Annotated in this window: 43 protein-coding genes and 2 pseudogenes (1 of these 45 cut by a window edge); 26 read left to right on the forward strand and 19 right to left on the reverse strand. The window is 64.7% G+C overall.

What is annotated here, in order from left to right; genetic code table 11:
• Positions 1-811 carry the 3' portion of a gamma-glutamyltransferase family protein gene (locus ACQY4Y_RS11385; protein ID WP_428490664.1) on the forward strand. 827 nt of this gene lie to the left of the window's left edge, so only the last 811 of its 1,638 coding nucleotides appear in the window; its start codon lies beyond the left edge, outside the window; it ends in the stop codon at positions 809-811.
• Between the two features lie 37 nt (positions 812-848).
• On the opposite strand, the gene ACQY4Y_RS11390 is transcribed toward ACQY4Y_RS11385, so the two are convergent.
• From ACQY4Y_RS11390 to ACQY4Y_RS11400, 3 genes are read right to left on the reverse strand one after another with little or no spacing between them, the layout of a single operon-like run.
• Entirely contained in the window at positions 849-2,069 is a 1,221-nt protein-coding gene (locus ACQY4Y_RS11390) for a class I SAM-dependent methyltransferase (protein ID WP_428490665.1), read from the reverse strand.
• Positions 2,069-2,866 carry a DUF1365 domain-containing protein gene (locus ACQY4Y_RS11395; RefSeq protein WP_428490666.1) on the reverse strand — a complete coding sequence of 266 codons (798 nt, stop codon included), beginning with the start codon at positions 2,864-2,866 and terminating at the stop codon, positions 2,069-2,071. Before ACQY4Y_RS11395 ends, ACQY4Y_RS11390 begins: the two co-directional genes overlap by 1 nt.
• A complete protein-coding gene (locus ACQY4Y_RS11400) occupies positions 2,863-4,155 on the reverse strand; it encodes an NAD(P)/FAD-dependent oxidoreductase (RefSeq protein ID WP_428490667.1) in 1,293 nt (430 codons plus the stop codon). The genes ACQY4Y_RS11395 and ACQY4Y_RS11400 overlap by 4 nt, the downstream gene beginning before the upstream one ends.
• On the opposite strand from ACQY4Y_RS11400, the gene ACQY4Y_RS11405 reads away from it, so the two are divergent.
• From ACQY4Y_RS11405 to ACQY4Y_RS11430, 6 genes are read left to right on the forward strand one after another with little or no spacing between them, the layout of a single operon-like run.
• Positions 4,154-4,957 carry a sigma-70 family RNA polymerase sigma factor gene (locus tag ACQY4Y_RS11405; protein WP_428490668.1) on the forward strand — a complete coding sequence of 268 codons (804 nt, stop codon included), beginning with the start codon at positions 4,154-4,156 and terminating at the stop codon, positions 4,955-4,957. The genes ACQY4Y_RS11400 and ACQY4Y_RS11405 overlap by 2 nt on opposite strands.
• Positions 4,954-5,568 (forward strand): ChrR family anti-sigma-E factor, encoded by a 615-nt coding sequence (locus ACQY4Y_RS11410; RefSeq protein ID WP_428490669.1) that lies wholly within the window; start codon positions 4,954-4,956, stop codon positions 5,566-5,568. The genes ACQY4Y_RS11405 and ACQY4Y_RS11410 overlap by 4 nt, the downstream gene beginning before the upstream one ends.
• A 4-nt stretch (positions 5,569-5,572) precedes the next feature.
• On the forward strand, positions 5,573-6,451 hold the full coding sequence (locus tag ACQY4Y_RS11415) for an alpha/beta hydrolase (RefSeq protein ID WP_428490670.1): 879 nt from the start codon (positions 5,573-5,575) through the stop codon (positions 6,449-6,451).
• The gene (locus ACQY4Y_RS11420; protein ID WP_428490671.1) at positions 6,448-7,245 is read left to right on the forward strand and encodes a DUF1295 domain-containing protein; all 798 of its coding nucleotides are present in this window, start codon (positions 6,448-6,450) and stop codon (positions 7,243-7,245) included. Before ACQY4Y_RS11415 ends, ACQY4Y_RS11420 begins: the two co-directional genes overlap by 4 nt.
• Positions 7,242-8,315, forward strand: coding sequence for an SAM-dependent methyltransferase (locus ACQY4Y_RS11425; RefSeq protein WP_428490672.1), 1,074 nt, complete (start codon positions 7,242-7,244; stop codon positions 8,313-8,315). The genes ACQY4Y_RS11420 and ACQY4Y_RS11425 overlap by 4 nt, the downstream gene beginning before the upstream one ends.
• Positions 8,312-8,869 (forward strand): hypothetical protein, encoded by a 558-nt coding sequence (locus ACQY4Y_RS11430; RefSeq protein ID WP_428490673.1) that lies wholly within the window; start codon positions 8,312-8,314, stop codon positions 8,867-8,869. Before ACQY4Y_RS11425 ends, ACQY4Y_RS11430 begins: the two co-directional genes overlap by 4 nt.
• A 3-nt stretch (positions 8,870-8,872) precedes the next feature.
• Here the strand turns inward: ACQY4Y_RS11430 and ACQY4Y_RS11435 are convergent, their stop codons facing one another.
• Entirely contained in the window at positions 8,873-9,199 is a 327-nt protein-coding gene (locus ACQY4Y_RS11435; RefSeq protein ID WP_428490674.1) for a hypothetical protein, read from the reverse strand.
• A 184-nt stretch (positions 9,200-9,383) separates the two neighbouring features.
• On the opposite strand from ACQY4Y_RS11435, the gene ACQY4Y_RS11440 reads away from it, so the two are divergent.
• Entirely contained in the window at positions 9,384-10,739 is a 1,356-nt protein-coding gene (locus ACQY4Y_RS11440; RefSeq protein WP_428490675.1) for an aminotransferase, read from the forward strand.
• Positions 10,740-10,752: 13 nt separating this feature from the next.
• Here the strand turns inward: ACQY4Y_RS11440 and ACQY4Y_RS11445 are convergent, their stop codons facing one another.
• From ACQY4Y_RS11445 to ACQY4Y_RS11455, 3 genes are read right to left on the reverse strand one after another with little or no spacing between them, the layout of a single operon-like run.
• Positions 10,753-10,971 carry a hypothetical protein gene (locus tag ACQY4Y_RS11445; RefSeq protein WP_428490676.1) on the reverse strand — a complete coding sequence of 73 codons (219 nt, stop codon included), beginning with the start codon at positions 10,969-10,971 and terminating at the stop codon, positions 10,753-10,755.
• Positions 10,972-11,011: 40 nt separating this feature from the next.
• Positions 11,012-11,902: a Ku protein gene (locus ACQY4Y_RS11450; RefSeq protein WP_428490677.1), complete on the reverse strand. Its 891-nt coding sequence runs from the start codon at positions 11,900-11,902 to the stop codon at positions 11,012-11,014.
• Complete coding sequence (locus tag ACQY4Y_RS11455) at positions 11,902-12,192, reverse strand: hypothetical protein (protein ID WP_428490678.1); 291 nt, start codon at positions 12,190-12,192, stop codon at positions 11,902-11,904. Before ACQY4Y_RS11455 ends, ACQY4Y_RS11450 begins: the two co-directional genes overlap by 1 nt.
• Positions 12,193-12,938: 746 nt before the next feature.
• Here ACQY4Y_RS11455 and ACQY4Y_RS11460 point away from each other — a divergent pair.
• Entirely contained in the window at positions 12,939-13,991 is a 1,053-nt protein-coding gene (locus ACQY4Y_RS11460; RefSeq protein WP_428490679.1) for a Rieske 2Fe-2S domain-containing protein, read from the forward strand.
• A 74-nt stretch (positions 13,992-14,065) separates the two neighbouring features.
• Entirely contained in the window at positions 14,066-15,145 is a 1,080-nt protein-coding gene (locus ACQY4Y_RS11465) for an SDR family oxidoreductase (RefSeq protein WP_428490680.1), read from the forward strand.
• Here ACQY4Y_RS11465 and ACQY4Y_RS11470 read toward each other — a convergent pair.
• Positions 15,120-15,983, reverse strand: coding sequence for an SDR family NAD(P)-dependent oxidoreductase (locus ACQY4Y_RS11470; RefSeq protein WP_428490681.1), 864 nt, complete (start codon positions 15,981-15,983; stop codon positions 15,120-15,122). The genes ACQY4Y_RS11465 and ACQY4Y_RS11470 overlap by 26 nt on opposite strands.
• A gap of 164 nt (positions 15,984-16,147) precedes the next feature.
• Complete coding sequence (locus ACQY4Y_RS11475; RefSeq protein WP_428490682.1) at positions 16,148-16,363, reverse strand: DUF2283 domain-containing protein; 216 nt, start codon at positions 16,361-16,363, stop codon at positions 16,148-16,150.
• Between the two features lie 412 nt (positions 16,364-16,775).
• Between ACQY4Y_RS11475 and ACQY4Y_RS11480 the strand changes: the two are divergent.
• The 4 genes and pseudogenes from ACQY4Y_RS11480 to ACQY4Y_RS11495 form a co-directional block, all read left to right on the forward strand.
• Positions 16,776-16,883, forward strand: a pseudogene (locus tag ACQY4Y_RS11480) (IS5/IS1182 family transposase); the annotation flags it as partial.
• 746 nt (positions 16,884-17,629) lie between these two features.
• A complete protein-coding gene (locus tag ACQY4Y_RS11485) occupies positions 17,630-18,388 on the forward strand; it encodes a dienelactone hydrolase family protein (RefSeq protein WP_428490683.1) in 759 nt (252 codons plus the stop codon).
• Positions 18,389-18,399: 11 nt separating this feature from the next.
• Positions 18,400-18,705 (forward strand): DUF6295 family protein, encoded by a 306-nt coding sequence (locus tag ACQY4Y_RS11490; RefSeq protein ID WP_428490684.1) that lies wholly within the window; start codon positions 18,400-18,402, stop codon positions 18,703-18,705.
• Between the two features lie 2,065 nt (positions 18,706-20,770).
• Entirely contained in the window at positions 20,771-21,529 is a 759-nt protein-coding gene (locus tag ACQY4Y_RS11495; protein ID WP_428490685.1) for an alpha/beta fold hydrolase, read from the forward strand.
• A 219-nt stretch (positions 21,530-21,748) separates the two neighbouring features.
• On the opposite strand, the gene ACQY4Y_RS11500 is transcribed toward ACQY4Y_RS11495, so the two are convergent.
• Together ACQY4Y_RS11500 and ACQY4Y_RS11505 are read right to left on the reverse strand one after the other, a co-directional pair.
• Positions 21,749-23,305, reverse strand: coding sequence for an ISL3 family transposase (locus ACQY4Y_RS11500; protein ID WP_428490686.1), 1,557 nt, complete (start codon positions 23,303-23,305; stop codon positions 21,749-21,751).
• 162 nt (positions 23,306-23,467) lie between these two features.
• Positions 23,468-24,580, reverse strand: coding sequence for an acyl-CoA dehydrogenase family protein (locus tag ACQY4Y_RS11505; RefSeq protein WP_428490687.1), 1,113 nt, complete (start codon positions 24,578-24,580; stop codon positions 23,468-23,470).
• Between the two features lie 576 nt (positions 24,581-25,156).
• Here ACQY4Y_RS11505 and ACQY4Y_RS11510 point away from each other — a divergent pair.
• The 6 genes from ACQY4Y_RS11510 (at position 25,157) to ACQY4Y_RS11535 (ending at position 30,772) form a co-directional block, all read left to right on the forward strand.
• The gene (locus ACQY4Y_RS11510; protein WP_428490688.1) at positions 25,157-25,960 is read left to right on the forward strand and encodes a response regulator; all 804 of its coding nucleotides are present in this window, start codon (positions 25,157-25,159) and stop codon (positions 25,958-25,960) included.
• A gap of 1,142 nt (positions 25,961-27,102) precedes the next feature.
• Positions 27,103-27,396 carry a cytochrome-c peroxidase gene (locus tag ACQY4Y_RS11515; protein WP_428490689.1) on the forward strand — a complete coding sequence of 98 codons (294 nt, stop codon included), beginning with the start codon at positions 27,103-27,105 and terminating at the stop codon, positions 27,394-27,396.
• A gap of 14 nt (positions 27,397-27,410) precedes the next feature.
• The gene (locus ACQY4Y_RS11520) at positions 27,411-27,899 is read left to right on the forward strand and encodes a cytochrome-c peroxidase (protein WP_428490690.1); all 489 of its coding nucleotides are present in this window, start codon (positions 27,411-27,413) and stop codon (positions 27,897-27,899) included.
• Positions 27,871-28,395: a DAHL domain-containing protein gene (locus tag ACQY4Y_RS11525; protein WP_428490691.1), complete on the forward strand. Its 525-nt coding sequence runs from the start codon at positions 27,871-27,873 to the stop codon at positions 28,393-28,395. The genes ACQY4Y_RS11520 and ACQY4Y_RS11525 overlap by 29 nt, the downstream gene beginning before the upstream one ends.
• Positions 28,301-28,654 (forward strand): DAHL domain-containing protein, encoded by a 354-nt coding sequence (locus ACQY4Y_RS11530; RefSeq protein WP_428490692.1) that lies wholly within the window; start codon positions 28,301-28,303, stop codon positions 28,652-28,654. Before ACQY4Y_RS11525 ends, ACQY4Y_RS11530 begins: the two co-directional genes overlap by 95 nt.
• 768 nt (positions 28,655-29,422) lie before the next feature.
• Positions 29,423-30,772, forward strand: coding sequence for an FAD-dependent oxidoreductase (locus ACQY4Y_RS11535; RefSeq protein WP_428490693.1), 1,350 nt, complete (start codon positions 29,423-29,425; stop codon positions 30,770-30,772).
• Positions 30,773-30,929: 157 nt separating this feature from the next.
• On the opposite strand, the gene ACQY4Y_RS11540 is transcribed toward ACQY4Y_RS11535, so the two are convergent.
• From ACQY4Y_RS11540 to ACQY4Y_RS11550, 3 genes are read right to left on the reverse strand one after another with little or no spacing between them, the layout of a single operon-like run.
• Positions 30,930-31,088 (reverse strand): IS3 family transposase, encoded by a 159-nt coding sequence (locus ACQY4Y_RS11540; RefSeq protein ID WP_428490694.1) that lies wholly within the window; start codon positions 31,086-31,088, stop codon positions 30,930-30,932.
• The gene (locus tag ACQY4Y_RS11545) at positions 31,075-31,749 is read right to left on the reverse strand and encodes an IS3 family transposase (RefSeq protein ID WP_428490775.1); all 675 of its coding nucleotides are present in this window, start codon (positions 31,747-31,749) and stop codon (positions 31,075-31,077) included. Before ACQY4Y_RS11545 ends, ACQY4Y_RS11540 begins: the two co-directional genes overlap by 14 nt.
• Positions 31,722-32,072, reverse strand: coding sequence for a transposase (locus tag ACQY4Y_RS11550; protein ID WP_428489847.1), 351 nt, complete (start codon positions 32,070-32,072; stop codon positions 31,722-31,724). Before ACQY4Y_RS11550 ends, ACQY4Y_RS11545 begins: the two co-directional genes overlap by 28 nt.
• Before the next feature lie 84 nt (positions 32,073-32,156).
• On the opposite strand from ACQY4Y_RS11550, the gene ACQY4Y_RS11555 reads away from it, so the two are divergent.
• The 4 genes from ACQY4Y_RS11555 to ACQY4Y_RS11570 all read left to right on the forward strand — a co-directional run bounded on the left by ACQY4Y_RS11555 (position 32,157) and on the right by ACQY4Y_RS11570 (position 37,085).
• Positions 32,157-33,275: an MFS transporter gene (locus ACQY4Y_RS11555; RefSeq protein ID WP_428490695.1), complete on the forward strand. Its 1,119-nt coding sequence runs from the start codon at positions 32,157-32,159 to the stop codon at positions 33,273-33,275.
• A 143-nt stretch (positions 33,276-33,418) separates the two neighbouring features.
• On the forward strand, positions 33,419-34,378 hold the full coding sequence (locus tag ACQY4Y_RS11560; RefSeq protein WP_428490696.1) for a glycosyltransferase family 2 protein: 960 nt from the start codon (positions 33,419-33,421) through the stop codon (positions 34,376-34,378).
• Positions 34,375-35,337 carry a polysaccharide pyruvyl transferase family protein gene (locus tag ACQY4Y_RS11565; protein WP_428490697.1) on the forward strand — a complete coding sequence of 321 codons (963 nt, stop codon included), beginning with the start codon at positions 34,375-34,377 and terminating at the stop codon, positions 35,335-35,337. Before ACQY4Y_RS11560 ends, ACQY4Y_RS11565 begins: the two co-directional genes overlap by 4 nt.
• Positions 35,338-35,414: 77 nt before the next feature.
• Complete coding sequence (locus ACQY4Y_RS11570; RefSeq protein WP_428490698.1) at positions 35,415-37,085, forward strand: methyltransferase; 1,671 nt, start codon at positions 35,415-35,417, stop codon at positions 37,083-37,085.
• Between the two features lie 6 nt (positions 37,086-37,091).
• Here the strand turns inward: ACQY4Y_RS11570 and uraD are convergent, their stop codons facing one another.
• The 5 genes and pseudogenes from uraD to infB all read right to left on the reverse strand — a co-directional run.
• Positions 37,092-38,027, reverse strand: coding sequence for a 2-oxo-4-hydroxy-4-carboxy-5-ureidoimidazoline decarboxylase (uraD, locus tag ACQY4Y_RS11575; protein WP_428490699.1), 936 nt, complete (start codon positions 38,025-38,027; stop codon positions 37,092-37,094).
• Positions 38,028-38,251: 224 nt separating this feature from the next.
• Positions 38,252-38,668, reverse strand: a complete 417-nt coding sequence (locus ACQY4Y_RS11580) for a type II toxin-antitoxin system VapC family toxin (RefSeq protein WP_428490700.1) — start codon at positions 38,666-38,668, stop codon at positions 38,252-38,254.
• Positions 38,668-38,937, reverse strand: a complete 270-nt coding sequence (locus tag ACQY4Y_RS11585) for a type II toxin-antitoxin system Phd/YefM family antitoxin (protein WP_428490701.1) — start codon at positions 38,935-38,937, stop codon at positions 38,668-38,670. Before ACQY4Y_RS11585 ends, ACQY4Y_RS11580 begins: the two co-directional genes overlap by 1 nt.
• 53 nt (positions 38,938-38,990) lie before the next feature.
• On the reverse strand, positions 38,991-39,443 hold the full coding sequence (gene rbfA, locus ACQY4Y_RS11590) for a 30S ribosome-binding factor RbfA (protein ID WP_428490702.1): 453 nt from the start codon (positions 39,441-39,443) through the stop codon (positions 38,991-38,993).
• Positions 39,440-41,758 (reverse strand): annotated as a pseudogene (gene infB / locus ACQY4Y_RS11595) (translation initiation factor IF-2); the annotation flags it as partial. The pseudogene infB and the gene rbfA, both read right to left, overlap by 4 nt.
• Before the next feature lie 35 nt (positions 41,759-41,793).
• Here infB and ACQY4Y_RS11600 point away from each other — a divergent pair.
• Both ACQY4Y_RS11600 and ACQY4Y_RS11605 read left to right on the forward strand, forming a co-directional pair.
• The gene (locus ACQY4Y_RS11600) at positions 41,794-41,991 is read left to right on the forward strand and encodes a hypothetical protein (protein ID WP_428490776.1); all 198 of its coding nucleotides are present in this window, start codon (positions 41,794-41,796) and stop codon (positions 41,989-41,991) included.
• A 12-nt stretch (positions 41,992-42,003) separates the two neighbouring features.
• Positions 42,004-42,344 (forward strand): hypothetical protein (locus ACQY4Y_RS11605; protein ID WP_428490703.1); only part of this gene is annotated, 341 nt, incomplete at its 3' end.

Here is a 42,344-nt window from a genome sequence, read left to right on the forward strand (position 1 = left end):
GGCCGGTGGTATCGTGGTGGCCGAGATGCTGCGCATCCTGGAACGCTTCGACCTGACGGCGCTGGGCCACAACACCGCCGATTATATTCGCGTCGTCGCCGAGGCGATGAAGATTGCCGGCGGCGACAAGGAAACCCATATCGGCGACCCCGATTTCGTGGCTCCGCCGCTGGCGATGCTGTTGTCCGACGATTATGCCGAGGCGTGCGCGGCGCGGATCCGGAGCGGGCGGAAAACCGCGCTGTCGCGGGTTGGCGGCGATGGGCGCCATACCACCACGGTGTCGTGCGTCGATGCCTCGGGCATGGTGGTTTCGCTGACCCATACGCTGGGCGTGCCGTCCGGGGTGATCCCGCCCGGCACCGGGTTCATGCTGAACGGGGCGATGAACTGGTACGATCCGCGGCCTGGGCGCGCGGGGTCGATCGCGGCCGGCAAGCGCCGGTTTTCCTCGATGTCCCCGACGCTGGTTTTCGAGGGCGGTACGCCGGTGATGACCCTGGGCGCGCCGGGCGGGGCCTGGATCGGGGTGGCGATCCTGCAGGCGCTGTTGAATGTGCTGGATTGGGGGATGACGATGCAGGAGGCGGTCTCGGCGCCTCGGTTCTCGGCGACCACCGATGTCATAGACATATCCAACCGGATTCCGCGCCGGGTGCAGCGCGGGCTGGAGGGGCTGGGCTACGAAGTGCGGCGATCGCCGCTGTCCTATCCGTTTGCCGCGCCGCACGGGATCACGCTGTGGGATCGGCGGCTGGAGGGTGGGGCGGATCCGCAGCGCGACGGCTACGCGGCCGGCGTCGGCGGCTGATCAGGATGGTGCGTGATCCGATCGGGTCGGCGCCCGGTCAGGACGGGTGGCCGAGGCGCCAGAGGCCGACATCGATCGCGCCGGCACGGAATCCCGCCTCGCAGTAGCTGAGGTAGTATTCCCACATCAGCTTGAAGCGGGCGGAAAACCCGGTCGCGGCGATGTCCGGCCAGGCGGCCTGAAACCGGTCCTGCCAGAGTTTCAGGGTCTGCGCGTAGCTTGCGCCGAACATTTCCACGCTGTGCACGGCGAGGCCGGCGCGGGCGATCTGCGCGCGCAACGCAGATGACGACGGCAGCATGCCTCCGGGGAAGATATAGCGCTGAATGAAATCGCTACTTCGCCGATATGAGGCAAACCGTTCGTCTGCGATGGTGATGGTCTGCAGCACGATCACGCCGCCGCTGCGCAGGCGGTCGCGCAGCATGGCGAAGAAGACCGGCCACCAGGTTTCGCCAACCGCCTCGAGCATTTCGATTGAAACGATACGATCGAACCGGCCTTCGACCTGGCGGTAGTCCTGTATCCGCAGATCGACCCGATTGGCCAGTCCGGCAGCGCTCAGGCGGGCCTGAGCGTAAGCGTGCTGGGCCGGGGAAAGCGTCAGCCCGGTGACCGCGGCACCACTGGAGGCCAGGCGTTCGGCAAGGCCGCCCCAGCCGAAGCCGACCTCCAGGATGTCTTGGCCGGGACGCGGATCGAGCAGCGATACGACGCGATCCTGCTTGGTGGTCTGCGCCGCTTCCAGCGTTGCGTCGGCATCGGTGAACAGCGCCGAGGAGTAGGTCATGCCGAAATCGAACCAACTGGCGTAGAAGTCGTTGCCGAGGTCGTAGTGCTGCACGATGTTGCGCCGGCTGCCCGACAGGGTATTGGACCGCGCCAGATGGCGCAGCCGCTGGATCAGCCGTGCGAGTGGTGCTCCGCCGTTGGCGCCGGGGATCGAGGCCTGATGGCGGGCCGCCAGTTCGATCAGCGCCGCGAGATCGGGGCTGGACCAGTCGCGATCCATGTAGGCCTCGGCGAAACCGATGTCGCCGGCCAGCAACAGCCTGCGCAGCACGCGCCAGCGATGCACCAGCAGCACCGCCTCGGGGCCGGCTGCGCGGGTATCGTGGGCAAAGCGCCGCCCGTCGGGCAGGATCACGGTCAGCGAACCGCAATGCAGGCGGCTGAACAATCGGTGCAGCAGGCTGGCTGCGAGGCCACGACGCGGCGGGAGGGTCACCTCGACCGCCGGGTTTACCGTGGTGCCCATCACGCCTGCCTTATCGCCATAACGACACTGACCGGGTCGGTCGGGGGCGCCGGGCGCGGGCGAAGCCGCATGCCCTTGCGCCAGAGCTTCAACGCCTCCCAGTGGATTCCGCCGAGTACATGGGCGGCGAGCAGCGGATGGCGCAGCAGGGCGCGCATCAGGTTGGCGTCGGTCAGTTCGCGGCGTTGGCCGGCGAAGCAGGCGGACAGCATCGGGCCGGCGTCGTCGTGCGCCTCGATCGCGATCGCCACCCGGTTGCGCGGCGGGCTGAGCCGGAAATGATAGTTCAGTGCCATTTCCATGAATGGTGACACATAGAATTGCTTGGCGCAGCTTTGGCGATGGATCGCGGCATGCGGGTCGGCCACCGGGATGAGATAGCCGTGGCGCTGGCCGAAGGTGTTGTTGACCTCATACAGAACGGCACGCAGCGCGCCATCGACGGCGTGGCAGAAGAACACGCTGAGCGGATTGAACACGCTGCCGAGCACCCGCGGCATGCACAGCAGCCGGATCGGGCCGCCGTCAGGGGCAAGCCCGGCGCGTTCGAGTTGCTGCTCGACCTGCACGCGCAGCGGGGTGGTGGTTGCCGCCAGATGATCGCGGGAACGGAAGCCGAACAGGTTGAACCGTTCGGCCGAAAACACCGACAACGCGCGCGACAGGCGGGGCAGTTCGTCGAGATCGAGCAGCAGCATCGGCATACGGTAGCGCAGCCGATGGCGCACCGGGCGCAGTCGAGTATGGACGACGCTGCCAAGGTAGATCGCCGAATTGAACGGGGCGGGCGTGGTCACAGCGCCATGGTCCTGATCTGACGGACGGGCGCCGGCAGGTAGATGCGGTCGGATTGATCGGGCAGATCCCAGGGCCGGCGGACGCCGCCGAGTGCCTCGGCGACGGCCAGGCCGGCTTGCAGGCCATCTTCATGGAAGCCGGCACCGAAATAGGCGCCGCAGTACCAGGTGCGCCGCTGGCCCTGCAGCGACCAGAGGTTGCGTTGCGCCTTCAGCGCGGCGGCGTCGAACTGCGGATGGTCGAAGGTTTCCTGGTGGATCACCGACCGCGGATCGGGGGCGCGATGCGGGTTCAAGGTCACGAAAATCGGGTCGATAGTGTGGAGCGACTGCAACTGATTCATCCAATAGGACGCGCACATCGCGTCCTGTCCCTGAGCATTTACCCCGATATAGTTCCAACTGCACCAGGCGCGGCGTCGGCGCGGCATCAGCATGGCATCGCGATGCATCACCGCATCGTTCGGGCGATAGTTGATGGCGCCGAGCAGATCGGTTTCCGCCTCCGAGGGGTCACCCAGCATGTGCAGGGCCTGATCGGCATGGGTGGCGACGACGACATGGTCGTACCAACCCTCCAGCCCCTTGGTATCGATCAGCCGGACCCGGTTTGGCTGGCGCCAGATCTGGCGGACGCCGCAGCCAAGGCGGATGCGGGCGGCGAACGGCGCGGTCAGGCGCTGCACGTAGGCTCGGCTGCCCCCGGTGACGGTGCGCCATTGCGGCCGGCGGCGGATGCGCAGCAGGCCATGGTTGTCGCAGAACTGCAGGAACGCCGACGCCGGATAGTCGGCCATGCGGTCCGATGGCGTGGACCAGATGGCGGCCGCCATCGGCAGCAGGTGATCGCGAATGAAAGCATCATTGTAGCCATGGACCGCGAGATATTCACCCAGCGATTGATGGTCGGCGGCGCACCGATGGACATCGCGCGGTGCCTGGCGATAGAACCGCAGCAGGTCGCGCAACATCGACCAGAAGCGCGGATTCAGCAGATTGTGCCGTTGCGCGAACAAGCCGTTGAGATCGGTTCCGGCGTATTCTAGGGCGCCTCCGCGCACCGACACCGCGAACGACATGTCGGAGGCGTGAGTCGGTACATCGAGATGGCGAAACAGGGCCACCAGATTTGGGTAGGTTGCCGGGTTGTAGACGATGAAGCCCATATCGACCGGCGTGGTGCCGTTTTCGTTTGCTACATCGATGGTATTGCTGTGGCCGCCCGGTCGCGAGGCTTGTTCGTACACGGTAACGTGGTGTGCCTGGTTCAACAGCCAGGCCGCTGACATGCCGGCGATTCCGGTTCCGATAACGGCGATGCTGAGTCGGTCATTTTGGCGGTGCATGATATCTGAGCTCTGCCGGTTCGGCTATTCAGCCATTTTTACGCACGAACCGCCGGTCTGGATCACGATCAAAAGTTGTGATCCGTTATCTAATGCGTTTCGTATTGGGGGTATGTATGTGTTGTATCAGGTGCAGCGAGCAGACGCCAAGACGGGTCTGCCGGCGTGGCTTTTTGTGCGTGGTGGGATGAGTCCTGACCCCGAAACCGACAGCCATGCCGCGCTGATAGTGGCGGTTGCCCGGTGCAAGGACGCTGGCGCGTTCGCCGGGTTGTTCGATTATTTCGCGCCTCGGGTCAAAGCCTACCTGCGTCGCCTCGGCGCGGATCCGGCGGTGGCCGAGGAAATGGCCCAGGATGTATTGCTGACGGTGTGGCGCAAGGCTGAGCTTTATGACCCTGAGCGGGCCTCGGCCGGGGCCTGGATCTTTGCCATTGCCCGCAACCTGCGAATTGACAGCCTGCGCCGTACCCGCCCGGTGGCGCAAGCACCGGATCCGTCGGATGAACCGGCGTCGGCCCCGCTGGCCGATGCGGTGATCGCGGCCGACGAACGGGCCACGCAGGTGCGCGCCGCGCTGGATGAGCTGCCGGCGGAACAGTTGACCATGCTGCAAATGGCGTTCTTCGAGGAACGCACGCACAGCCAGATCGAAGTTGAACTCGGCGTTCCGCTCGGTACGGTGAAATCACGGTTGCGGCTTGCCATGTCGAAGCTACGCGCCGCTCTGAAAGACGAAGAATGATCGGGCACCATCCCTCTGAGCTGACCCTGCTGGGCTATGCGGCGGGCACGCTGGCCGAGCCGCATCCGCGGGTGGTGGCGGTGCATGTGGCACGCTGCGCGGCGTGCCGGGCGGTGCTGCGCCGGGCCGAGGAGGCCGGCGGCGTGTTGCTCGACTCGCTTTCGCCGGCTTCACTGGCACCCGACGCGCTGGCGCGGACGCTGGCCCGGCTGAATACGCCGGCGCCGATCGACGAACCCGAACCCGTGGCGGTGACGCTGGATGGGCTAGCGAAGGGGCGCTGGCGCTGGCTGGGACCGAATATCGCAATGATGACGCTGGTTCCACGCGGGCCGAATGACAGCCGTCTGGACCTGATCCGGGCGGCGCCGGGCACCGGACTGCTGGAGCATAGCCATAGCGATTTCGAAACGACATGCGTGCTGCAAGGCGCTTTCGACGACGTAACGGGTAAGTATCATGTGGGTGACTTCGCCGAGGCCGACGGCGGTCTGGCGCACCGGCCGACGGCGCTGCCGGGGGAAGAATGCATCTGCCTGATCGCCACCGGCGGCCGGCTGCGCGCGCGCGGGCTGCTGGGTCGGTTGGTACGGCCGCTGATCGGTATGTGATCGGATGCGTCGCGTCGCGGTGCCGGTGGTCTTGCTGATGCTGCTTGCCGCCTGCTCGCCGGCCGCGCTGCTCAATCTGACGGCGCCGCGGGCCGGGGTGACCCGGTCGAGCGATATCGCTTACGCGCCCGGTCCCGATCACGCTCTGGACATCTATGCGCCATCACACCGATGCGCCGACGCACCGGTGGTGGTGTTCTTCTATGGTGGCGGCTGGGAGAGCGGCAGTCGCGGCGGTTACCGGTTCGTCGGCGCCAGCATGGCCGCGCGCGGGGTGGTCACGGTGATTCCGGACTACCGCCTGTATCCGACGGTGCGGTTTCCGGCGTTCATGCGGGATGCGGCCGAGGCGGTGGCGTGGACACGCGCCCATGTCGCTCAGTATGGCGGCGATCCGAACCGTCTGTTCCTGATGGGTCATTCCGCTGGCGGACAGATTGCCACGCTGCTGGCCCTGGATGGGACCTACCTGCGCGCCGACGGCGTCGATCCGCGCCAGATCAGGGGGGTGATCGGCCTTGCCGGGCCGTATGACTTCCTGCCGCTGCGCAGCCGAACGCTGAAGGCGATTTTTGGTCCGGAGACCGAGTGGCCGCGCTCACAACCGATCAATTATGTTACATCGGCGGCGCCGCCGATGATGCTGGCGGCGGGTACTGCCGACGATACCGTTGACCCCGGCAACACCACGCGGCTGGCGGCTCGGCTGCGGCAGGACGGGGTGGCGGTGGACGAGCATCTGTATCCTGGCCTGGGCCACAAGCTGCTGATCGGCGCGTTCGCTTCGGTGCTGACGTCGTTTGCCCCGGTGCGGCGCGACACGCTGCGGTTCATCGCCGCGCACAGCGGTGCCGGCGCCGGTTGCGTTGAAGCCGGGCGATGACGATCGTGCTGATCGTCGGCGTCAGCCTGCTGCTCTCGGCACTGATGATGCTGGCTTGGGCGGTGCAGCGCCGGTTCGGCAACGCCGGCTGGGTGGATGTGGTCTGGAGCTTTGCCCTCGGCCTGGCTGGGGTGATCTATGCGCTGGTGCCGGCGCCGGCCATCGCCTGGCCGGGACCGCGCCAGATCCTGGTCGCCGCACTGGTTGCCATCTGGTCGGCGCGGCTGGGTTTCCACCTGCTGCAGCGCACGCGCAACGGGCCGGAGGATGTGCGCTACGCCGCGTTCCGCCGACAATGGGGCGCGGGTTTCGAGCGCCGATTGTTCTGGTTCCTGCAGATCCAGGCGGCGGCGGCGGCGTTGCTGGCGATCTCGATGCTGCTGGCAGCGCGCAATCCGCGCCCGCTGGGGATGATGGACGCCGCCGCCCTGGCGGTGCTTGGCGCGGCGATTGCGGGCGAGGCGGTGGCCGATGCGCAGATGCGCCGGTTCCGCGCCGTACCGGCCAATCGTGGCAAGGTGTGCGACACGGGGCTGTGGCGCCTGTCGCGTCATCCGAACTATTTCTTCGAATGGCTGGGCTGGGTCGCCTATCCGCTGTTCGCGATCGGGTCCGGCAGCGCGGTCGCCTGGCTGGCGTTTTCCGGCCCGGCCTTCATGTATTGGCTGCTGGTCCATGTGTCCGGCATTCCGCCGCTGGAAGAGCGGATGCTGCACTCCCGCGGCGAAGCTTACCGCGCCTACCAGGCGCGCACGCGGGCGTTCCTGCCATTGCCTGTTTCGAGGAAAGCATGAACCTGGTTGCAGCCGCCGCCGGCGCGGTGGAACGCCTGCCGTTGCCAGACGCGGTGACGCGGGCCGGGATCGCCTTGCTGGTGGAGCGGACCGGTCGCCGGCTCGATCGGGCCGATCCGGACGCGGAACGCAGTTTCGCGGCGGCCATGGCCAGCTTCCCGATTGCGGAACGTCCGGACGCGGCCAACGCGCAGCATTATGAGCTGCCGCCGGAATTCTTCGCGCTGATCCTGGGGCCGCGGCGGAAATACTCGTGCTGTCTGTACGACGAGGCGGAAACGCTTGCCGACGCCGAGGAGCGCGCGCTGGCGGAAACCGCGGCGCATGCCGACCTGGCTGATGGCCAGCGGATCCTGGAGCTTGGCTGCGGCTGGGGGTCGTTGTCGCTGTGGATGGCAGAGCGTTATCCGGGTAGCGATATCGTTGTTATATCGAACTCAGGTCCGCAGCGCGGCTTCATTGAAACCGAGGCGGCGCGGCGCGGGCTGGCGCGTCTGCGGGTGGTTACGGCGGATATGAATGATTTCGACGCGGGCCAGCGGTTCGACCGGGTCGTTTCGGTTGAAATGTGGGAGCACATGTCGAACTGGCAAGCGCTGCTGCGGCGGGTGCGTGGTTGGGTGGAGCCCGATGGCCGCCTGTTCCTGCACGTCTTCAGCCATCGCAGCATGCCCTATCGTTTCGATCATGGCGATGCGTCGGACTGGATCGCGCAGCACTTCTTCACCGGCGGGATCATGCCGAGCCACGGGCTGATACGCCACCTGGACAGCGAATTCATGGTGGAAGCGGAATGGCGCTGGAGCGGGGTCCACTACCGCCGCACGGCCGAGGACTGGCTGGCTAATTACGATGCCAATGCGCCGGCGATCGAGCGTATCCTGCGCGAGGTCTATGGCCGTGACGCGATGCTGTGGAAGCGACGCTGGCGGTTGTTCTTCCTGGCGACGGCGGGGCTGTTCGGCGCAAGAAACGGTGCCGAGTGGGGCGTCAGCCATTATCGGTTGAGGCCCGATGGTCGGCGCGGGCCCCATGATCGGGGGCCCCATGATCAGCCAGGGCCGGAGTGAAATTCCTTGGATCGGTTCGGGCCTACTCGGCGCACGAGGATCCGGCGGCCGCGGCGTGCAATTTCATATCCCTGGTGATCGGCTGGAACGGTCCGTTCTATCCGGTGTATCTGATCGCGCTGGCCGGACGCTCGATCGGCGCGGCGGCGCTGCTGACGATGCTGGCCACGCCGTGCTTCCTGGCGATCCCCTGGCTGGCGCGGCGGTCCTCTTGCGCCGGGCGGCTGGGCTTGCCGCTGGTGGGGACATTGAACACGCTGTGGTGCACCAAGCTGCTGGGGTCGGCGACGGCGATGGGCCTGTTCCTGCTGCCGTGCATCGCGCTGGCCACGCTGCTGTTCCGACGGCGTGAGCGGGGCTGGCTGGTGCTGGCGGTGGCGGTTCCGCTCGCCGCGGGTCTGATCCCCGGGGCGATGTTCGATCCGCCGCTGATCGCGCTCTCCCCGACCGCGAGCGCGCGGGTGGCGTCGCTCAATATCGGCAGCGTGGCGACACTGACCGTGCTGCTGACGCTGCAATTCGCTGGTCTGCTGCGTCGGCTGGAGATCAGGTAGCGATCAGCGCTGAACGTGGTGATTTTGCAGCTGGGCCTGGGATTGCTGGTTCACCGGCAGGCTGTTCCAACTGACGATGGCCTTGATCCCGATGGCGACCAGCAATATCAGCGCTACCAGAGTCGCCTTGCTGTAACCGGACAGGTGCAGCATCCGGTTATCCTGTTCGGCGCACCAGCGTTGGCAAAATTCCCTGGTCGGGTACGGAGCCTCGTACACCACATCGAGGACTACGTCGTCCGGGGCGCCGGCCCGGGTGTTGAGTTCGGCCATGATGCGGTCGCGCCCCTTGGCCTGCAGGCCTTGTCGCCACGCTGTCTCTGGACCCATCGTCAGTTCCCGTGATCTGATCCGGGCGTGGTAGCGTTTGTTGCGCCGAGATTCCAGGATTCAATGCGGCATGGCGTTTCGACGCGGCCCGTGACGTGACGGCGCAAGCCTGTCAACCTGTCGATACCCACAAATCAACCCCCGCGAGGCAGTTATGTCGCTTAAGAATACACCTGATCCGGCCGTGCGCGAGGCCGTTGTCAAGCAAGACCTTGGCAACGTGCTGCATCCGATTGTTCAGCATAAGTTGCTGGAATCGAAGCAGATGGTAGTTACCGGGGGGCAGAACGCGACGGTATTCGACGCCGATGGCACGCCCTATCTGGACGCGATGGCGGGGCTTTGGTGCGTAAACATCGGCTATGGCCGCAGCGAACTCGCCGAGGTTGCGGCCGAGCAGATGCGGCAATTGTCATATTTTCCGCATACCGCGATGAACCTGCCGGCAGCAGCCCTGGCGGAGAAGATCAATGGGTTGGCGGGTGGCGGGTATCACACCTACTTCGTCAACTCAGGATCGGAGGCGAACGAAGCCGGCTTCAAGATCGCTCGGCAGTATATGAAGCACGAACATCCCGGGGAAAACCGGTTCAAGACGATCAGCCGATATTTCGCCTATCACGGCACCACGCTGGCCACCCTCGATGCCGGCGGGATGGGCGAGCGCAAAGCCAAGTTCGAGCCGTTTTCGGGCGATTTCGTGCATGTCGCGCAGCCATATTGCTACCGCTGTCCGTTCGGCCTGAGCTATCCAAGCTGCGGCTTGGCCTGCGTCAAGAACATGGAGAACACCATTCTTGGCGAAGGCCCGGAATCGGTGGCCGAGGTGATTGTGGAGCCGGTGATGAGCGGGGTCGGGGTCGCGGTGCCGCCGGACGAATATCTGCCGGAGGTGGAAAGCCTGTGTCGCAAATACGGTATCCTGCTGCACGTCGATGAGGTGATCAACGGCTTCGGCCGTACCGGAAAGATGTTCGGATTCCAGCATTACGGCGTGTCACCCGACATCGTCGCCATCGCCAAGGGCATATCGAGTGCGTATCTGCCGATCGCGGCGACGGTGGTGAGGAACAGCGTGTTCGACAGTTTCTATGGCGATGCGGCGGAGAACCGCCAGGTCGGGCAGGTCAACACCTATGGCGGCCATCCGGTGGCCGCGGCCGTCGCCCTGCGCAACATCGAAATCCTGCAGGAAGAGCAACTGGTGGATCGGTCGGCGGCGGTGGGGGCCTATCTGCTCGACGGGCTGCGCACGTTGACGCAGCATAAGTTCGTCGGTGATGTCCGCGGCAAGGGGCTGCTGCTGGGTTTGGAACTGGTGAAGGATCGCGCCACGAAGGAGCCGGTGGGTCCGGGGCAGATCGGCGCGATCGTCGATTTCTGCCGTGACGATGGGCTACTGGTCGGCCGCGGTGGCGGCGGGCGGCGCTATGGCAACACCATCACGCTGTCGCCTCCATTGGTGATCACCCGCGCTGAATGTGATCGCATCGTCGATGCGCTGGACCGGGCGCTGGGGACGCTTGATCTCGGTGGGTAGCCGGGGGGTCAGCCTATAGCTTATCGCCAAGCTTGGGTTGGGCCGGCTTTTTCGAGCGGGAGCGTGCCGGCTTTGCCCCGGGTTCGGCGAGGCGCCGCGCCTCCCCGATCAGCGGGATTTTCAGTTGGGGGTCGGGCGGCGCGGCGGCGGTGTTGCCCCGAGCTTCCGCCTGTTGCTGATGTTCGAGGATCCGGCGGCGGTGATCCCGCGCCGCTTCCGAGATTGCGGCCATTTCGACCTCCTGGCGCATTGCTCTACCGGGAGACGATAACCTAGGAAGCGCGTTTGCGCGAAGGCCTATGCGGCGTGGCGGCGGGCTTTTCAGGCTTGGCCTTGGCGGTGGCTTTCGCCGCCGGCTTGGCGTCGGCCTTGGTCGCGGCGGCATCGTCGCCCAGGCTGCGCTTCAGCGCCGCCATCAGGTCGATGACGTTGGTCTGGGCCGGTTCGGGGGTTGCCTCTTCCTCGATCCCTTCGCCCTTCAACTTGGCGTCGATCATCTCACGCAGCCGGGTTTCGTAGCGGTCCTCGAGATCGGACGGGTCGTAGCGGCCGGTCTGACGGTCGATCAGTTGGGTCGCCAGCTTCACCATCTCGGGGTCGGTCTTGATCGCCGCGGCGTCGTCGAACATGGTTTTCGCATCGTTGATGTCGCGTTGCTCGAACAACGTCTGGGCGACCAGGCCGCCCTGCATCGGGCGCAGCGCGATGGTGCGCTCGCGCTGGCCGATGACCACCCGAGACAGTGCGGTGCGGCCGGTTTTCTCGATCGCCTCGAGCAGGACGGCGTAAACGTCGCGGCCGGTCTGGCCGTCCGGGACCACATAGTAGCTGGCGTCGTAGTAGATCGCGTCGATCGAGTCGGCTTCGACGAATTTCTCGACCGTCATGGTCTCGGAACTGTCGACCTTGACGCTGTCGAAATCCTCGTCGGTCATCAGCAGGTAGGTGTTCTTCTTGAACTCGTAGCCCTTGACCAGATCGCGGCGTGACAACGGTTTCTCGGTTTCGGAGTCCTGGGTGACCATCTGGATGCGGTTACCGGTCTCGGGGTTGATCAGATGAAACCGGATCGCGGCGCGGTCGTGCTTGGCGTTGTAAAGGGCGACCGGGCAGGAAACCAGGGCGAGGCGGAGATGGCCGCGCCAGATCGGACGCTGTGCCATCAGACCAGCCCCCGAGGCGGTAGCCAGGCTTGCCGCCGGACCTGGGCTTCGCCGCTGAACTCGGCGTCGGCGGCATTGTCGTGCACCGCATCCTGGATTCGGGTGAGATCGACGCCGAGGTCGTCCTCGATGTCCGCGAGCGCGCCTTCCAGGCGCCAGTTGTTGGTGGCGCGCTGGGCGAGCCGCACCTGACGCCTGGCAAGCTTCAAGGCGTCGACTGCCCGTGCGACAGGATCCCGATCGACCGGATCACGTGCAACCGGGTCGTTGGCGAGGCTGGATAACTCCATGACAAAATATTTCATGCGAAGCGCGGGTGGAGGCAAGGCGGCGTTGGAGCCGGATCAGCGATTCCGGTTGGACGATTGACCCGGCAATCAAGATGTGGATTTAACTTCAGCGGACAAGTAACTCGGCGCATGTGCAATTTCGGGAGACAGGCCGCGTTTCAGCGACATACACAAGTTGGCGAGCCCAGAGGCTGAGGCGGGCTCGGACACGTCTTGTTCCCGTGGGTGGTGCCGCTGATGGGGAGCGGGTGTCATTGATGGGGTCCTGGGACGGGTCCTGGGGCGGGTCCTGGGGCGGGTCCTGGGGCGCGGCGGCAGTTCGCGGTGGTCGGGCCAGCAAGATGTTCCAATCGGTTGTCGTTTCGATGATTTCCTCGGAAATGTCGGAACCGTAGGTCAGGCCGCCGCGCAGGGTGTGTCGGCGTCAAAGATGAGGGGGCGGCGGTTCAGGCGCGTCGGCACTGGCTGGAGCGGCGTCGATTGGTTTCAAGTGCGGTTGGCGCCGATCGGTTCAGGGCCGATTTCGCGCCGGGCGGAAGATCGCCGCGCGAACAGTGGACCATGTTTCCGGCGCAATCAGCTGCTACGGGAAGAATTGAGCCGGTCTGATCACGCCCGGGGCGGCCAAACCTGGCCCGCGATGGGCAGAAGAAGTCGTTGTTCAGGGTGGCTGCGCCGATTATGGAAGCAGATGTCCGGGCGGATGCCCCCAACCGAGAAAATTGCCGCGAACGCAAGGAGTCTCAATGCTCGATGTCCCTGCCCTGATGCCGCTGGATCGCCCGCAGCAGGATCTGCGGCGGGTCGGCATTCACCCGGCCCACTGGTATCCGGTTGCCTGGTCGTCGGAGCTCAAACCGGGGAAAACCTATGCCGCGCAGTTCGCCGGCCAGCCCGTTGTGCTGGCGCGCCCCAAGGGGGCGGCGGTGTTCGCGCTGGAGGATCGCTGCGCGCACCGCCAGGTGCCGCTGTCCAAGGGTGTGGTGGACGGCTGCGCGCTGCGTTGCTGCTATCACGGCTGGACCTATGACGGTGCCGGGCGGTGCGTCGACGTGCCTTATCTCGGCAAGGGCAGGCTGCCCAATGGCGTGCGGTCCTATCCGTGCCGGGAGCAGGACGGGATGATCTTCATCTGGCCGGGCGACCCGACGGCGGCGGGGCCGCTGCCGCCGCTGGGTTCGGGGGCCGACCCGGCGTTCAAGACGCGGCGATTTGGCCGCCGGGTCGCCTGTCACTACACCTTCATGCACGAGAACCTGATGGACATGAACCATCAGTTCCTGCATCGGCGGCAGATGGGGCAGATGGCACCGCGTTATCTGGAGCGGCGCAAAGGTCCAGGCTGGCTGGAGTGCGACTACAGCTTCGCGCGGACCAGCGGGAGGCAGCCGTTGGGAGAGGCAGCGATCGTCGGCCTGCGGCGCGGAGGTTCCAAGGAGCAGCGCGACCTGATGACGATCCGCACGCAGTACCCGTATCAGACCCTGAAGATCTGGACCAGCGGCGACGATCCGGTGATGGATCTGTGGATCGTCTACGTCCCGATCGACGAGGCCCAGCGCAGCAACCGCACGTTCGGCATGCTGTCGGTGCGGCGCCCGAAGATCCCCGGCTTGCTGGACATGGCCTGGCCGATTCTGATCTGGTTCACTGAACGGATCTTCGCCGAGGACCGCGCCATCGTGGAGATGGAACAGGCCGCGCACGACCGACAGGGCGCGGACTGGAATCAGGAGGTGTTTCCGCTGATCCGCGACTTGAGGGAGACGCTGGCCGAGAATGGCCGAGCGTTGCCGTAGCGTCGCGGCATGATGCACGCGCCGTTTCGATCACGCCGCGATCGTGCTGGCGAGACCACCATGATGCTGGTTCGGTGAGCGCTGGTTCGTCATTGGCGACCGATGCTGCGACCGATGCGGCGTTGCTTGCCGTCGGCTGCGTGACGGCGGCCGACGTGCCGACCCGCAGCGTGATTATTACTGGTGGGTCGTCGGGCATCGGCCGCTGCACCGCCGTGCTGTTTGCGCGCCACGGTTGGCGGGTAGGCCTGATCGCGCGCGGCGAGGCCGGTTTGGCGGCGGCCGCCGCCGATGTCCGGGCCGCCGGTGCGCGGGCCGCCGTCGCGGTGGCCGACGTCACGCTCAGCGCGGCGCTGCGGGCGGCGGCTGATGCGATCGTGGCCGAACTGGGGCCGCCGGTTGTCTGGATCAACTGTGCCGGGAACGGCGTCTATGGCCGGTTCAGCAGCGTGTCGGAGGCGCAGTTCGACCAGGTGACCGCGGTCACCTATGGCGGCACGGTGAATGGCTGCCGGGTGGCCTTGGCGCTGATGGCACCGCTCGGCCGCGGCACGATCGTGAACGTCTGCTCGGCGGTGGCCTTTCATGGTTTGCCGTTGATGACGTCCTATGCCGGGGCCAAATCGGCGGTGCGCGGGTTTGCTCAGGCGCTGCGGGCGGAGTTGCGGATCGAGCGCAGTCCGATCCGGGTCAGCACGATCTTTCCCCCGGCAGTGAACACGCCGTTCTTTTCTCATGCGGTATCCCATATGGGCTGGCCGGCACGCCCGGTGCCGCCGGTGTATCAGCCGGAGATCGTGGCCGCCGGCATTCATCTGGCGGTCAGCCTGGGGCGGGCCGAGATGGTGATCAGTGGCACCGCGGCGGCGTTCTCGCTGGCGGCGAGGGTCTCGCCGGCGCTGGTGGCGTATCTGATGACGCGTCTGGGGCTAGACGGCCACGTCACTCGTGATCCGGAGGCGTCGCGGCTGCAGCAGCCGACGCTGTTCGCCGCATCGGAGGATGCATCGCCGATCCACGGGCCGTTCGGCCGTCATGCTCGGCGGCGCAGCGTTCAGCTTTGGCTGTGGCGGGCGGGATCGGCGGGGGCGAAACTGGGACGGCTGGCGCGGGCGGCGGGCCGGCGGGTCAGGGTCCGGCCAGCGTCTCGGTAGCGGACCAGACCCGATCCATCAGAGCGGGGTTCTGCACAAGGCGGTTGGGCGGGACGACCCGGCGTTGCTTGACGTAGGCGCCGGTGATGGCGCGGAAATCGGGCGAGAGGGCAACGTGTAATGGGGTGTCGGCGCCCTGCTGTTCGGTGAGCAGGAACGGCGCCATGGCACGCCATGCCAGCCCGATCGGTCCGCGGGCGCGCACCAGGCCGGTTGCCACCATGCCGGGGTGGACCACGTTGGCGGTGACGCCGGTGTCCTGCAGCCGGCGCGCCCATCCGATGGTTGCCATGGTCAGGGCCAGCTTGGACTGGCTGTAGGCATGCACCATTCCCCAGCGCCGGTTGCCCTCGAGGTCGGTGGGATCGATCCGCGCATGGTCGGAGGTGGAGGAGCCGACGTTGACGATGCGGGCCCCGGTTGGGGTGTTCGGGGCGGTGATTGGGGCTTTGTCGGCGGCGGCGCGCAGCGCGGGGATCAGCGCGCGGGTGAGCACGAATGGTGCGAGGTGGTTGACGGCGATGACGTGTTCGTGGCCCTCGGCGGTCTGCTGGCGGCGGGTGCGGAACGCGCCGGCGTTGTTCACCAGCACATCGATCGCCGGGAAGCGTTCGGTAATTCGGGCGGCGACCTGGCGGGTGGCGAGCAGCGATGACAGATCGGCGGTCAGCAGTTCGGCCTGGGCGGTGGGGACGTGGGTGGTGAGCCAGTCGATGGCGGCGTGGCCGCGCTGGGGGTCTCGGGCGATGATCACCACGCGGTGGCCGGCGGCGGCCAGGCCTGAGGCGATCCAACGGCCGATGCCGCCGGTAGCCCCGGTTATGACGCTGACCGGCATGGCGGGGGATGTTTGGGGGGATTGGGCATTGGGGTGTCGGTGGGGTTGGGGGTTGGCGGGTGGTGGGGCAGGCGCTGTTCGGGCTCATGCTTCCGGCCCGTTGCCGGTCTGGGTGATCGACGGCCGCGACGCCCCGGGCGAAAAACCGGGTTGCCGTCGCGCCCTCAGGCAAGTCGGGTAGTCTTAAGTGCTAATGCGACAATTTCCAGGGCGGTCAGGTTGAACCGGCGGGAAGCGTGGTCGCTGTCGAAACCGATGACGTCTCCATTCACATCAAAGTTCAATTTTACCCCGTTGGCGAGCGTGAGTTCCTCGGGGCCGGATTCGGACTTCAGCGCGATGTAGAATCTATCGGTGTCCGGGTGGTGATGCAGCCTCATGGCGGAGAGTGTCCGATCTTCTGTGTAAGCAGTTCCGTGGCCATGGTTCGTATCACTCGGTCAGCTACCTGACCGAGTGATACGCCTGAAAAACCTAGGGGTGATCAACGACCTCATGGAATTGCTCAATCCCTTCACCGACCTCGTGATCTGCAACCCGCGCAAGCTCAGCTATCCCGAGCCCCACAGAATTGCACTGATGGCTGCCGGCCATCTGCAGGGGGGCCATGGCATTCTTGGGACTTTCCCCGAAGCAGTGCGCCCGATGATCCGGCAACATCTGATGAACAGCCGCGCCACCTGGTGGAACCCCTCAACAATCTGGGATGCTTTGCCTCAGTGCTGCACGACCACCATCCCGTGCCCCTATACTTCCTGTTATTGCAGACGACTGCAATTGAGGGATTGGAAGTTTGCCAAGCTCAAAGATTGGCGGCGCATCGCAACGCGCTACGACTGCTGCGCCCACACCTTCTTATCCGCCATTTGCATTGCCGCCGCCATGTTGTTCTACCTGTAGTGATTGAGTCCGGAGCCTAGCCTTCCCGAAGGATCGGAATACCACTTTGATATTAGGCGTCCAGATTGTAACAGACTTGAACCGGAGAGGCGCTGCTCGTATGAACGCAAGGTAGACATCCTGCTGATGTCATATCAATATCAACTGGGACGCGCCGAACTTGCGCCTCAGCCGGCGTAAAAGCGCCAGGTCAGACGAACGCGTCAAATAATGGTCCCCAAAAAACGAGAGCGATGTACCCATGGCAGGTGACCTCTCGCACCGAATGCCATCGCTTCAACGTCTCCATTGTCAGCCCCGCCATAGCGTTGCAGACGTCTGCAAATCCAGCGGGCCAATCGGCCACCATCGATTTGCAGACGTCTGCAATAATGTAGTTCGCCCCGTCGGAGTGGATTTGGAGTCGTATCAACGAACGTGGTTTTGTCGTGGCTCGGCCATATCCCCAAGTATAGTGGCGATCGACGCACCCATCGAGAAATCATCGCCAGCGTGGCGTTGGGTGTATTTCTGCCAGAAGCAGCCCTGTCAGAAGGGGCAATTTCTCGACGGCGTGACAACGTCCGGTGACGACCGCCTTCCGAGCCAGCTCGCGTCTGGCACCTGCCTCTTGTTGCACCCAGTGGGCGATCGTCGAATACTGACGGTGTGGCGCCGGCGCGCAGCAAAGCGACCTCACGCCGCTTGTTGATGAGCGGCACGCGCCGCTTCGGTGGCCCAATGCCCAGCTCCATGGAGGAAGATCGATGTCATTCTACCGAGGTATGACCTGCGAGAACGTGACCATCAGCGGCGACAAAGGAATGCCTATAACCGCTTACGTCGCCAAGCCATCCGGTCCTGGCCCGTTTCCGGGCGTCGTGCTTGTGCACCATCTTCCAGGCTGGGACGAGGTGTACATCGAGACGACCCGCCGGTTCGCGCATCACGGCTATCTCGCGATCTGCGCTAACCTCTACCAGCGAGAGGGAGGGGGCAGCGACGGTAACCCCGACGACGTCGCCGCAAAGGTGCGCGCCGAGGGCGGCATTGCCGACTCCCAGATGGTCGGCGATACCGAAGCCGCTGTGAAATGGATGCGCGCACAGCCCGATAGCAACGGCAAGGTTGGCCTGATAGGCTCCTGCTCGGGCGGCCGACACGCCTTCATCTATGCATGCCAGCGCAAGGATATCGATGCCTGCGTCGAGCAATGGGGTGGCCGTGTGGTGATGGGCCCGGAGGAGTTGAACGCCAAAACACCGGTCGCACCGATCGATATGACAACGGACCTGAGCTGCCCGCTGCTCGGTCTCTTTGGCAACGACGACCGGGCGCCGAGTCCGGAACAGGTGAACCAGCACGAGGCGGAACTCAAGAAACATGGAAAGATCTATGAGTTCCACCGGTATGACGGGGCCGGCCACGGGTTCTTCTATTGGCACCGCCCGCTGTACCGGCCCGAACAGGCGATGGACGGCTGGAACAAGATATTCGCGTTCTTTGGCAAGTATCTCTCGAAGTAGGAGGCTAGGACATGTGCACGTCCATCATCGAGATCGCACGCGCGGAGGGCATGGCAAAACGCGGGGACTCATGGTTTCCGCTAACGCAGGCGGTGGTCGCATACGACCACGCGCGCCATGCGCCACTGAGCGACGTCATCACGCTCGACTTCCTCAACGCGGGCCTCGGCCCCGAGGCGAGGGCTGGGATTGAACTGACACTGGAGACCGCGAAGGAACTGCGCGTCGCGCTAGACCGAGCGATTGCCGCCGCCGATTTCGAGGAGGCGGAGGTGCGAGGCAAGGGCGCTGCGCCCCGACTGGTTCGGGCAGCGTAATCTGCCGGATACGTCAGAGACCACGCGAGAGGTTACGTCTGGATCACCCTTCTTTCAACAACCGGGTGCTAGTGCGGCGCTAAGTCGCGGGCACCCGGCGAGCCAATCCAGTCTCATTGGCAACGCCTCAGCGAAATGTGCTGCGTCAGGCGTCATGGCGTAGCGGGCGAACGTGACGACGCTTATTCCCCCGCTCGTCGCGATCCGTAGGGGCCGCCGGGTGCTGAAGAACCGAGAAATAGCGCACCTTCGCCGGGCATCGGATTGACAGGACGGTGACCCGGCAAAAAGCGCGTGAGCGCAAGCTCAGCCAACGGTGAAGGAAAAAACCTCCCAAAGCCGCGTTGCAGTCAGATCGGTCGTCGTGATCAAAGACCTGCCAGGGGGGCACCACAAGGAAATGCTCACGCGGGATGGCAGCGAACGCAGCGATTACGCGGTTTGAGCGCACATGGGCGATGTATCGCAGTTCCTCGGCGAATGCCGAGCGCATCTCCGTAATGTCCAAAGCACTTCTCCAACGGTTCACGGTCGGAGAGGCGCTTTAAATTGGCTGACACGGACAGGCAAAATTTTTGCAGAGTCATGTCCGCATGGAACGTCGAGGTGCGCCTTAGTTCATGATGGAAGTAACTGAACTTGCACCACAGGGGATCGCCGATGCGGCGGACTCTGCAGCTGCTGTCTCCCGCGCGCTAGCGAAGCTGTCTGGCGATGACCTGTTGCGATTGCAAGCTCTGGCGCGCCTGCGCGCGAGCGGGCTTCCCGAATGGCGTCAGCTGGTCTGATTTAGTGCATGAGGCCCTCGCACGCGCGTCGGACGGATCGCGGCAGTGGCCTCCCGGTGTGCCGCTCCTCGTCTTCTTGGCGGGCGCAATGCGAAGTATATGCAATGAAATCTGGCAACGGCAACGGCGCAAAGCCGAACTCATAGCCTTCGGAAAGAACTGTAAAGCGGAGTTCCATGAGGTCGTCTGCCCAGCACCGGATCAGGAACGTGTGCTAGCCGCCAGCGAAGCCTTAGCCGCACTTTATCGACTGTTCACTGGAGACAGCGTTGTATTGCGGATCATATCAGGTCTCGCAAACGGGCTTTCAGCAGCGGATTTTCGTGCGACGCATGGTCTTTCGCCGGTTGAATATGACAGTGGCCGCCGACGTATACGGCGCGCGCTGCTCCGGGTTGGATTGTTCCGGAGCGCTCCATGACCAAGACGACATCGACCCTCTGGAATCCGGAGGAAGATCTGACGTCGCTGTTGGACGCTCTCACAGAAGAAATCCTGTCCGCTACGGACCGCGACGTTGCCTTATGCCATGCCGAGATAGGGACCCAGGCGTCGAATGATATCAACAGCCGACGCCAACCTGTTCTCGCCGCCGCTCTCTCATTTCGTTGGCCAGAATGTGCGGGCTCAAATCACTCGGAACCAATAGGTGACCCATCTTTGTCTGCATGCTGCAAATAATTGTGAGCCAATGAGCATTCCATGCCGACGTCAGTAACATCCACTTCCGAGCGGTCCGACTTCGTGCCCTTGGTCGCGCGCTGGTTATGGAATGCGTTTTGGAGCGAGAGCGGTAAGTCGCCTGACCAACTCCTTGAGGCCGTTGGAGGTCGGTCACGGCTCACACAATGCCCCGGACGCTTATTTTGCTTGCCGATGGTGAGAAGCGCGCAGCCGTGGGTCATTCTGCAGGGCGGTTCGAAGGTCTATGAGCGGTCACTTCAGGAAGCCGAAAAATCGCACTTCAGCCCGAAGACTATGAAACAGGCAGGCGCTTTGACATTGGGTAACTCGGTGTTCCGGACAGGATGACTGCGCGGCCAGTCTCACTTCCCTCCAGGGTGCATTGGACGTTGCTTCACTCCGCAGCTCGGACTTCAATCGCACGCAGCAAGGTTTTGCTGACACCTCGAAATCTCTTGCGTCCTGAGATACGTAGTTCAGGGTGATCTTTCCGTAAGCTCTCGCCAGCGAGTCACCCCAAATAACCAGAGCTTTACGGCATGGGGAGGCGGTGTGAGACTTTCCCCATTGCGATGCCTGTGGGAGAGAATGTCATGTCGTATTATGAGAAAGGTGACGTTAGGATCCGATACGAGGAAGTCGGATCAGGCTTTCCGCTCCTGGTTACCCCGGGGGGTGGTTTGAACTCGCGGGTCAGCAACTGGCCGACCGCCGTGTTCAATGCCATGGACATCTTCAGCAATGAGTTTCGCTGCATCACCATGGACCAGCGCAACGCCACAGGCGGTGAATCCACCGGGCCGATCCCGGTCGATGACCCATGGGGCGCTTTCGCCGACGACCAATTGGGACTGATGGACCACCTCGGCATCGGCGAGTTCTTATTCTTCGGCAACTGCATTGGCGGCTCGTTTGCCCTCAAGCTGATGGAGCGGGCCCCGGAGCGCGTCGTCGCGGCGGTACTGAGCCAGCCGATCGGCCACCGTCCTGACAGCCCGGACGTGATGTATGATTTAAGTCGCGATGTCTGGGCCAAAGAATTTCGCGAGAGGCGGCCTGAGGTGACGATGGTTTCCATCGAGAAGTACCTGCAAGCTCTTTATCGTGCCCGGCCCGACTTTGTGTACAGCGTATCGCGCGAGTTCGTGCGTGATTGCCAGACTCCGATGCTTGTCCTGCCGGACGACACTCCGGCGCACGTTTACCAAACGGCCGTCGATATCGCATCGCTAGCGCCAAATGCCGACTTTACGGTGTACCCCTGGAATGATCCTCCAGAACTGAAGGCCCGGACGATCAACCGGGTGCGTGGCTTCCTGAAGGTGCATTCACCGGTGACGGCGGCCCGTTAGTTTTCTTCGCGGCGTTGGACGCCAGACGCTTGTTCAGTCTTGTCCGCGGTTTCGATAGCGCTCTGTGAGATCGCTTGTCGAGGTGTCTGGGAACAATGACACATCCTCAGGCCGTCTCGGACTTGAGTGTAATTCGGCGTGGAAAAGGGAGCCTGTTTGAGGGGCGATCGGCATGCAAAAGGGGCTCTGACGCAATGTTGGTGCTGAGATCGGCCACAACTACACCGTCCCGATAAGACGGGCTCGCAGCAGGTCGAGATTGGCGCGCTCATACATCTGCCGCTTCACCAGTTTGAGCTTTGTGTTCTGCCCTTCGGTCTGATCGTTTGACCATGGTTCGGTCAATACCGCTTTCACCGCCGCCTGGTCCTGAGCGATGCCTGATGCGAACGAGGCCATCAGGCCAAGCCGTGCATCCCCCAGCCATTCATCCAGACGTTTGTCTTTTCGGTGCTGGATCAGGCGATGGAAGCGATCGAGCAGATCTCGTGCCGACGTCAGATCCGGCACAGCCACTCCGATTATCGCGACTGTCCGGGCGACAGCTTTCGACAGCGTGTCGCGTTCTATTGTCATCATGCGGGCGATGCGGCGGGCAGACGGTGTCTTGCTGGGCCGCTTTTCCCGAGTAGCCGTTCCCTTGTCCTTTCGCTTCCGCGTCGCCCATTCGGTAACGACACGCAGGCTGCCGGTAAAACCTATGGCTTTCATGGCGCGCCACAGTGCGGCACCGTTCTGGCTGCCATCGGTCCATGCCGTCTCAAGCTGCGTCAGAAACGGATCGAGTGAGCTCATCCGGCTGCGGAATATATCGGCGCGCCCACCCCGAACCACCTGGCGAACGAGCCCGCGTGATTTGTCGGTTCGCCGCATGATCTGTTTGATGGCCACGCCCCGAACCGAGAGCGCCAGGATCTCAGCATTCTCTGCCTCGCGGCGAAGCCACCCGGTATGCTGGCGCTGTTCAGCGGCGGTTAAAGCCTCCGGATCGAGGATGCCTGCACCGACGGCTTTGCGGATCGTGGTCATCGACCGTTGCACGGCGGTGAGGAAGGCAGCGCTGGCGTTTTCCATCAGGTGCCACCACCGGTCAGCGACCTGAACGGCGTCAGGACGGCCCTCCGCGGCGGCCTGCCTGTAACCGGCGCCTCGATCCCGCGCGATGATGGTGATCGACGGACGATCAGCCAGCCATGCCGTCGCCGTTGCGGCTTCCTGAGCAGGCAGAATGTCGATGATACGCCGCCGTTCCAGGTCGCAGATGATCGTCCCGTAGCGGTGACCGCGCTTCCAGGCAAAGTCATCGATACCGATTACCCGCGGTTCTTCGCGGGGTTGGACGGCACGGCGTCGTACGACGCGGAGCAAGGTGTCGTTGCTCACGGGAAGCAGCAGACGTCGCGCGAAGTTCTGTCCTGGCCGTCCGCCCAACGCCAGGCCGAGATGATGCACGATTCCATCGAGGCGCATTGTGCGGCGTGCGAACGGGCCACCCACCGCGCTCTCAAGTCGTTCGGCGAAGATCCGCTGACGGCAATCGGCATCGATACAGCGGAACCGGCGGGCGCAGACGGTCAACACAACACGCCGTCCCTGCGATGGAAGATCGGTCAATGTTCGCCGATAGCGGCTGTGGATGCGGGCGGATACGGCGCCGCAGACCGGGCATGCGGCGGTCGTGCTCACTGGCGTTGCAGCAATCCGCAGTGTGTCGGCCTCTGTTTCGATACTCTCAATGGCGAGGCCGCACGGAGCAAGCGTGATTCCAAGACCCATAATGGCGTTTCCCGACCGATTCGCTGCTCACGGTCAGGGCAAATTGCATCAGCATTGAGTCTGAGCCCTTTTTGCGTGCCGATTGACGCTAATACAGCCTTACGGCACGAAGCCATGGATCACTTGAGCGGGGGCGTTATGCCGGGCATTAGCCCGGCCGCTTCAAATCTGCCCCGTGCCCGGCTCAAGCCCCAGCATGATACGGCCCGGAGCAACCATCAGGCGGGTGGCGAAGTTGATGTGTTGGCAAACCGCGTGAACGTCGCGAAGCTGCGCGGCAAACCGCACTTCTTCCAGCACGGCGCTGCTGCCGGCCGCGGCGTACATCCTGCCCACCACCTCTTTCGCGGCGTCGCCGGCATTCCAGCATGCCATGCGCAGTAACGCTTGCTGCTCGATTGAGGCCGGCTGGCCTGACGAGACGGATGCCCACATCGAGCCGATCGCCTCGATGGCGAAGGCGCGGGCAGTCTGTAGCCGCGTCTTTGCCTTCGCCACATCGAGCTGGACACTTTCATGCTCGCAAATCGGCAACGTGTTGAGAAACGCGACCTTGGTCCGGGCCAGGGTGACCAGATCGTCGATGGACGCGGCCGCGATGCCCAGCGGAACCGCCATGACCGAGATGGCGAAGGAAGAGAAGAACGGTAGATTATACAACGGGCCTGGCTGCCGTTCAGTCATCTCCATGCTGGTCGTGCAGCCGTCTGGCACCCACACATCCGAGCACGTCACGTCATGGCTGCCGCTTGACCGCAGGCCGCCACTGTTCCAATTGCCTAGGACCTGCACCTTTTCGGACGGCAGCAGCACAGCGCGCAACACCGGGGCCCCCTCTGCGGTCAATCGTGGCGCGCCGTCCGCCTGCTCCACGCACATAAAGCTGGAAATCGTGCTGTGCCGGCTGAAGCTCGCCCATGACCAGCGCCCGGTGATACGCCAGCCGGTGTTATCGCGGGTAGCAGAGCCGGTGGGGTGTCCGCTGCCGCTAAAAGCGAGCATTGTCTCAGGCGGCAGCAGACGGCGCATCGGGTCGGCGGCGATCAGCCCTGCGAAGCGTGAGGCGGCCGATGAAATCATAGCACACCACGCCACCGCTCCGTCGAGCCTGGCCAGGGATTCGATCACCGCGAAGAAATCGAGCGGCGGTGTCTCCAGGCCTCCGAGCGAGCGAGGAAGCCAGAGTTGTGTCAGTCCCGCCCGGATCAAGGCGTTTGCCACCGGCAGCGGAAGATCCGGGCCCGTCGCAATCGCCTCGCGGTGATCGTTGATCAACGGCCGAAGTGCCTGAGCAGTGGAGACCAGCCCCGACACCCCAGGCGCCGCGCGGAAGGATGTCATCTCGTTCATTGTGCAACGGTCCTTGGCCTGTGGGATCGCCCATGCCGGGCCAGCCCTCACAGCGAGGCCGAACCGGGCGATGTCTGGGCAAGCCTGCAGCAACCGGGTTTCAATTCCGTGACGCGCGCGAGGTAAGACGTTTCAGCTGTAATAATGCTCGACGAGCTGCTCTATGTCCGCACTAACCCGGTTCGCTCCTGAAACCTGCCGCTGAAGACCCTGACGATGGCAGCACAATCGCAGCGATAATGCAGGCCGCGATCCCCATGTGCACTGGCCAAGCCGACGCCGGGCCCCCACAAGCGAGCCGGCGCCACCTTGGCCGGAGCAGCCCCGTAATGATTCGTGTTAGGCACGACCCGGAGCACACACGAGCCGATGCGCGGCTTCCATGCTCGCCTGGCGATTCACGTCGGATTACGCCTCCCCCGGCTAAGCCAGCCGGTGTGGCCGCTGGCCATGACGTCGCACCCTTGACTCTCAATCTAGCTACGCAACGAAGGTCGATTGATGAACTTTGAACCAAGCGGTCTCGGCAACGGGTCTCCCAACCTAATTGGCCGACAGGACTCGCGCCCCCGCGACGAGCAAACGCAGCCGACGCGTGTCCTTCTTATCGATGATGACCCGGCAATCCGCCACATGGTCGCGAACTACCTCGATGGACACAACATGCATGTGGTGTCTGCAGCTCAAAGAGACGATATCGCGAGACAATTTGCCGCCGCCGAACCCAGCCTGGTCATCCTCGACCTGCGCCTGGGCGACCAGGATGGGCTGGAGCTGCTGCGCCAGTTGCGCTCGCGTTCAGATGTACCTGTGATCATCATCACCGGTCATCGACGCGACGAGATTGACCGGGTCGTGGGGTTGGAACTCGGTGCCGACGACTATATGACCAAGCCATTTAGCCTACGTGAGCTGCTTGCCCGGATCCGAGCCGTGCTGCGGCGCGGGGAAGCTGGGCGGATAGCACGGCAACGCGATCAGGAACGAGGTCGCTTCCGATTTGGCGCCTGGCAGCTCGATCGTCGTATCCGACGGCTGACCGATCCCGACGGCGCCCCGGTTGCGCTAACCAAAGGCGAGTACGCGCTACTGACCGCCTTTCTTGACGCGCCGCAGCGACCACTCACGCGCGAACACTTGCTGCAGGCAACCCGGGTCCACGAGGATGTATTCGATCGCAGCATCGATGTGCAAGTCTTGCGGCTGCGGCGCAAACTGGAGATCAACTCAAGTGCGCCGCAGGTTATCCAGACCGAACGTGGCGTCGGCTATGTCTTCGCCCTGCCGGTCGAGCCGTTATCGTGAGGCGTCGAGCCATCCCGAGGCAAGCAGCGCGGCCGCCGGAGATCGATGGCAGCGCTGCAGTCGCGGCCGCGATACTACGACGGTAACCACATTTGACCGCACCGGAATGCTGCGGCAACACGCAAACCGCAAACTCTGTCCGGTCAACAAATTTGGAAGAGAGTCCATGCGGTCCAGAATCCAGTTGCCCGAAGAGCTGAAATTGCCCTGCCTTCGCGCCGACACAGATAAGGCGATCAGCCTGCCCAAATCTTCGGCCGCTATCGGTCGTGCAGCGGTTGAACAACCATTGATCACAGCGGACCTGTATCGCCAGTTGCAGCCGCTACAGGGTCGATTTTCTCTCCAGGCTGCTTGCCCGCGTGAGGCCGGATCGAACGCCACGTCCCCGCCGCCGGACCCGCGCCGGAATGCGGTCCGTGCCGCTATGTCGTGGGTCAGGGAGCTGCTGATAGAAGGCTTTGCTGCTTGCGGCGCGGCGATGTCCCCCGGCTGGTTTCAGCCGCATGGTGCGGATCTTGTCGACCGCGGCGGCCCGGACGAGGCGGCACGGTGGCGGCATCCCGCCGACCAGGCGAATCAGCGAGAGACGTGTCCGGATGAATGGCTCGCAAGGTCAGGATACCACGCATGGTCGGATGAGATCCTGTCACAGCGACACCGGGATCGGGCGATACCTGCCGCTGCCGTTGATCTTGAAGCCGGTGGCGAATCGGAAGCCCCGCAACCCCCTGCCTCGCGTTGGACCGCATTAATCCCGTCGCCTCTTGCCCGGGTTCTAAGCAAGCGCCGGACCGCGCGGCCGCTGAGGCTGACGAGCCGGGTGTTGGAGGCTCTAGACGACAGGATACTGGAGGACATCGGGATCCCCGCCATGAAATCAAAGAATTGGGCAGAGCGGGGAAGCCATACCCGATGAATCAATCGAGGTATCCGGCGGAAGCGGCGCGTCTTCGATATCAGACACTTGCAGTCGGACCGTTCTGGTCCAATCGTTATAACAGCATTTTCCGTCCCCACCGATATCGGCTCTGACGGGCGGCGCACCTGGGCAAGCGCCTGACCCTGCAAGTCTGGGCCGGAGCGCGATCGCCGATCAGGAACCGATCACACCGATTCCGCAACCGCCGGCCGCTGACCCATTGAAGCTTGCGCTCGGAGAAAGCCTTTTCGAGGATCGCCAATTGTCGCACGACGGGACGTTCGCGTGCTCGTCCTGCCACGACATCCACACCAACGGCGCCGACAAAGGCAGCCCGTCGAAAGTTCGAGACGGGTCACCGCTGTCGTTCAACATCCCCACGGTGTTCAACGCAGCACTGAGCTTTCGGCTGAACGGGGAGGGCAATCAGCGATCGCTTGAGGTCCAAGCCCAATCGTCGTTCGAAAATATAGAAGTAGCAACACCAGCATTGACGAAGTTCTGCGGAAGCTGAATGCCGACCCGAAGATGGTTGGCCAGTTCGCGGACGCCTATGGACACGCGCCGGACCGGGCAAGCCTGCTGGACGCAATCGCCATCTTTGAACGGTCGCTGCTCACCGCCGGCAGCCGGTTCGACCGGCGGCTGGAGGGTGATACCGCGGCGCTCACACCGGAAGAGCACGACGGCTACAAGCTATTTGTTTCGCTCGGCTGTGTCTCCCGTCACCAGGGGGTGAACGTAGGCGGCAACCTATACGAGCGCCACGGTATCTTCGGTCCGCTCGCCGCACCGAAACCGGAGATTTTGCGCGTCCCTAGCTTGCGCAACGTCGCCACGACGGCGCCCTATTTTCATGACGGCAGTGCCCCAACTCTGCGCTACGCGGTGCGTAAAATGGCAGCCGCACAACTTGATCAGGACTTATCGGACCAGCAGATCCAGGCCATTGTCGCCTTCATGCGAACACTGACAGGGAACTATCGCGGTGTTCCGATTATCGCGCCGCCGCCATGAAGATAGCCCCGATCGTCGTGGCCGTATTGTTCCTACTGCTCCGCCTATCGCGCTGTCGTTTCGTGCAAGCAACACCGGCTCTGAAATGTTTGATCGTGCTCTTACCGCGCTCGACCGCTTCACAATAACCGAAAATGCGCTGCAGCTCGACGTCCACAGTGCTCGTATTGGGGTCTTGCGTAACTACGATCAATTGGTGCGCGGCTGCAACGATTTGGATGCATCGCTGCTTCGGTTGCGGCAAACCGCGGCGGTCGATGCCGCGACGGCCGCCACGCTTCATCGGCTCGCGGCCGCAGTGGCGAAGCAGGAAGCTCTGGTCGAACAATTCAAGAGCAACAATGCCCTTTTGCAAAGATTCTCTGGCGTATTTCGGGTTGTACAACACCCGTTTGGGAACATTGAACCCGACCGAATCTACCATACCGGCCGCCAGTCGGCTGGTCACCGCGATGCTGCATCTTACTCTGGATACATCGCCGATGACCGTAAATGAGGTTGAGACTTTGTTGAACAAGCTTGCCGAGCAGCGTCCTCCGCCCGGCGATGGCGCGTCGGTTCAAGCGCTGCTGGCGCACGGACGTTTGCTTTACCAACTCCTCCAGGCAACCGATGACCTGATAAAGGGATTGCGCGCGTTCCCGCAGAACCGCGACAGGGACGCTCTCCGCGCGATGATCGTCGCGCGCCAAACGGCATCCAGGACAACCGCACGCCAATTCTGGCTGCTGCTCTATTTCACATCGCGGCTTTGATCTACCTTGAGATGAAGCTTCGAGTGCAACGCGCTGCACCAGCGCGTTGCACTCGAGCACGCGATTGCCGACATTTCGACACGCTTCATCAACGCACGGACGAATGTGCTCGACCAGCTTGTGGAGGATGCGCTGACCGAACTGGCGGAGTATTTAGGTGGCGACAGGGCGTATTTCCTTCCCGGCAGCGCGCCGATCCAGCGTCACGTGTGGAGCCGGGAAGAGCTTGCCTCTCCCAACATTCTGGCCGGATCGCGCGGCGGACCTGGCGAACAGATTCGGCCCGACAGGCGAGGGTATCATCCACATCCCATTCGTTGAGCAACTGACGCCGGGCGAGGATAAGCAAACCTTGGTCTCGGCCTGCCTGCACAGTTGGCTGTGCGTGCTGACCCCGGACGGGAAGGACTGTCGGGACATTCTAGGTTTTGATGCGATTCGGCCGGGGCACATGTCGCGATCCCAGGAGGACCTGCGGAATTGGCGCCGATGCGTTGGTGGCCGCCGGAATCTCGGATTTGGTGCAATGGCCGATCGTCGCCATGGAAATGGCGGCGGCGCTCGCTGGTTGTTTGCCGTACAAACGGTCTGAAGCTAGGGCCGCAGAAACTGTCGATCGTTCCTCTTAAGTATCGAACAGAAGGACTCGGCTCTCCTATCCCGCCCCACCAGCCGATTACGGCCGTAGCGATTCCCTGCCTCACAGACATCAGCCGGTAATCCCAAACGTTCAAATGTCCTCGCACCGACAAGCGAGGAGAAATGACCGTGTCCGTTGGTAAATACGCCGTCGTCATCGGCGCAGGTATGGCCGGCCTGGCTGCGGCCGGAGCGCTCGCCGACTGGTTTGAAAAAGTGGTCATAGTGGAGCGCGACAGTTTGCCTGCCGGGGCCCTCCCGCGGGCGGGAACGCCGCAGGCTGAGCACGCGCACGGCCTGCTGGTTGGTGGCTTACAGGCACTCGAGGCGCTGTTCCCCGGCCTCAGCGACGATTTCGCCCGCGTCGGGGGGGTGCCATTACGGGTTAACCAGGACCTGCGCGAAGAATGGCCGGATCGCGATCCGCTGCCGCAGCGCGATTTTGGCTTGTTTGGCTACCTGATGTCTCGACCGCTGATCGAATTCACCGTGCGGCAGCGCGTCTTGCAGCGGAGCAACATCGTCGTTCGACAGAACTGCCGCGCCCTGAATATCGCGGCTGATGACGCCGGACGCCGCGTCACCGCGGTGCACTGCATGACAGGCTCCGGCCAATGCGGCGAAACCTTGCCCGCAGACATCGTCGTCGACGCCTCCGGACGAGGCCATCTCACCACAAATCTGCTGCAGGCGATCGGTCGGCCTCAGCCGCGGGATACCAAGATCGGGATTGACCTTGGCTACACCACAGCCGTCATGACCACCCCCAACGACGCGCCGTCCGACTGGAAGATGGTGTTGACACGCCCCAACCTGCCGGATTCGACGCGCCGCGCGATACTGCTACCGATGGAGGGCAACCGCTGGATGATGAGCGTGGCAGGCCAGGGCGCCGACCGTCCGCCTGCGGACTGGGACGCACTCCTGGTATATCTGCGACAACTTGCCACGCCGACGATCTACAATGCGGTACGTCGCCTGGCTCCGGTCGGCAAACTACGGCGCTTCGCCTTGCCCGAGAGTGTTCGGCGCGATTTCGCGGCAGTCGAAGCCTTTCCCGATGGCCTGATCCCGATCGGTGATTCGATCTGCCGATTCAACCCAGTCTACGGTCAGGGCATGACAGTCGCGGCCAAGGAGGCGAGGCTGCTGCATAAGCTGCTTGAAGAACGCACATCCAAAACGAACCCACTGGCCGGTCTGGGGCAGACATTCCTAGCCGAGGCACAGTGTCTGATCGAAACGCCATGGATGATGTCGGCGATCCCGGATTTCGCCTCTCCCGCCACTCGCGGCGAAAGGCCGGTGGACCTGGAGCAGTCGTTGCGATCCGCCACCGCTTTGTCCAGAATTGCTGCACGCGACCCAGCGGTGCATAGGTTGATGGTTGAGGTTTGGCACATGCTGAAGTCGCACAACGCGTATCACGATCCGGATCTCGTACGGCGGGTGCGGGCGGAAATGGCGACGGCGTGGTAGCCGGTACTCCCGCAAGACGATCGCCCTTGCATCGCACTTTTGGTCCCTACAACCACCATGCGAACGCGAGCGCCCTCGGGTATCAGGCTCCCAACGAAACGCCCGGTTTGGTGGGCCCCCCGAGAGGCGTGGAGTGCGCCCCTGCGGGTGGACAGAATCAAGCCAGCATTTTGACCGTCTGGCGGGTGTGTTGATCCTCAAACTGGGCCGGGCTGAGATAGCCAAGCGCTGAATGCAGTCGTTTGGTGTTGTAGACCTCGTCGATGAAGCGTGGAAGACCGGCGGTAACATCCTCGAAGGTTTCATAGGCTGCCAAGTAAACCGACCTTCAAGGTTTTCATGAAGCTCTCGGCTTTGGCATTATCATAGGGATTGCCGCGTCGGCTCATCGAACCTTTTAGGCCGTACTCGGCAATCAAAGTGCGATAGGCGTCCGACGCGTATTGCGCCCCCCGATCGGAATGGTGAACACAATCCTTGGGCGGCTGACGCAGGCGGATGGCGGCCTTGAAGGCGGCGATCGCAATCCGGGCATCCATCGATCGGCTGATGGCGTAGCCGATCACTTTGCGCGACCAGGCGTCCAGGATGGCGGCGAGATAGACGAAGCCACCCGGGATCGCCACATAGGTCAGGTCCGCGATCCAGAGCTGATTGGAGCGCTCGACCACCAGGCCCTTGGTCAGGTTCTTGAAGATCGGGCTGGCATGGTTGCTGTCGGTGGTGACGACATGCCGTCGGCGGCGCTTCGGTTGCAGATCATGCTCGCGCATCAGGCGGCGGATCTTCTTGCTATTCACCACCATACCCTGGTGGCGGAGGGCCGCACTCACCCGTCGGTACCCGTAGCACTCAAATTCGTCACAGATCTTGCTGATCCGTTGGACGAGATCGTCCTGAGACGCCGCGATGGGCGGTGCGTCGTAGAACGTCGAGCGCGCCAGCCCCATCAGTTCGCACCCCCGGCGGGCGGTGATGCCACGGGGCCGGTGACGACGGAGGTATTCGCGCTTTTCGGCCGGGGTGCCTGCTTGAGAGCCCCCTTTAGCATCTCGATCTCCAGCGCCTGGCGACCGACCATCCGCTCCAGAGCTGCGATCTTGGCTTCGTATTCCTGAAGCAGGTCAGCCGCCTGGACATCATCATCCAACGCCCCGGCTTCAAACTTGCCAACCCAGATCCGGATCAGCTGGCGCGAGATGTCGTGGCGCTTGGACAGCGCATGCAGCGCCTCCCCGGCGATGAATTCCTCGGCTACCTGCCGCTTGAACGCCGCACTATGGGAACGATGCTTGGTCATGGCTTCTAGTCTCCAGAAGCCCGATCAGGGGGGTCAAATCTACGAACTCAAACTGTCCACCCGCAGGGGCGCACTCCAGTCTCGGTGCTGTGCGGGCTGGCCGGTTCGGCTGGATTGCTGATCGCGTTCCGGGTGTTTCAAGGCATGGCTGGCGGGTTGCTGGCGCCGATGGCGCAGATGATGATGGCCCGAGCCGCGGGGCCACGGATGGCGCAGGTGGTGAGCTTCGCGGCACTGCCGGTTCTGCTGGCACCGCTGCTGGGTCCGGTCATTGCCGGGTCGATCCTGCAATTCGCGTCGTGGCGTTGGCTGTTTCTGATCAACCTGCCGGTCGGTGTCCTGGCGCTCGCGCTGGCGGTGGTGTTGCTGCCCGATGACCGCGAAGAGACCAGGCCGCGCAGCCTGGACCTGGCTGGGTTGGCTCTGCTGTCGCCCGGGCTCGTGCTGTTCCTGTACGGAACGGACCATTTGGGCGGGCGCATGGGGATCACGACCCTGGTGGCGTCCGTCATCATGCTGGTGCTGTTCCATCGGGTGGCGATCAGGAAGGGCGAGGCGGCGCTGATCGACCCTCGGTTGCTGAAAGCCAAGGTGTTTTCGGCATCCATTGCCGCGATGTTCATGCTGAACGGGATCTCGTTCGCCGGTCAGATGCTGATCCCGATCTATCTCATCCAAGGGTGCGGCCTTTCGCCCAGTATGACGGGTTGGCTGCTGGCGCCGCTTGGGGTGGGGATGATGTGCACCTATCCGTTGATGGGTCATCTGACCAGGCGGTTCGGCATTCGCCCGATTGCCGTGTCCGGGGCGCTGTTGGCGCTGGCCGGCACGCTGCCGTTGCTCTACCTGGCGAGCCATGGCCTGGTGGTGATGGTGCTGGCGGTCAGCCTGTTTGTCCGGGGTGTGGGCATGAGTGCGATCGGCATTCCTTCGATCACCGCGGGATATGCTTCCGTGCCGCGGGCGGACCTGCCGATGGCGACAACCACGATGAACATCTTCCAGCGCCTGGGAGGGCCGACCCTGACGACGCTCTGTGCCACCTTGCTGGCATGGAGATTGGGCTCGGCGCGGGCCGATGTTGCCGTCATAGGGCCATTCACCGTGGCGTTTGGGCTATTGTGCGCATTTCACGCGGGGCTGTTCGCGGCTGTGCTGAGGCTTCCTGCATCGTTGAACGCGAGGGCCGCGCGGGACGCTTGAACGGCGTGCCGTCGCCATCCCGCCGCGAATCGACCTCAGGCAGGTTGCCCCCCTGGCGCGAGACGCCAAACACCGCCGCGAAGCTGGGCCGTTTGCGCGGGGGCGTTAACGATTTGGCAAGGTTTGCGGACTAGCCTCCCGGGATGGACCTGACCGTCTGCATCTGCACCCACAACCGCCCGCGCTATGTGCAGGACTGCCTGGATGGGCTGAAGCGGCAGACCGTGGCGCGCGATCGGTTCACCGTTCTTTTGGTGGACAGCGCCTCGGGCGAAACGGCGGCGGCGGAACTGGGCAGCCTGGCGGCGGCGCATGACGCGCGGCTGATCCGGCTCGATCATGTCGGCGTCAGCCTGGCGCGCAACGCCGGTGCCTGGGCGGCGCGGACCCGGTTCATCGCCTATATCGACGACGACGCAATCCCGGCGACCGATTGGGTGGAATCGATCCTGGACGCGATCGCCCAGCCTGGCCGTCCGCCGGCGCTGGTCGGGGGGCGGATCCTGCCGAAATGGGAAGCGCCGCTGCCGACGTGGTGGCCGGCCTCGCTGCGTGGCGTGCTGTCGATCATCGAGCATGAGGGGCGCGGCGAGTACCGCACGCCGGCGGTGCCGCAGGGCCTGGAGCCGTATGCGGCGAACATGGTGGTGCACGTGCTGTCGCTGCTCGCCGCCGGCGGCTTTGGCGGTGCGGTGGGGCGCTATGGCAACTGCCTGCTATCCGACGAAGAGGTTCAGCTTGCCTGGACCCTGCAGGATGCCGGCCACTCGGTGCGCTATGATTCTCGTATCGTCGTGCACCACCAGATCCAGGCTCGGCGGATGGAGCCAGCCTGGCTGTTGTCGCGGATGTACTGGCAGGGCGCATCCACCGTGCTGACCCGCCGCCTGTTGCACCAGCCGCAGACGGTGTGGCGCGAACTGCCGCGCCGGCTGCTGGTCGCGGGGCTGCTGGCGCCGGCCGCGCTGATCCCCCACCACACCGCCTTCCTGTTGGCGGCGCGCTGGCGGTTTGCCTACGCCGTGGGTTTCATCCGAGCGGCGCTGGGTTGGCACGTCACCGAAGCGGCGATCGAGCAGGCCGCGGTGGCGGTGGCGGCGTGATCCTGTATCATTGGCAGGGTCGCGCATCCAATTTCGGTGACGAACTGAATACGTTGCTGTGGCCGCGTTTGCTGCCTGACTTCTTCGACGACGATCCGGCGGTACGGTTCCTGGGCATCGGGTCGATCCTGGACCGACGGCACGCGCGGGTGGCGACCAAGCTGGTCGCGGGGTCGGGCTACGGCGGCTACGAGGCCAAGCCGGTGTTGGACCGCTCCTGGGTCATCCACTGGGTCAGAGGCCGAAGAACCGCCGCCAGGCTTGGTCTGGAGGCGGCATTGGCGCTGGGCGATCCGGCCGTTCTGCTGCCCAGGGCACTGGGACTCGCCACGGCGGGCGGCCAGGATATCGGCTTCATGCCGCATTTCGAGAGCGCCGGCTGGGGTGCATGGCAGTCGGTGGCGGCGATGGCCGGGGTCCGGCTGATCGACCCGCGCGATCCACCGCCGGCGATCCTGGCCGCGATCCAGGGCTGCAAATTGCTGCTGAGCCAGGCGCTCCACGGCGTGATCGTGGCCGATGCGCTACGCGTGCCGTGGGTCGCGATCCGGCCGTTGGCGCAGGTGCATCAGGCAAAATGGCTGGACTGGGCCGAGATGCTGGAGGTGCGCCCGCGGTTCCGCGGTCTGCCGGCCTCGACACTGCTTGAATGGGCCGACACCAGCCGGCTGAGCCGCTTCCACCTCGGTCGGGTCTGGCTCGAGCGGATGCAGCCTCGGCTGGCGGATATCGGTTCGGAGCGGCTGGTCGCCAGGGCGAGCCAGGCACTGGGGCGTGCGGCGGAGGCTGCGCCGCAACTGTCGAGCGATATCGCGTTGGATCGGTGCCAGTCGCGGATGCTGGACGCGGTGCAAGCGATTCGGGCGCGGCCGCTGCGCGCGCCTTCGAGCGCCGGAGCCGTCCGGCGAGCGCGATCGTGCTTGCCAGCGAGCGGCAATTCCGCCTACCAGCCAGGTTGATTGGCTGATTGGCTGATTGGGCCCGGCCGGGTCCGGGGCGGCGGCCCCCTCACGCAGGCGGGATTTCTGCACCGGCGATGCTTTTTGCCTCGAATGCTCCGGATCTGCTGACACTGATTCCGCTCTCGGCCCGCACGATCCTGGAGGTGGGATGCGGCAACGGGGAGCTTAGTGCCGCCTATCGCGCGATGAATCCGAGGGCGCGCCTGCTGGGCATCGAGACCGATCCGGTCCTGGCGGCGCAGGCGGAATCGCAACTTGATCAGGTTGTCACGGTGGATCCCGAACGGGACACCTTGCCGTTCGAGCTGCCGGATGGCCTCGATTGCATCATCTACAACGGGATGCTGGAGCGACTGCGGGACCCTTGGGCGATGATCCGTCGGCACGCGGCCAGCTTGGGGGCCGATGGGGTGGTGCTGCTCCGGGTTCGCAACCCCGATCACTGGCGGGTCGCCGACCGGCTGCTGCGCGGTGGGCGGGGGAACGACGAAGGCCAGGACCTCACGACGGTGTCCGGTTTCGACCGGGACGCCATCGCGGACCATTTGATGGGCGCGGGACTCACGCTGTGCGACATCACGACGCCGCGGCCGGATGCTGACGCGGCGCGGTTCGCCGAGGCGATCGCGCCCAGCCTAGAAGCGCTGGGGGTGGATCCGCAGGAATACGCGGCTCGCGCCGGACCGAGCCACCTGATTGCGCGCGCCGCCAGGGAGTTGCCGCGGCGGATGACGCTGGCGGGGAACATGCTGGACCCGGTCGGGGCGGTTTCGCACGTGCGGGTCGTCTATCCGATCCACGCGATGGCAACCGACCCGGCGGTCGAGGCCAGGGTGACCGATCAGGTGCGGGTCGCCGCGCCGGGCGATCCCTCGCCGCGCATTTTCGTGCTGCACCGGCCGGCCATGATGGGCGAGCAGGGTCGCGCGGTGTTGCGGCATCTGACCGAGGCGGGCTTCCTGATCGTCACCGAGTTCGATGATCTGCCGGAGCATTTTGCCATGATGCAGCATGGCGGAGCTTTGGGTTTCTACGGCGTGCACGCGGTGCAGACGACCACGGCGACGATGGCCGAGGCGCTGCGCGCCTACCACTCCGAGATCGCGGTGTTTCCGAATGCCGTCGGCAGCCTGCCCGCGATCGGCAATTTCGCCGACCCTGGGGTGGTGACTATGTTTTTCGGCGCGCTGAACCGTGAGCTGGACTGGTTGCCGTTGATGCCGGTGATCAACGCGGTGGCGGCGGTGGCGGGGGACCGTCTGCGGTTCCAGGTAGTGCATGATCAGAGCTTCTTCGAGGCGCTGGAGACTCCGCACAAGGCGTTCACCCAGACCTGCGATCACGAGACCTATCTTCGGCTGCTGGGCGGGTGCGAGATCTCCTTCATGCCGCTGGCCGACAATCGGTTCAATCGCGCCAAGTCGGACCTGAAATTCATCGAGGCGGGGTCGTGCCGGGTGGCGGTGCTGGCGAGCAGCGTGGTGTACGGCGACAGCATCGAGGATGGCCGGACCGGTCTGTTGTTCCGCGACCCGGCGGAGTTCAATGCCAAGCTGCTGCGGCTGCTGGCGACGCCTGAGATGGCGCGCGAGATTGGCGACGCGGCGCGCCGCTACGTCGCCGACGAGCGCATGCTGGCCTATCAGGTGGCGCCGCGGATCGCCTGGTATCGCTCGCTTTGGGCTCGGCGCGAGATGCTGGGGGAGGCTCGGTGGCAGCGAATGATGCGCAATCAGGCGGCCTGATCGGGGTCAGCTTCCTCGGTAGGTGGTGTAGCTGAAGCCGCCCAGCAGCAGCGGGACGTGGTAGCGGCGCTCGGGTTCGGCGACGCCGAAGCGGATCGGGATCACGTCGTGCCAGGGGGGATCGGTGGCGGGTGGGCCGATGTCGCGTGGGCCGATATCGGGCGGATCGGCGCTGGACGGATCGGTAGTGGGTGGATCGGCGCGATCGGGCCCCGAGGAGCAGTAGTTCTGCACGTGGAAGCGGAGTTCGTAGCGGCCGACGCGAAGTGGGGCGTCGGCCCATAGCGGTGCATCGGTGCGGCCGTTCTGGTTGGTGACCGCCTGCGCGATCAAGACGCCTTCGCGGAATGCTTGGATGGCGATGCCCTGGGCCGGCTTGCCTCGGACGGTGTCGAGCACGTGGGTGGACAGATGCCCGCTGGTCGGCGGCATGCCCGGGCCGTGCACGCGATCGACCAGGCGCAGGCGGCTGATGTGGCCGATTTCGGCCAGCGCGGCGGTGCGTTCCTGGTCCGGCGTGTTGGTCAGGCGGCGCTGCAGACCGCGCAGCACGAAGTGCGGGGTCTGGCGGCGGACACAGACGATGAACGGGAAGCCGAAGCGGGTTTCATAGGTCGAGCAGGCGGAGTCGAACCGGGCGATCTGGTCGCCCAGGCCGGACATGGCGAGACCGGCCTGTTCCTCGCGGGAGGCGGCGGTCAGCGTCGGATCGGCCAGGGCTTTCGCCGATAACGCCGGGTGCGAGCGCAGGAAACCCAGGCAGCGATCGGCCGGCGCAGCCTTCACCGCGGCCATCAGGGCGTCGTGCAGCGCGGTGACGGTGGCGAACGGGCGTCGCGTGGCGGCGGCCTCGGCGACCCAGGGGGCGTGCTCGAACACACCGTCGAGTGCGGCGCTGAACGCATCGGGTGACATCGCATTGAGCTGATCCAGCGTGTGCATGATCGTCCTCGGTCGGGCGATTCGGTCGCCCCGATGCGGTCTGGGCGTGGTAATTCCCGGGTCGATGATGCCCTTCGCGTCGCGGCTTGTAGGGTGGCTTTTCGTCGCCCCCGGATCCGGGCTGGAGCGCTTTAAGGGTGACTGTACAACCCGAAAGCGCTGCAGCTATCTGTTTTATCGGCTGATTCCCGCGCTTTGAACGTTTCGCCCAGCGCCATCAGGCTTTAGTCCGCCAAGCGGACGATGGTCCAAGGGTCCAGCACGGTGACGCCGGCGTCGGCGAAATCGTCGACGTTGCGGGTGACGACGATCTTGTTGTGGACCCGAGCGGTCGCCGCGATGAGTGTGTCGATCACCGGACGCGAACGCTTGGCCATCAGCCGGCCCCAACTGGTGGCCACGGCGTCGTCGACCGGCAGGATGCGGGACGCATAGACCACGCGCAACTCGTCCAGCCAGCGGAGCAAGGGCGCGGCGGCCGGCGGGTCGGTGCGCAGCTTCATGCTGACGCCCTTCATGATCTCACCGACGGTAATGGCGCTGAGAAACAGCGTTTCGGGACGCGTCGAGCGAAGCCAGGTGACCACCTGGGGAGTGCGGCGGCGAGCTTCCGAGATGACGCAGGTGTCGAGCAGGTACATCAGAAATCGATGTCGCGCCCGGCATCGTTGCCGCGATCGTTGATAGCCTGCACCACGTCGTCGGGCCATTTGTCATGTTCAGGGGCATCGCCGAGCAGGAAATCGACGAAGGAGACCGGCGGATTGGAGAGGGTATCGAATTCCCGCGCCGAGACGACGACCGCGGCGCGTTGGCCGTGCACGGTCACGGTCTGCGGGCCGTCGTCGCGGGCGCGCTTGACCACTTCGCTGAAACGGTTTTTTGCGTCCTGCAATTGCCAGTCCTGCACGGCGGTCTCCGTTGGTGTATAGCTAGACCGACTAGATTTAAACGGTGCGGGAGTCAAGCTGATTGTGGATTGGAGGTGGGTGGGTCCGTGGGGTTGTCGGCGGCGTCTGGGTGCAGGTCGCGGGCGATCTCGGGGCGGTGCATGAGCGCATCGATCTTCATCGCGTAGTCCAGCGTGCGATCGGGCGTGAATGTGAGGTCCGGGGCGACTCTCAGCCTGAGCGCCTTGGCCACCTGGCCGCGCAAATAGGGGGTGGCGCGGACCAGGGCGGGGATCAGCGCATCGACGTCGGAGCGGCCGAGTCGGGTAACGAAGGCGGTGGCGCGTTTCAGATCGGGGCCGATGCGGACTTCGCTGACGGTGATGCGGGCGTCGGCGAGGTCGGGGTCGCGGAACTCGCCGCGGCCGAAGATCCCCGACAGCACGTGGCGGATTTCCTCCGCCACGCGCAGTTGCCGTTGCGATGGGCCCGCCTTCGCGGCACCGGCCCGGGCTGGCTTGGTCAACCCGGGACCATCTCGGTCTCGAAGCACTCGACGACGTCGCCTTCCTGCAGGTTTTCGAAGTGGGCGAACGACAGGCCGCATTCGTAGCCGCGGGCGACCTCGCGCACATCGTCCTTGAAGCGCTTGAGCTGGGACAATTCGCCGGTGTGGATCACCACGTTGTCGCGCAGCACACGCACGCCGGAGCCGCGTTTGACCAAGCCCTCGGTGATCATGCAGCCCGCGACCTTGCCGGTCTTGGTGATATTGAACACCTTGCGGACCTCGGCATAGCCCAGGAACTTTTCCCGAGCCTTGGGCGCGACCTTGCCCTTGACCAGCTTTTCGATGTCATCGGCGACTTCGTAGATGATCGAGAAGTAGCGGATATCGACGTTCTCGCGCTGGGCAAGGTCGCGGGCCTGCGAGGTGGCGCGGACGTTGAAGGCGACGATCACCGCGCTGGACGCCTTGGCGAGCTGGATGTCACTTTCGGTGATCTGGCCGACGCCGGCGAGCAGGACGCGGATCTTGACTTCCTCATGCTCCAGCTTGGTGACCAATGCCTGGATCGCCTCGGCGCTGCCCTGGACGTCGGCCTTGATCAGGACGGCGACTTCCTTCTGTTCGCCGGCCTGGATGCGGGCCAGCATCTGGTCCAGCGTGCCGCGGGCGCCGACCGCCGCGCCGGCCGCCTTGTCGCGCTGGCGGCGTTCGCGGAATTCGGTGATCTCGCGGGCGCGGCTTTCATTCTCGACCACGACGAAGGGTTCGCCGGCCGAGGGTGCGCCGCTGAGGCCGAGGATTTCCACCGCGGCGGACGGGCCGGCCTGGGTCATCGGCTTGGCCTTGTCGTCCAGCATCGCGCGCACCCGGCCCCATTCGGCGCCGGCGACGACGATGTCGCCCTGTTTCAGCGTGCCACGCTGCACCAGCACGGTGCCGACCGGGCCGCGGCCGCGATCCAACCGGCTTTCGATCACCGTGCCTTCGGCGGTGCGGTTCGGGTTGGACCGCAGGTCGAGCAGTTCGGCCTGCAGCAGGATGGCTTCCTCCAGCTTGTCGAGGCCGGTCTTCTTCAGCGCCGAGACCGGGACGTCCTGGGTTTCGCCGCCGAGATCCTCAACCACGACTTCATGGCTCAGCAGTTCCTGGCGCACCCGGTTGGGGTCGGAGTCTGGCTTGTCCATCTTGTTGATGGCGATGATCAGCGGGGCGTTGGCGGCCTTGGCGTGACGGATCGCCTCGATGGTCTGCGGCATGACGCCATCATCGGCGGCGACCACCAAAACGACGATGTCGGTGACCGAGGCGCCGCGCATGCGCATTGCGGTGAACGCCTCGTGGCCCGGTGTGTCGATGAAGGTGATCTGTTCGCCGCCGGGCATCTTCACCTGGTAGGCGCCGATGTGCTGGGTGATGCCGCCGGCCTCACCGGCCGCGACGTCGGTGGCGCGCAGGGCGTCGAGCAGCGAGGTCTTGCCGTGGTCGACATGGCCCATGATGGTGACGACGGGCGGGCGGGTGATCAGGTCGGTGTCGGCGTCGGCATGACCTTCGAGTCCGAGCTCGACGTCGGATTCCGAGACCCGGCGGGCGCGGTGGCCGAATTCCTGCACCACCAGTTCGGCGGTGTCGGCATCCAGCGTCTGGGTGATGGTGGCCATTACCCCCATCTTCATCAGCGCCTTGATCACTTCGGGTGCGCGCGCGGCCATGCGGTTGGCCAGTTCCTGCACGGTGATCTGTTCCGGCAGGATGACGTCGCGCACCACCTTCACCTGGTCGGAGCGCAGCCTGTCGAGTTCGGCCTGGCGGCGTTCGCGTTCGCGCTGGCGGCGGACCGAAGCGAGCGAGCGGACCTTTTCGTCCTCACCCTCGATCGCCGCCTGGACGTCGATGCGCCCGGCGCGGCGGCGGTCGTTGGTGCCGCTCTTGGGGAGCGCGACCGGCGGTTTGCGGGCGGGTAGGCCGCCGGGGCCGGTGCGGCGGACCGGACGACCGTCGTCTTCCTCCTCGGCGCGGTTGCGCAGCCGCAGGGTCTCGGTGGCCGCTGACGGCGAGGGTGCCGGGGCGGGTGCCCCGGGGCGCCCGGCTGGAGCCCTTGCCGCGGGCTGGCCCGGTTGCGGCTGCGCGCTGGGCAGGGCGGCGGCATGGGATGGCTGATCGGGCTCCGCGGTGGTCGGATCGCGCGCGGCGGCAGCGGCCGTGGCGGCTTCGGCGGCGCGATTGGCGTCGGCCTCGAGCTTGTCGCGAACCGCCTGTTCCTCGGCCAGACGCTCTTGTTCCTCGGCGGCCTTGCGCGCCTCGGATTCGCGGCGGCGGGCTTCCTCGGCACGGTCCTCGAGGTGGCCGCCCGCGATGTCGGGAGATCGCCCCTGGCGATTTCGTCCGCACCATCAAGCAGCTGGCCGACCTGGTGGGCCAGGTCTCGATCATCACCACCGATCCGGAAATGGCAGCCTCGGCGAGAGCCGCCGTGGACCTGCTGCGCCGTGACGTGGTGGCTGCCGGCATCGTCCCGGGAGCGCTGGTGGCATCCGCCACCGATGACGGGGGCCCGTCGTAAGGTTGTCTGGGCATGTTCCCGTACGTGGAGGAGACGTTCACCGCCGACGAGGAGGCAATTCTCCGTCGTTATGTCACCAACCTCGACCAGCCGGTGTTCGCCCTGGTCAACTTGCCCGAGGTGGTCAAAGGGGCGCTCTTCGCCCGGTACTCCCGGTCGCCCAAGAGCCTGCGCCGGCTGTTCTTGGACGAGTTCGTGGGCGATCTCGACATCACCGGGGATGCCAGCGTCGACGCCACCGTCGGTCTCAAGCGGGCCGAGGACCTCTATGAGCGGGTGTTCTTCGAGTACGGGGACGACTCGGTGGCCCAGCTGGGCGGGGTCCACCTGGCCTGCGAGCAGTCCTCCAACGT

Source organism: Rhodopila sp., assembly GCF_965277165.1.
Lineage (GTDB): Bacteria > Pseudomonadota > Alphaproteobacteria > Acetobacterales > Acetobacteraceae > Rhodopila.

Excerpts from the sequence above, each read along its gene's own strand:
- ACQY4Y_RS11445 (WP_428490676.1), bottom strand. The coding sequence starts at position 10,971 with ATGGCCGCAATCTCGGAAGCGGCGCGGGATCACCGCCGCCGGATCCTC.
- ACQY4Y_RS11425 (WP_428490672.1), top strand. The coding sequence starts at position 7,242 with ATGAACCTGGTTGCAGCCGCCGCCGGCGCGGTGGAACGCCTGCCGTTG.
- ACQY4Y_RS11580 (WP_428490700.1), bottom strand. The coding sequence starts at position 38,668 with ATGTACCTGCTCGACACCTGCGTCATCTCGGAAGCTCGCCGCCGCACT.
- ACQY4Y_RS11510 (WP_428490688.1), top strand. The coding sequence starts at position 25,157 with ATGAACTTTGAACCAAGCGGTCTCGGCAACGGGTCTCCCAACCTAATT.
- ACQY4Y_RS11405 (WP_428490668.1), top strand. The coding sequence starts at position 4,154 with ATGCCGGCGATTCCGGTTCCGATAACGGCGATGCTGAGTCGGTCATTT.
- ACQY4Y_RS11415 (WP_428490670.1), top strand. The coding sequence starts at position 5,573 with ATGCGTCGCGTCGCGGTGCCGGTGGTCTTGCTGATGCTGCTTGCCGCC.
- ACQY4Y_RS11560 (WP_428490696.1), top strand. The coding sequence starts at position 33,419 with ATGGACCTGACCGTCTGCATCTGCACCCACAACCGCCCGCGCTATGTG.
- ACQY4Y_RS11520 (WP_428490690.1), top strand. The coding sequence starts at position 27,411 with ATGGTTGGCCAGTTCGCGGACGCCTATGGACACGCGCCGGACCGGGCA.
- ACQY4Y_RS11475 (WP_428490682.1), bottom strand. The coding sequence starts at position 16,363 with ATGAGGCTGCATCACCACCCGGACACCGATAGATTCTACATCGCGCTG.
- ACQY4Y_RS11450 (WP_428490677.1), bottom strand. The coding sequence starts at position 11,902 with ATGGCACAGCGTCCGATCTGGCGCGGCCATCTCCGCCTCGCCCTGGTT.
- ACQY4Y_RS11570 (WP_428490698.1), top strand. The coding sequence starts at position 35,415 with ATGCTTTTTGCCTCGAATGCTCCGGATCTGCTGACACTGATTCCGCTC.
- ACQY4Y_RS11550 (WP_428489847.1), bottom strand. The coding sequence starts at position 32,072 with ATGACCAAGCATCGTTCCCATAGTGCGGCGTTCAAGCGGCAGGTAGCC.
- uraD (WP_428490699.1), bottom strand. The coding sequence starts at position 38,027 with ATGCACACGCTGGATCAGCTCAATGCGATGTCACCCGATGCGTTCAGC.
- ACQY4Y_RS11495 (WP_428490685.1), top strand. The coding sequence starts at position 20,771 with ATGTCGTATTATGAGAAAGGTGACGTTAGGATCCGATACGAGGAAGTC.
- ACQY4Y_RS11400 (WP_428490667.1), bottom strand. The coding sequence starts at position 4,155 with ATGTCAGCGGCCTGGCTGTTGAACCAGGCACACCACGTTACCGTGTAC.
- ACQY4Y_RS11455 (WP_428490678.1), bottom strand. The coding sequence starts at position 12,192 with ATGGAGTTATCCAGCCTCGCCAACGACCCGGTTGCACGTGATCCGGTC.
- ACQY4Y_RS11410 (WP_428490669.1), top strand. The coding sequence starts at position 4,954 with ATGATCGGGCACCATCCCTCTGAGCTGACCCTGCTGGGCTATGCGGCG.
- ACQY4Y_RS11390 (WP_428490665.1), bottom strand. The coding sequence starts at position 2,069 with ATGGGCACCACGGTAAACCCGGCGGTCGAGGTGACCCTCCCGCCGCGT.
- ACQY4Y_RS11485 (WP_428490683.1), top strand. The coding sequence starts at position 17,630 with ATGTCATTCTACCGAGGTATGACCTGCGAGAACGTGACCATCAGCGGC.
- ACQY4Y_RS11460 (WP_428490679.1), top strand. The coding sequence starts at position 12,939 with ATGCTCGATGTCCCTGCCCTGATGCCGCTGGATCGCCCGCAGCAGGAT.
- ACQY4Y_RS11470 (WP_428490681.1), bottom strand. The coding sequence starts at position 15,983 with ATGCCGGTCAGCGTCATAACCGGGGCTACCGGCGGCATCGGCCGTTGG.
- ACQY4Y_RS11420 (WP_428490671.1), top strand. The coding sequence starts at position 6,448 with ATGACGATCGTGCTGATCGTCGGCGTCAGCCTGCTGCTCTCGGCACTG.
- ACQY4Y_RS11490 (WP_428490684.1), top strand. The coding sequence starts at position 18,400 with ATGTGCACGTCCATCATCGAGATCGCACGCGCGGAGGGCATGGCAAAA.
- ACQY4Y_RS11435 (WP_428490674.1), bottom strand. The coding sequence starts at position 9,199 with ATGGGTCCAGAGACAGCGTGGCGACAAGGCCTGCAGGCCAAGGGGCGC.
- ACQY4Y_RS11500 (WP_428490686.1), bottom strand. The coding sequence starts at position 23,305 with ATGGGTCTTGGAATCACGCTTGCTCCGTGCGGCCTCGCCATTGAGAGT.